Raw genomic sequence first — 57,671 nt, forward strand, 5'->3', positions numbered from 1 at the left:
CGCGGCGCGCGTGCTTTCCGCGGCCTCGCGTGCCGCGGTATGCGCGGCCCCGGCGGCCCGCGCCTCGTCCCGGGCGGCGCGGACGGCGTCGGCGCGGTCGCGGGCGGCGGCCAGCGCCAGGCGGGCGGTATCGACCCGGCGGCGCGCGGCTGACAAACGTTCGGCATGGGCATCGGCCGCGGTCTTGGCGGCGACGGCCCCTTGCGTGCGGGCGCGGCGGGCGGCGGCTGCATCGGGATGGTCGAGCTCGGCCAGGTCGCGACGCAGCCGCTTGCGCCGGTCCAGCGCCTGATGCAGGGCCTGCGCGGTGGCGGCCAGTGACTCGCGCTCGGCCTGCAGCGTCTCGACCCGGTCCTGCGCCGCCTTCCACGGGCCGCCGGTCCGGGGCCGTCCGGTGGCGGTAGCGTAATCGCCCAGCTCGGCGCGGCACCGCGACAGCGCCATGTCCATGCGCCGCCCGCCTGTCATCGCCTCAACCTCGCCCGTGACCGAGGACAGAAGATCGCGCCGCGCGGCCTGCGCCGCCTCTTCCTCTTTCTTCGTGCCGCCGCTCAGCCCCGTCAGGCCCTGCCGCACCCAGATGAGGCCCGCGGGCCCGGCATCGGCCCCGCCAAGGAGCGCCGAGATCCAGGCCTCGGCGGCATCGGCCTGCGCGACCAGCCGTCCCCCTTGGGTGACCGTCGCCGCGGGTTTGGACAGCCAGCGCTTGGCGATGGCGAACCGGCCCTCGGACGTCTCGACCTCGATCTCGACCTCGGGCGCGCCGCCGGCATGAGGGCGCAGGCCGGTCACATCCCGGTCGCGCGAGCCGTGGGGTTTGTAGAACAGCGCCTGCACCGCGTCGAACAGCGTGGATTTACCCTGCTCGTTGCGTTCGCACAAAAGGTTCAGGCCGTCGCCGATGTCGCCCAGACGCACCGGATCGGTAAAGCGGCGGACGTTGGTCAGGGTGATCGCGCGCAGCTTCATTCCGCGGCCTCGCGCACGTAGGCGTAAAGCCGGGCGAGCGCGGCACCCGCGATCTGCGCGGACGCCGAGTCGGGCGGGCCCGCGTCGACCTCGGCCTTCAGGCGGTCGGCGGCGATGCGCAACGCGCCGCCGCGGTCGATCTCGTCGAGGTCGGCATCGTCGTATAGCGTGCCCAGCCCGTCGCGGCGCAGCTCGAAATGCGCGAACTCGGGCGCCGCGCGGTCGGCGGCCCGGCTCAGCGCGACCTGTTGGGGCAGGCCGGCCCAGCCGCTGGCGCGCACGCGTTGCAGGATCTCGCGCCGACCCGTGGCGGGCAACAGCGCGGCCAGCGCCGCGGCCGGGTCCTGGCCCGCGCGCAGGGGCAGATCAGCCTCGGCCCAGAGGAACACGCCCGTCTCGACCTCTTCGATCAGCGGCGCGGCGCCCGGGCCCGGCAGGGTGACGGACAGGCAGACGCCGCGGCGGCCATGAAGGAACCGGTCCTGCTCGGGGCTGCCGGGATACTGCACGCGGGGCGACACCTGCATCCGCCCGTGCCAGTCCCCCAGCGCGAGGTAATCGAGCCCCGCCGTCCGGTCGCGGTCGGGCGGCACGGCACCGCCTGCCTCGGTGAAATCCACGACGCCGCCATGGGCCAGCCCCAGCCGCAAGGCGCCCTCGGGCGTGGCCATGCCGGGCAGCGCCGCGGTCAGGTCGCGCCCCTCGGCGCGAAACCCCACCGGCGCGGGCAGCAGGTGCGCGCCGCCCAGGTCGACGGGCGCCGTTTCGGTCACCGCGTGGACGTTGGCGGGACCGTCGCGGGTGACGGTCTCCCACAATGGCTCGGCCTCGCGCAGGTTGTCGTGATTGCCGGGCAGAAGCCACCAGTCGATGCCCTCGGCCTCGCCCATCGCCGCCAGCGACTGACGCAGGACCGTGGCCGAGGGGGTGGGCGTGTCGAAGCTGTCGCCCGCGACCACCACATGCCCCGCCCCCTGCGCGCGCGCGGCGGCTGCGATGCGACCGATGGCGTCTTGCCGCGCGGCCATCAGACGGCCGCGGATATGGCCGTCGGGCGGCTGCGGAATGTTGGCGAAGCGGCGGCCCAGATGCAGGTCCGAGGTGTGCAGGAAGCGAAATTCGGTCACCGGGGCCCCTCGTCGCAGTTGCACGACCGCGCCGCGCCTCGGGATGGATATGACAGGCCGCGGGACCCGGGCGCAACCACTCCGCGATATGCGGCCGCGCCCGGGCGCCGCGCCCCCACTGACCGGGCCACGGGCGATGACCGGCGGCGCGGCCCGAGAATGGCCCGAGACTGGCCCGCCCCCCCCAAATCGGGCCCCGCCCGGGACCATTGGCGCGCGACGGCCGACCGGGGGCGCGGGCGACGGATCATCGCCCCGGCCTTGACTTCCCCCGCGGCGGGTCGCCACCTTCGCCGCAATCTCGAAAGGCACCTGACATGCAGACCCGCTACGACAAAGAACTCGAAGACCGTCTGACGCGCTACTGCGCCATCGACACGCAAAGCGACGAGGCCTCGCCCACCGCGCCCAGCACCGAGTGCCAGCTCGACCTGCTGCGCCTGCTGCGCGACGAGCTGGTCGAGATGGGGGCCGCCGACGTGGTCCTGACCGATTACGGCGTCGTGCTGGCGACGATCCCGGGGACCGCACCCGGACCGGTCGTGGGCTTCGTCGCGCATGTCGATACCGCCCCGCAATTCGCCGCCGCGGGGGTGAAACCGCGCGTGATCCGGAATTACGCGGGCGACGACATCACCTTTCCTGACGCGCCCGACCTCGTGCTGTCGCCGGCCGATCATCCCTACCTGGGCCAGAAGACGGGCTGCGACATCGTCACCGCCTCGGGCACCACGCTGCTGGGCGCCGACGACAAGGCGGGCGTGGCGATCATCATGACCGCCGCGCGCGAGATGCTGGCCAACCCCGACGCGCCCCGCCCGCCCGTGCGCATCGCCTTCACCCCGGACGAAGAGATCGGGCGTGGCGTCACCGCCCCCCTGCCCGGCGACCTCGCCGCCGATTTCGCCTACACCTTCGACGGCGCCCGGGCGGGCGAGATCGAGTACGAGAGCTTTTCGGCCGATGGTGCCGAGGTGCGCATCACCGGCGTCTCGATCCACCCCGGGCAGGCCAAGGGGCGGATGGTCAGCGCGATCACGCTGGCCTCGAAAATCCTGTCGGCGCTGCCTCAGGCCACGATGACGCCCGACACCACCGACGGGCGCGAGGGCTTCGTGCATGCCACCGACATGGAGGGCAGCGCCGCCGAGATGACGATCCGCCTCATCCTGCGCGACTTCGAACGCGACGGGCTGGTGGCCAAGGGCGAGATGCTGAAACAGATCTGCGCCGCGGTGCAGGCGGGCGAGCCGCGGGCACGGATAAGCTGCGAGATCCGGCCGCAATACCGCAACATGCGCTATTGGCTGGAAACCGACATGACCCCCGTCGAGCTGGCCCGCGATGCCTGCCGCGAGCTGGGGCTCGACCCCGTGTCGGTGCCGATCCGGGGCGGCACCGACGGCTCGCGCCTGACCGAGATGGGGGTGCCGACGCCGAACCTCTTCACCGGCATGCAGAACATCCACGGCCCGCTGGAGTGGATCGCGGTGCAGGACATGGCCCGCGCGACCGAGCTTTGCCTTGCCATCCCGCCCCGCGCGGCTGCGAAGGGCTAGGCCCACCGCGAAGGATCAGCGCGAGGTGCGGCCGCGGATGCGGCGGCCTCGCCCTCAGTCCAGCGTCACGCCCGCGCAGGCGGCGGTGTTGTGGATATGGGTGCGCATTGCCTGGGCCGCGGCGTGACCGTCGCCCCCCCGACGCCCCGCGCAGCGCGGCGATGATGGCGCCGTGTTCGGCGATCGACTGTGCCATGCGGTCGCCCGCGGTGTTGGGGATCGGCTGGCGCTGGCTTTCGCTCAGCAGATCCTGCACCGACTGGTAAAGGCGGCGCAGCATCCGGTTCGGGCAGGCCTCGGCAATGGTGCGGTGAAACCTCAGATCGGCCTCGACATGGGCGACAAGGTCGCCGCCACGCCACGCCGCCTCGAAATCCGCGTTCGCCGCATCCAGCCGGTCCAGCCCCGGGGCCCCCAGATGCGGCGCGGCCAACCGGCACATCTCGGGCTCGATCAACGCACGCGACTGGAACACCTCGGGCAGGCTGTAGGCATCGTCGTAGCGCCACGGTGCCGCGCGCCCCCCGGCCGCCCCGGGATCGACGACGAAGGTGCCGCGCGCGGGCAGCGTGCGCACCAGGCCCAGCGTTTCCAGCGTCAGAAGCGCCTCGCGCAGCGACGGACGCGACACCTTGAGCTGGTCCGACAACACCCGTTGCGAGGGCAGCTTTTCGTTGGCCTTCAACTCTCCCGACCGGATCATCCCTTGCAGCCGCCGCGCGACCGCCTGTGTGACGGGAGTCTTCTCGTGCATCACCGCTGCCTCAATTTTCGCCATCTGTCGCCGACATTACGCGCCCCGACCCCGCCGCTGCAACGCGCGCTGTTGCAATGGCGGGACGGAAGTGCTGGCATACTGGTCAGACCGGTTAGTCCGGTCATGCCAAAAGAGCAACCGACAGGGAGACGACAATGATCCGCCATACCATCCGCACCGCCACGCTGGCCTGCACCCTTCTGGGGGCCACCGCCCTGACCGCCAGCGCGCAGGAGACGCTGACCGTCGGCGCCAATATCGGCAACGTCCCCTGGGAGTTCCAGGACGAGGCGGGCGACTTCACGGGCTTTGAGATCGACCTGGTGAACGCTGTGGCCGAGCGGCTGGGCGCCGAGGTCGAGATCGTCAACATCCCCTTCAACGGCCTGTTCTCGGCGGTTCAGTCGGGGCGCATCGACATCGCGACCTCGTCGATCACCATCACCGACGAGCGGCTGGAATCGGTGTCCTTTGCCCAGCCCTACTACGACAGCGACCAGTCGCTGACCGTGGCCGAGGGTGGGCCCGCGTCGCTGGAGGAGATGGAGGGCATGACCGTCGGCGTCGACACCGGGTCGACCGGCGACATGTGGGCGACCGAGCATACCGGTGACTACGGCTTTGCCGACATCCGCCGCTACGAGGGGCTGGCCCCCGCGATGCTGGACCTGAGCGCGGGCCGGATCGACGGCTATATCTCGGACATTCCAGCCCTGCTCTACTACGTCAAGGACAAGCCGGCCCTCAAGGTCGTGCAGCGCATCGCGACGGGCGAGAAATACTCGATGATGTTCGCCAAGGACGCGCCGCTGGCGACCGAGGTCAACGACGTGCTGACCGCGCTCAAGGAAGAGGGCGTGATGGCCGAGCTGCACGAGACCTGGTTCGGCACGGCGCCGGATGACGGCACCTCGACCGTGACCGTCCTGCCGATGCCCACGCTGGACTGATGCCCCGGGGGTGGCGGGGGCTCTCGCGTCCCCGCCACCCTGTCCGGCCCTGCTGTCCCAAACCGGAGCGCGTCCGCCCTCATGGATATCTTCGACACCTTTCTGAACATGGGCGTGATCGCGCGCACCTGGCCGCTTTTGCTGGAGGGCCTGTGGGTCACGATCCAGCTTGGCGCGGCCAGCATCGTGGCGGGCCTGGTGCTGGGCCTCGGGCTGGCGCTCCTGCGGCTTTACGCCGTGCCGCCGCTGCGCCTCATCACCCGGTTCTACATCGACATCTTCCGGTCGATCCCGCTTCTGGTGCTTCTGATCATCGTGTACTACGCGCTGCCCTTCGTGGGCCTGCGACTGTCGCCCTTCGCCTCGGCGATGGCGGCGCTGACGCTGGTCTCGGGCGCCTACACGGCCGAGATCTTCCGCGCCGGGATCGAGGCGATCCCGAAGGGACAGTTCGAAGCCTCGGCCGCGCTGGGGCTGAGCTATCCGCAGACAATGCGCGACGTGATCCTGCCGCAGGCGGTCAAGATCGTGATCCCGCCGCTCACCAACAACTCGATCAACGTGGTCAAGGATACCGCACTGGCCTCGGTCGTCGCGATGCCGGACCTTCTGAAACAGGCGACGCAGGCGCAGGCGCTGGCGGCCAATCCGACGCCGCTGATCGGCGCGGCGGTGCTCTACCTCGCCTTTCTCTGGCCGCTCGTCGCGATGGTGTCGCGGATGGAGCGCCGCTTCGGCGCGAAAGGAACCTGATGTCCGGCTTCGTCTCCGTGCGCAACCTGCGCAAATCCTACGGCAGCTTCGAGGCCCTGCGCGGCATCGACCTGGAGATCTCGAAAGGCGAGGTCGTCTGCGTGATCGGGCCCTCGGGGTCGGGCAAGTCCACCCTGATCCGCTGCATCAACCGGCTCGAAAGCTTTTCCGACGACAGCGCCATACTCGTCGGCGGCAATCGGGTGCAGCCGGGCCGGTCCCTGGCACGGGTGCGGGCCGAGGTCGGAATGGTGTTCCAGTCCTTCAACCTGTTTCCCCACCTCACCGTGCGCGACAACGTCATGCTGGCGCCGCGCCGGGTGCGCCGCACGCCGCGCGACGCGGCGCGGCAGCAGGCCGACCGCCTGCTGGCCCGCGTGGGCATCGCCGAGCAGGCCGACAAGTATCCCGGCCAGCTTTCGGGCGGGCAGCAGCAGCGCGTGGCCATCGCCCGCGCGCTGGCGATGGAGCCGCAGGTGATGCTGTTCGACGAACCGACCTCGGCGCTCGACCCCGAGATGGTGGGCGAGGTGCTGGACGTGATGCGAGATCTGGCGGGCACCGGGGTCACGATGATCGTCGTCACCCACGAGATGGGGTTCGCCAGCCAGGTTGCCGACCGCGTGATCTTCATGGATGCGGGCGAGGTGATCGAAACCGGCCCGCCAGGCCGCGTGCTGAGCGCGCCAAGGGAGCCGCGCACCCGGAATTTCCTGAGCGCCGTGCTGAACCACTGACCGCCGGCCCTCCGACACACCCGGGATTGCCGCCCCACAGACCGCCGCCCCACAGACCGCCGCCCACAGGCCGCCGCCCACAGGCCGCTACCCATAGACCGACAGACGACATTCAGACCAAGGACGCCCAGATGCCCGATACCGCCCCCCCGCTCGACCTTGATTACGTGCACAGCCAGTTTCCGGGACTGCGCGACGACTGGGTCTATTTCGACAATGCCGGCGGCTCGCAGACCGTGCGCGGCGCCATCGACCGGATCACCGAGTTCCTGATCCATCGCAACGTGCAGATCGGCGGCAGCTATCCCACGTCGCGCGCCGCCGCCGACGCATTGATGGAGGGCCGGAAGGCGGTGCAGGACCTCGTGGGCGCCGCCCGGCCCGAAGAGATCGTCTTCGGCCACTCGACCACGGTGCTGATGCAGACCCTTGCCGCCGCGATGCGGTCGCAGTTCGCACCGGGCGACGAGATCGTGGTGTCGACCGCCGACCACGAAAGCAACATCGGCCCGTGGGAGCGTCTGCGCGAATTCGGGCTGACGATCCGCTACTGGCCGCTCGACCCTGCCACGCAGCGCCTGCGGACCGAGGACCTGCTGCCGCTGCTGTCCGACCGCACCCGGCTGGTCTGCGTGCACCACGTCTCGAACATCCTCGGGCAGGTCAATCCGGTGGCCGAGTTCGCGCGCATCGTCCACGACCACGGTGCCCGGATCTGCGTCGACGCGGTGGCCTATGCGCCGCACCGCCTGATCGACGTACAGGCCTGGGACGTGGACTACTACGTCTTCAGCCTCTACAAGACCTATGGCCCGCACACCGCTGTAATGTATGGGAAATACGATCTTCTGGCCGACCTCGACGGGCTCTACCACTACTTCTACGGCAAGGAGAAGGTTCCGGGCAAGCTGGAGCCCGGCAACCCGAATTACGAACTCGCCTTCGCGGCCTGCGGCATCGCCGACTACCTGGCCGGGCTGGGGACGCGCGCGGGGGGAACTGGTCCCCGCCGCGCCCGGATCGAAACCGCCTTTGCCGCGATCACGGCGCACGAGGACCGGCTGACCGACCGGCTGCTCGACTGGCTCGCCACCCGCGACGACATCCGGGTGATCGGGGCGGCGCGCAACGACGACAGCACCCGCGTGCCCACCATCGCCTTCAAGGTCGCGGGCCGCGATTCCGCGGCGATCGCGCGGGCGATGGACGGCTACGGCATTGCCATCCGCTTCGGCGACTTCCATTCGCGCCGTTTGGTCGAGGAGCTGGGCGAAGACGGCGACAACGGCGTCCTGCGCGTGTCGATGGTGCACTACAACACGATCGCTCAGGTCGACCGGCTGACCGCCGCACTGTCCGAGATCCTGGCCGAGGTGGCGGCATGAGCGGGGCCATCGACCTCGCGATCCGCGGCGGCACCCTTGTGACCGCGGCGGACCGGTTCCGCGCAGATATCGGCGTGCGCGACGGGCGCATCGTGGAAATCTCGGAACGGATCGACGGCGCCACTGAGGAGATCGACGCGACCGGTCTTTTCGTCCTGCCCGGCGGGATCGACGCCCATGTGCACCTTGCGCAACCGACGTCGGACGGCACCGTCATGGCCGACGATTTCGAAACCGGCACCCGGTCGGCCGCCGCGGGGGGCAACACGACCGTCCTGCCCTTCGCGATGCAGGTCAAGGGCACCTCGCTGCGCGACTGTGTCACCGCCTACCACGAGAAGGCCGCGGGCAACTGCTATACCGACGTGTCCTTCCACCTCATCATCTCGGACCCCACGCCGCAGGTTCTGGGGCAGGAGCTGCCGGCACTGGTGCGCGACGGCTACACCTCGTTCAAGGTCTTCATGACCTATGACGACTTGATGCTGAACGACGCCCAGCTGCTCGAGGTCTTCGACGTCGCGCGGCGGGAACAGGCGCTGGTCATGGTCCATGCCGAAGGTCACGACGCGATCCGCCACATGGCACGCAGGCTTGAGGAGCAGGGCCGCACCGCGCCCTACTACCACGCCGAGGCGCATGCCGAGATCGCGGAGCGCGAGGCGACGCATCGCGCGATCTCCCACGCCCAGCTGACCGATGTGCCGGTGGTGATCGTCCATGTCTCGGGCCGCGACCCGATGGAGCAGATCCAGTGGGCGCGCCGCCGCGGCATGCAGGTCTATGCCGAGACCTGCCCGCAATACATCGCCCTGACCCGCGACGACCTGAAGGGGCTCAACATGGATTTCGAGGGGGCGAAATACGTCTGCTCGCCCCCGCCGCGCGATGCCGACGGGCAGGCCGCGATCTGGGAGGGGCTGCGCGACGGGACCTTCGATCTGTTTTCGTCCGATCACTGCCCGTTCTACTTCGAGGCCCCGGCCGAGACCGGCAAGGACAATCACCGCGCCCGCACCTCGTTCCGCTGGGTGCCGAACGGCATTCCCGGGGTCGAGACGCGGCTGCCGATCCTGTTCTCCGAAGGCGTGTCGAAGGGGCGGATCAGCATGGAACGTTTCGTGGCGCTGACCTCCACCAACCCGGCGCGTCTCTACGGGCTTTATCCGCAAAAGGGCGCTCTGGCGATCGGGGCGGATGCCGACATCACGCTGTGGGATGCGGGTCTTACCCGGCCGATCACGCAGGCGGGCCTGAACCACGGCTCGGACTACACGCCTTACGAGGGGATGGAGATCACCGGCTGGCCCGTCCGCACCCTGCTGCGCGGCCGGACGACCGCGCTGGACGGCCGCACGGTCGAGGGTCCGCGCCCGGGCCGCTACCAGTCCCGCGGCCTGAGCGAGGCCGTGACGCGCGCCGGCTGAGGAGGCCCGCCCCCAGTAGCTCCGCCCGTTCAGGCCTGAAACGGTCCCCTGGGCCGTTTCCGAGACGCCCGTCCCGGGCGGCCTCGCCCAGGATCACCTCGCGTCCCGGCCATCCTCTCCGGTTCTTTCAAAAACGGGATCATTCTATCCCGGCATGCGCACCGCTTCAAAGCGGACGCTTCATCCCCGCAAGGTCATCTGCCACTCCGAGAAGGGATATATCTTCGGCGCCGATGACAAGGAGACGCGCGCGTAGTTCCTCGCACGAGCGGTTGAGCCTTCTGGGTGCGCGAGGCCGCATCCGGTTCGCGTTAGGCGACCGCGATCCTGCTTCGGCCCGTAAGCGCCTGGTTCAATCCGCAAGCTTCATTGACGACCTGCCGTTCCAGACCCGGGTGCGCCTTTCCAAGAAGGACGCCTACTGCGAGGCGACCCTCGAGCTGCGCCGCGATGGTCTTTTCAAGATGACGGAGGAGAGCCTCGGCACCAGCATGGCGCTCATCAAGGGTACCCCCCGACATTCTGGCGGGTCAGCGCGGCATCCAGCGCGTGCCACAGGCTGCCTGCGGCGGAGCGTATGCCCCAGATCGTCACCCGCGACGCGTCGCGGCGCAGGACAAAGACCGACATGTGGTGCAGCACCGTCCGCGTCGCCCGTCCCGGCCCCCACAGCGCGGGGTCGAGGTTCACCAGCCGCTCAAGCAGCGCGTCGAGCGGAGCAGGCCCGTGCCGCGACACGATGTCGAAGGCGACGAAGCCGTCGGTCTGTTCGGTCACCGAAACGTCGGTGCCCCCGGTGTCCCCGACCGCCCGCACCACCTCGGCGGCGAAATCGCTTTCGGCGCGTCCCGGCGCCTCGATCATCCACTGACCGGGCGCCGACCAGAAGGCGGCGACACCCTCGCCCTCGGCCAGCCCGCCGGGGCCCGGCAGGTCCAGACCGAAGGGCGCGGGGGCCCGGCTGCCGGCCCGCAGGGTCAGCGAGGCCAGCGCGATATCGGGCCGTTCGGTCAGCGCCAGCGCGCCGATGGTCCGGTCGCGCGGCTGCGCGGCGCCGAAGGCCGTGTGGGAAGCCAGGTCAGTCACGAAGCCGTCCTCCTTCGGGGTCGATGAACTGCGCCGAGACGACGCGCAGTTCGACCGTTTCGCCCGCCACGGGATTTGCCGCGACGATCACCTCGTCCATCCGCGTGTGACCCTGTTCCAGAAAGCCCAGCCCGATGGAGTGCCCCAGATGCGGCGAATGGCAGGCCGAGGTGATCCAGCCCTGGTCGTGGGCCGTGTCCTGCGGCGCGCCCCGGGCAAAGAGATGCGCCCCGGCGGACACGCTCTGCCCGGGGGTCACGGGTTGCAGCCCGATCAGGCGACGGGTGTCGGCGGCCAGCCCCTCGCGCCGGGACATGATGGCGCCGATGGCATCCTTCTTGCGGGACACCATGCGGCCCAGACCGATCATCGCCGCCGTGGTCTGGCCGTTCAGTTCGGCCCCCGCGGCATGGCCCTTCTCGATCCGCAGAACCGCCAGCGCCTCGGTCCCGTAGGGCGTGACGCCCAGATCCGCGCCCTGCTCGACCAGCCGCTGCATCAGCGCGTGGCCATACCGGGCGGGCACCGCGATCTCGTAGGCCAGCTCGCCCGAGAACGAGATCCGGAACAGCCGCGCCCGCAAGCCCCCGCAGACCGTCAGTTCGCGGCAGGCCATGAAGGGGAAGGCGTCGTTCGACAGGTCGGCCCCGTCGACGATCCGTTCAAGCAGCGCGCGGGATTTCGGCCCCGCCACGGCGATCTGCGCCCAGGCGTCGGTGGTCGAGATGAGCTGCACGTCGAGATCCGGCCACAGGCACTGCCGTGCGAACTCCATGTTGCGATAGACCAGCCCCGCATTGGCGGTGGTGGTGGTGACGACGTAACGATCCTCGGCCAGGCGGGCACAGGTCCCGTCGTCGTAGAGAAAGCCATCCTCGCGCAACATCAGCCCGTAGCGCACGCGCCCGACCTTCAGCGTGGCGATGGTGTTGGCGTAGATCCGGTCGAGGAACAGGCCCGCGTCGCGCCCCTGCACGTCGATCTTGCCCAGAGTGGTCACGTCGCAGAGGCCCACGTCGGAGCGCACGGCGCGCGCCTCGCGGTCAACGCTGTGGCGCCAGTGGGTTTCGCCCGCGCGGGGAAAGTACTGCGCCCGCATCCACTGGCCCACCTCGGTGAAGACCGCGCCCTGCGCTCTGGCCCAGGCATGGGTCGGGGTCAGGCGGGTGGGCCGGAAATCGGGGCCGGTAGCGCCGCCGCCCAGCACCGACAGCGACACGCCGGTATAGGGCGGGCGAAAGATGGTGGTGCCGGTTTCCGGGATCGTCCGGCCGGTCAGCTCGGCCATCACCGCAAGCGCGGTGACGTTCGAGGTCTTGCCCTGATCGGTCGCCATGCCCAGCGTCGTCCATCGCTTCAGGTGTTCGACCGGGCGCATGTTCTCCTTGTGCGCCAGGGCGATGTCCTTGACCGTGACGTCGTTCTGGAAATCCACCCAGGCGCGCCCCTTGCCCGCGACGTGCCAAAAGGCCGCCTGCCGCACCGGCGCGTCCTCGGCCCGCGGCAGGTCCGGCGCCGCACTGCCGATCCCGATCTCCGTAAGCGCCGATTGCGCGGCGCGCGCCCCGTCGGCCAGCGCCGCGGCGGTCGAGCCGCGCCCGGCGCAGGCGCCCGCGGGGACCAGCCCCTGCGGCCCGCCCTGCCCCGGCACGAAGCTCTGGATGTCCTGGTCCCAGACCGGCCGTCCGCGGTGGTGCGAGGCCAGGTGCACGACCGGGTTCCACCCGCCCGAGACCCCAAGCGCGGCGCAGTCGATCCAGCGTTCCCGTCCGTCATGGACGACGCGGATGGATCTGAGCCCCAGCCGACCGCGCGTGCCGGTCACCAGCCCGCCGGCAAAGACCTCGTAGGCGGTCGTCTGCGCGGCCTTGGGGCGGGTGTCGATGACGCCCGCGACCCGCGCGCCGCGCGCGATCAGGTCGCGCGCCGTACGATGGCCGTCGTCGTTGTTGGTGAAGATCGCGACCGGCGCGTCCCGCGCGATGCCGGGGCTTGCCGCCCAGCGATTGGCATAGGCGCGCATCGCGCCGGCCAGCATGATCCCGGGGCGATCGTTGTCGGCAAAGGGAATATGCCGCTCGGTCGCGCCCGCGGCCAGCACGCTGCGCCGGGCGGTGATCCGCCACAGGGTCTGGCGCACGCGGTCGTCGGGCACGGGCAGGTGGTCGGCCACACGCTCGACCGCGCCGTAGATCCCGTGATCATAGACGCCGAAGACGGTGGTCCGCGGCAGGATCCGGACGTTGGGCATCGTGCGCAGCTCGGCCTCGGTCCGCGCCACCCAGTCGGCGGCGGGCGCATCGTCCAGCGGGTCGCTTTCGGCCAGCAGCCGTCCGCCCAGCCGGAAATCCTCGTCCGCGAGGATCACCCGCGCCCCAGACCGGCCGGCGGTCAGCGCCGCCGCCAGCCCCGCGGCGCCGCCGCCGATGACCAGCAGGTCGCAATGCAGGTAGCCACGGTCATAGGCATCGGGGTCGGGCAGACCGGACAAGGACCCCAGTCCGGCGGCCCGGCGGATCATCGGCTCGTAAAGCTTTTCCCAGAAGGTGCGGGGCCACATGAACGTCTTGTAGTAGAACCCCGCCGCGAAGACCGGCGCCAGAAGGTCGTTGACCGCCAGCGCATCGAAGGACAGCGACCCCACGCGGTTCTGCGACCGCGCCACAAGCCCGTCGTAAAGCTCGGCCATCGTGGCGCGGGTGTTGGGCTCCTGCCGCGCGCCCTCGCGCAGCTCGACCAGCGCGTTGGGCTCTTCGGACCCGGCCGAGAGCACCCCGCGCGGACGATGATACTTGAAGCTGCGGCCCATCAGCCGCACCCCGTTGGCCAGAAGCGCCGAGGCCAGCGTATCGCCGGGATGGCCGCGGTAGCTGCGCCCGTCGAAGCGAAAGGTGATCTCGCGGCTCCGGTCGATCAGGCCGCCGGAATAGCGGGTCATGCCTGGCCTTCCCGATCCGGGCCCTGCCCCGGCATGGCCGGTGCCCCGTCGCCCGCCCGCCGGGCCAGCGCCACGTCCCGCGCCAGCTCGGCGCCCAGAATCTCATGCGTGACGGTATCGCGGGTCACGACTAGCCACGACCGGTCGCCCTGCTCGTGGTACCAAAGCTCGCGGTGCACGCCCGCGGGGTTGTCGCGCAGAAAGACGTAGTCGCAGAACGCGGCCTCGACCGCGGCGAGGTCGGTGGCGCCCGGGGGGCCCGGCTCGTCGTCCGGCGGGGCGCCCGACGGGGCGCCAGCAGGGGCCGCCGCATCGGGCGCAGGCGCGGCGGGACGATCGATCAGCGTGGCGTCGCCCAGGTAGCTGAACTCCTGCGCGTCGCGCAGACCCAGAAGCGGATGCGGGATCAGCATGACGGTCCTCTCAGTGCAGGTTGGGTTGGGCGCCGGCGCCGCGTTCGTCGATGGGATAGCCGCGCGCGAACCGGTCCAGCCGGTAGGCGGTGGCGGTCTCGTGCGGGCGCCCGGTGGCCAGCAGATGCGCGAAGGCAAAGCCCGAGGCGGGCGTCGCCTTGAACCCGCCGTAGCACCAGCCGCCGTTGAAATAGAGCCCCTCGACGGGCGTGCGGTCGATGATCGGCGATCCGTCCATCGACATGTCCATGATCCCGCCCCAGCTGCGCAAAAGCCGCGCGCGGCCGATCATCGGCATCAGCGACATGCCGCCTTCGAGCACATCCTCGACCACCGGCAGGTTGCCGCGCTGCGCATAGGAGTTGTAACCGTCGAGGTCGCCGCCGAAGACCAGCCCGCCCTTGTCGGACTGGCTGATGTAGAAATGCCCCGCGCCATAGGTCACGACGTTGTCGATGACGGGCTTCAGCCCCTCGCTGACGAAGGCCTGCAAGACGTGGCTTTCGATCGGCAGGCGCAGCCCCGCCATCGCCATGACCCGGCCCGACGCGCCTGCCACCGCGACGCCCACCTTGCCCGCGCCGATATAGCCGCGCGTCGTCTCGACCCCGCGCACGGCGCCGCCGTCGATGCGGAACCCCGTGACCTCGCAGTTCTGGATCACGTCCACGCCGTGGCGGTCGGCGCCGCGGGCATAGCCCCAGGCGACGCCGTCATGACGCGCGGTGCCGCCACGGGGCTGCATCAGCCCGCCCCTGATCGGAAAGCGCGCGTTGTCGTAGTTCAGGTAGGGCAGCATGCCCCGAAGCGCGTCGCGGTCCAGCAGGCGGGCATCGGCGCCCGCCAGCATCATCGCGTTGGCCCGCCTGCGAAAGGCATGCCCTTGGGCATCGCTGTGGAACAGGTTGATGATGCCGCGCTGGCTGACCATCGAGTTGAAGTTGGTCTCCTGCTCCAGCCCCTCCCACAGCTTCATCGAGAACTCGTAGAACGGTTCGTTGCCCGGCAGCAGGTAGTTCGAGCGGATGATCGTGGTGTTGCGGCCGATATTGCCGGACCCGAGCCAGCCCTTTTCCAGCACCGCGATGCGCGACTGCTTGAAGGTCTTGGCCAGGTAGAACGCGGTCGCCAGTCCGTGGCCGCCGCCACCCACGATGACGATGTCGTAGGCCGGCTGCGGCTGGGGATCGCGCCAAAGCGGTTTCCACCCCTTGTGCCCGCTCAGGGCCTCCTTGAGGACGCGAAACCCCGAAAAGTGCATGGCCGCTCTCCCTCAGATCGCTGCTCCCTTGGATGTGGCACGGATCGGGGCCCGGATGCATGCGCGTGATTGACATTTCCTTGTCCGTTTCGGACATTCTCCGGGGCGGGCGCCGGGCATTCCGGCGGGTGGCCCGGAAACGGGTCCGAGGGCCGGACGGAACGCGAGGCGGCCGGGAGTCAGGCGGCCGGAAGTCAGGCGGTGGAAAGCGAGGCGGCGGATGCGGGCGAAGCGGATCGGGTTCCTGCTGATCGACGGCTTTGCGCTGATGTCGGCAACCTCGGCGATGGAGCCTTTGCGCGCGGCGAACATGCTGGGCGGGTCGGACCGCTACACGCTGCGGTTCCTGTCGGCCCGGGGCGGCTGGCAGATCAGCTCGGTCGGCGGCGCCTTCGAGACCGAGCCGCTGGCCGAGGCCGCGCCGGGGTTCGACATCCTCTTCGTCGTCGCCGGCGGCGACCCCCTGACCTTCGACGATCCTCAGGTGCTGGGCTGGCTGCGCCGGCAGGCCCGGGCGGGTGTGCCGCTGGGCGGGATCTCGGGCGGCGCGGTGATACTTGCCAAGGCGGGCGTGCTGCAATCGCGCCGCTTCACCGTCCACTGGGAGCATCTGGACGACCTGCGCCGCGCCTACCCCGCGGCGCTGATCGAGCGGCGGCTCTTCGTCATCGACCGCGACCGCTATACCTGCGCGGGTGGCATGGCGGCTTTGGACATGATGCATGCGCTGATCACCCGCGACCACGGCGCGGCGCTGGCGCGGCGGGTCAGCGACTGGTTCATCCACACCGGCATCCGCGGCGCCGAGGCACCGCAGAGCAGCATGCTGGCCGAGCATTACGGCCTGCGGCACCGTGCGCTGTCCGCCGCGGTCGAACTGATGGACAGCCACATCGCCGACCCCCTCGCATTGGAGGATCTGGCACAGCTGAGCGGGATCGGCACCCGGCAGCTTGAGCGGCTGGCGCAGGAGCAGCTGGGCCAGAGCGTGATGAGCTTCTATAGGCAGTTGCGGCTGGACAAGGCCGACGCGCTGCTGCAGCGGTCGAACCTGCCGCTGAGCGAGGTGGCGCAGACGACCGGGTTTGCCAGCTACGGCCATTTCTCGCGCCTGTTCTCGGCCCATACAGGGCAGTCACCCAAGGCCCGCCGCGCCCAGCTGCACCGCGCCTCGAAAGGCCGGGCAGAGCGCGGGGACACCGGCCGCACGGGGACGCAGGAACTGGGCGGAGCACGAACGGCGGGGCGCCCGAACGGCGGGGCGGAAAGCCCTCCGGATGGCGGCCCGAACGGCAGCCCGAAGGATGGCGCAGACGGCGGCCCGGATGCCGATCCCCGCGGCACGGACCCGCGCAGCTGAGCGCCGCTTCGTTGCCCTCCCGGCCCGATCCCCCCCGGGCGCATCAGCCCCTGGACGTGGCCACGCCCCGCGCGCGGGTCCATCGGCGCGCGGCCTGCCCCGTCAGGACAGGCTGGGCGGCCCGGCTCCGTCGGGCGGCAGGTGGGCGCGGCAGTGATCGATGAAGGCCCGCAGGGTCGCCCCCACATGCGCCGCGCGCGGCCGCATCAGGCCCATCCGCATCGGCCGCGCGGGCCCGTCCAGCGGCACAAAGACGAGCCGCCGCCCGTCCGCCGCCCGGTCCGAGGTTGGGCGGATATTGGCAATGGAATAGCCGAAGCCGTTGGCGACCAGGGACTTCATCACCTCCATGTCGTGCGTTCGCTCGGCGATCTGCGGGCTGATGCCCGCCTCGGCGAAAATCGACAGGAAGTAGGGCCCCGAATGCGGCAGGTCGAGCAGCACCATGGGGTGCGGCGCCAGCTCTGCGGGACTGACCCGCGCCCGCCCGACCAGCGCGTGGCCCGCGGGCAGCAGCGCATAGGGCGGCAGATCGTGAAGCGGCTCGAACGCCAGATCCGGCGGCACCTCCAGATCGTAGGTCAGCGCGACGTCGATCTCGGCCGCCCTCAGCGCGGCGATCAGCGCCTGCTGGTCGCGCTCGGACTGGCGGACCGCGACCTCGGGGAATTGCGCGACGAAGCTTCGCCGCACCCGCGGCAGGACGATCTGCGCGAAGGTCGACAGGCACCCAACGTCCAGCGGCCCGCGCACCTGCCCGGCGATCTTCTCGGCCAGCGCATCGAGCCGCCGCGCCTCCTCCAGCACCGCCCGCGCCTGCACCAGGACCTGTCGCCCCGCGGGCGTCGGCGTCAGGCCGTGGGCATGTCTGCGAACGAAAAGGGGCACCCCGAACCGCGCCTCGATCTGGGTGATCGCGGCAGAGACGGACGGCGCCGAGACATGCACACGCTCGGCCGCGCGCGCGACCGACCCCAGCTCGCCCACGGCGACGAGGTAGGACAACTGGCGCAATGTGAAGCCCGAAGACACCGGCAGCCCCCCTTTCAGAAACTGGCGATCCCGGCCTTTAAGACCGCGCAGGGCGGAAGGGTCAAGAAGCCCCGGCCCCGGGGGCTCTGCCATGCGCAGCGACGCAGGTCGCCGGTGAAAGCACCTGGGTGCGCCGGCACGGCAGTGCCCGGTGGCGTCCGCTTGCCTTGCGGACGTCTCCGCCACCCGCGACGCTGGACGCCCTGGGCCAAAGGGCGGCAGCCCTGCCCTTGGGGGCCGGTCCCGCGCCGCCCCCCCGATCCGCAGGGTCGGCACGCATCTTTCACGGGCCCCTCAACCCGTGGACCATACCATGTAATAAGGCGAAAAGCGGCGGCGGCACCGCGCCGAGGAGGCGCCGGGTCTTGCCCCCGCTCCCGCCCGGCACCCGCCCCGGACCGAGGCCCCGGGATCGCCCCGCGGCCGTTTGCACGCGCGTCGATCCTTCGACCCGGGGGGGGCCGACCCGGGGGCCCGACCCGGGGGACTGACCGGAGGCCCGACTTGGGGGCCCGACCCGGGGGGCCAACCCGGGCGGGAGGCGCATTGCCCGGCGGCTACTCGTCCCCCGGAACGCCGTAGGAGGGCGCCTCGCGCGGGTCGAGCGCGCGCTGGACATAGGCCTCAAGCTGCGGCTTGTAGACCTCCCACGCCGTGGCGACGGCCTCGATGGGGTCATCCTCGGTCCAGTCGCAGCGCAGGTCGGCGACGGGCCACGCGACCCGGTCGACGATCAGGATCCCCGCCGAATGCACCGGCCCCGCCTCGCCCCCGGCAGCCAGCCCGGCCCGCAGCGCCGCGATCAGGCGGTCGCCGATGTGGCCCCGGGCCGCGCGATAGGCCGCGACGATGGCCTGCGGCACGTCGGCATGGGCCAGCAGGTTGCCGCCCGCGGCGACGTCCTCGGCCTGCGCCTCGGCCCAGGTTCCCAGCGCCTTCGGGCCCGAGTGGATGGCCGTGCGCCCCTGCGCGTCGACCGCCAGCACCTGCCGATGATCAAGGAACTCTTCCCGTGCCACGCCCCGGGCCATCGCCTCGGGTGCGCTCAGACCCTGCGCCATCAGGTCCAGCGTCAGCGGCCCCAGCCGCGGATCCGTGACGTTCTGGCTGGCCACCGCGCCCACGCCCGCCCGGGCGTAGGAGCAGCGCGCCGCCACGGCGGGCGACGAGGACGAGATCGCGGTGCCGAACATGCCGGTCTCGGGACAGCGGGCGACAAGCGAGAATGTCACGGGCGCTCCTCCGGTATCACCGCGGTGCCGTCGATTTCGACCAGCCATTCGGGCCGCGCCAGCGCCTGCACCACCAGCCCCGTCGACACCGGATGCACGCCGCGGATGTACTCGCCCATCGTGCGATACACGGCCTCGCGGTGGCGGACGTCGGTGATGTAGACCACGACCTTGACCAGGTGCTCCATCGAGCCGCCCGCCTCTTGCAGAAGCTGGCGGATGTTCTGCATCACCTTGTGGGTCTGCTGCACGGGGTCGTGACTGTCGATGGTCTGCGCGGTGTCGAGGTCCTGCGGACACTGACCGCGCAGCCAGACGGTGCGGCCGCCTTGCGTCACCACCGCCTGGCACAGGTCATTGTCGAGCGCCTGTTCGGGATAGGTGTCGCGGGTGTTGAACTTGCGGATGCGGGTGTGGGCCATGGGCGTCTCCGGTGGGGTCAGGCGATGGATGCGGGGGGTGGTGTCCGCGCGGCGGGACGGTGGGCCATGTAGCCGCGCTGCTTTGCGATGTGATCGACGATATAGCGCGCGTCGTGCCAGACGCCCCAGATGAAGGACGACCCGCGCCGGGTCTGCCAGGGCAGGCCAAGGTAGTAGATCCCCGGCTCGCCCGACACGCCGCGGCTGTGCAGGGGCCGGCCCCGGTCGTCGCGGGCCCCCGCGGGCAGCCAGGAATAATCGGCGGAATAGCCCGTGGCCCAGATGATCGTGCCGATGCCCGCGCGGGCAAGGTCGAGCTCGGCCAGCGGATGGGTCATGCAGCGGGGATCGGGCAGCTGCCGCCGCGCCTCGGGCTCCGGCGGTAGATCCAGCCCGTTGCGCGCGACAAAGGCGTCGGCTTCGTCCAGAAGGCCCGCGAGGTAGGCATCGCCCCCGGCGATGTTCGTGCCCAGATCATCGGCGAAGTGCACCCGCCCGTCGGCATAGGCCTGCGTCCGCCCCACCAGCGTCATGCCGCGCTGCGCGAGGCGGCGGAAATCGATGGTCTCGCCGCCGCCTGCGCCGCTGACGGCGATGGTGGTATGATCGGCGCCGGGCCGCGCCTCGGTATCCCACTTGTTCAGAACACCCAGCCACCAGACGAAGTCGCGCCCGCGGTAGCGCCGCGGCGGGCGGTCGTGGGGACCCACCGACAGGAAGACCTCGCGCCCCGCCGACAGAAGCTCGTCCGCGATCTGCACGCCCGAGGACCCTGCCCCCACCACCAGCACCGCACCGGGGGCGAGCGCGCCGGGATTGCGGTAGGTGGCCGAGTGGATCTGCGCCACCTCGGCGCTGTGCGGCACGAGGTCGGGGATCACCGGGGTCTGGAACGCCCCGGTTGCGGCGATGATGGCCGGAGCCTCAACCGGCCCGGCCGAGGTTTCGGCGCGGAACCCGGGGCGCCCGTCCAGCCGCGCGACCCGGGTGACCTCGACCCCGGTGCGCAGCGGCGCGTCGATTTGCGCGGCATAGGCGGCGAAATAGGCCGCGACATCCGCCTTGCCGACGAAATCGTCAGGCTTGGCGCCGGGGAAGGCCATGCCGGGAAAGCGATCGTGCCAGGCGGGCCCATTGGCGACGAGCGAATCCCACCGCCCGGTCAGCCAGCGTTCGGCGACGCGCCCGCGTTCGAGCACGAGGTGCGGGATACCGGCCGCCCCCAGGTGTTCGCTGGCCGCGATCCCCGCCTGCCCGCCACCCACGACCAGCGTTTCCGTGCGTTCGACCGTCATGTGCTGCCCCGCCTCGACTGACCCGCCCCCGACGCGGAGGCGCGCGATGGGATCAGTGTGGCCGCGCCGGGCATCGCGATAAAGTAGGGATTGCGTGGCCATGGATTAGGCTGGGCCTAAGCCGAACGATCCCCTCCGCGCCGCAGTCTGTAATACGGGCCCATGGGTGGCCCGGACTGGCGCAGGCGCGCGGGACGCCCCCGGGACGGCCCCGGACAGCCCGCGGCGCGAGGGCCCTGGACAGCGCACGCACCCCGATTGAGCGAAAGCTGGCCCGAGAGGGCTCGCCCGACCATGATTGCGGTCGGTTCCTTGGCGTCAGGCCCTTGGCGTCAGGCCCGTGGCCGGACCAGCAAGGCGGGACATCGAAGACGCGCGCCCCGCCGTCCGCCGCGGGCCGTCGTGCCACCACGGGATATCGATCCGCTGCGCGGTCCGGAGCTGCGTATCCCGCCCCATGGCCGCAGCGTTGCGCGGCTAGGCGTCGGGCAGATCGGTGAGCGTCAGGCCATAGGCGGTGCGCCAGACGGTGCCGGCGGAGAGGGTCACCGCGACCGGGCGGCCGCCGGGGACATGCGGGGCGAGCGTCGTGTCGTCGAAGGCTGCCGCGCAGGGCTCGATCCCGATGCCGTGGAACCGGCCGCCCCAGGGCGTGCCGGTGCGGCCCCCGTTCGACAGCCACATCAGGAAGGAGGGAAAGGCGGTGCCGTCCCAGTCGAGCCGCAGGCGCAAGCCCTCGGACAGATAATCCACCTCGATCGACGGGGCGCCGCCATGGACCTGCACCAGCTCCTCCGCCAGCGCGCCGGGAGTGTGGGCCAGGTCCGCCGTGCCGCCCGCGGCAAGCGGGACCGCCGACAGGCTGTCGAAGGCGGCGCCGGGCGCAAGGCGCGACACCCCGGGTTCGAACACCCGCGGAAAGACGCGGCCCTGCGCGGGGCCGGCGTGGCGGATGCGGATGCCGCCCTCGGGCCAGGCGAGGATCGGATGCAGTCCCAGCGGCAGGGCGCAGTCCTGACGGACATGGACCGCAAGGGTCAGATCGACGCCGTCGGGACGGGTCCGGACCTCACGCTCCAGCCGCGCGACGGGGTGGCCTGCGGGATAGTCGATCGACATCCGCGCGCCGCCTTGTCCCAGTCCGTCCAGTCGCCACACGTGGTCCGAGCCGTAGCCGTGGTGCGCCGGGTCGACCGTCCCCGAGCCGAAGGGCACGCAGGGCCATTCGCCGCCCAGATGCGCGAGGTGCCCCGCCACCCCCGCGGCGGGCCAGGGCGCCTGCGCGAAGGGCTGCGCGACCCGGCCCGAGGGCAGCGTCAGACGCAGCCGCTGCAGCGCGCCGCCCACGGCGCGCAGATCGGCCCGGCCCTGCGGCCAGACCAGCGGCCAGACGCCGTCCTCGGCATCCCCGTGCTGTCGCCGCCCCCCGCCGGCCGGATACGGGCCATGGGCAACCGCGTCCGCTTGCGGATGCGGCGCGACGGTGCCGGCGGGCTGATCCTGCGCCCCGCCGGCCGGCTGCCGACCCGGTGTGTCCTCTTGCATCCGCGCGACCTCAGGCGATCCGCTCGCCGCTGTCGGGGTCGAAGATCACCGCCTTGTCGAGGTTGAAGGCCAGCGTCGCATCCTCGCCCTGCCGGATCGGGGCATCGGCGCGCAGGCGGCCGATCACGTCCTTGCCGCCCAGATCGGTCGTGCAGTAGGTGTCGGCGCCCGAAGGCTCCAGCACGTCGATGCGGCAGCTGGCCGTCTCGACCACCCGCGCGTTGCGGTCGGCGGCCTCTTCGTCGGTGATCGCCTCGGGGCGCAGTCCCAGAAGAACGCCGCGCCCGGCATAGGCCGCCACCGCCTCGGGCGCGGGCAGGACCAGCGGATCGCCCGCCTTGCGCGCGATGGAGAGCGTGGGGCCGTTCGGCCCCTGCCCCGCCTGCGCCGGGATCAGGTTCATCGAGGGCGAGCCCATGAACTCGGCCACGAAGGTGTTGACCGGGTTGTTGTAGATCTCGGCCGGCGTGCCCGCCTGTTGCAGCACCCCGCCCTTCAGCACCGCGATCTTGGTGGCCAGCGTCATCGCCTCGATCTGGTCGTGGGTGACGTAGACGATGGTGGCGCCCAGACGCTGGTGCAGCTTCTTGATCTCGGTGCGCATGTCGACGCGCAGCTTCGCATCGAGGTTCGACAGGGGTTCGTCGAACAGGAACACCTGCGGTTCGCGCACCAGCGCGCGGCCCATCGCGACCCGCTGGCGCTGGCCGCCGGACAGCTGGCTGGGCTTGCGGTCCAGAAGATCCTCGATCTGCAGAAGCGTCGCCACGCGATGCACGGCCTCGTCCCGCTCGGCCTTGGGGATCTTGCGGATCTCCATGCCGAAGGCGATGTTCCCGCGCACCGTCATGTTGGGATAAAGCGCGTAGCTTTGGAACACCATGGCGATGTCACGGTCGGCCGGCGCGAGGTCGTTGACCTTCTTGCCGGCGATGCGGATCTCGCCGCCGGTGATGTCCTCGAGCCCCGCGATCGAGTTCAGTAGCGTGGACTTGCCGCAGCCCGAGGGCCCGACGAGGACGAGGAACCCGCCCTCCTCGATCTCGATGTTGATATCCTTGAGGACCTTGGCCGCGCCATAGGACTTGTCCAGGCTGTCGATTTCCAGAGAACCCATAGTTCGCTACCCTTTCACGGCGCCCGACATCAGGCCGCGCACAAAGTAGCGACCCGAGACGATATAGACGATGAGCGTCGGCAGCGCCGCGAGAATGGCGCCGGCGAAATGCACGTTGTATTCCTTCACGCCCCCGGAGGACGAGACGAGGTTGTTGAGGGCCACGGTCATCGGCTGGCTGTCGAAGTCGCCGAACGAGACCCCGAAGAGGAAGTCGTTCCAGATGTTGGTGAACAGCCAGATCACGGTGACCACGATGATCGGGCCCGAGGACGGCAGAAGGATGCGGAAGAAGATGGTGAAGAACCCCGCCCCGTCGATCCGTGCCGCCCGGATCAGTTCGGTCGGGAAGGCCGCGTAGTAGTTGCGGAAAAAGAGCGTGGCGAAGCCCAGCCCATAGGCCGTGTGCACCAGCACCAGCCCCCAGGTCGTGCCCGCGATGCCGAGAAAGCCCAGCACCCGGGCGGCGGGGATCAGCGCGATCTGGAACGGGATGAAGCAGCCCAGAAGCATCATCCCGAACAGGATGTTGGCGCCGCGAAAGGTGTACTTCGTCAGGACGTAGCCGTTCAGGGCGCCCAGGATGGTGACGATGATCACCGCCGGCACGACCATCTTGATCGAGTTCCAGAAGTAGGGCTTCAGCCCCGTCGCCGCGACGCCCACCTTCGCCTCGGACCACGCCTGCGCCCAGGGTTCGAAGGTCAAGACCTGCGGCAGCGCCATCATGTTGCCCTGCCGGATCTCCTCGAGCGGCTTCACCGAGTTGGCGAGCATCACGTAGAGCGGCAGCAGGTAGTAGATCGCGAAGAGGATGAGGGCCGCGTAGAGCAGCGCGCGCAGGACGCGCCCGCCGTCGGGGCGGCTTTCGGTGCGCGCGCTCATTGGCCCGGCTCCCGCTTGGTCTCGGCATAGATGTAGGGGACGATGATGGCGAAGACCATCATCATCATGACGATCGCCGACGCCGCGCCGACGCCCATCTGGCTGCGCGAGAAGGTGTAGGAATACATGAAGGTGGCGGGCAGCTCGGTCGCCTGCCCCGGTCCGCCGCCGGTCAGCGCGACGACGAGGTCGTAGGACTTGATCGCGAGGTGCGCCAGCACGACGAAGGCCGACAGGAACACCGGCCGCATCATCGGGATGATGATCCGGCGATAGGTCGTGACGGTCGAGGCGCCGTCGATCCGCGCGGCCTTGATGATCTCGCCGTCGACGCCGCGCAGGCCCGCCAGGAACATCGCCATGACGAAGCCCGAGGATTGCCAGATCGCGGCGATGGCGACGCAGTAGATGGCCATGGTGCGGTCCTTGATCCAGCCGAACTGGAAGCTGTCCCAGCCCCATTGCTGCATCGTGTTCTCGATCCCGATGCCGGGGTCGAGGAACCATTTCCACGCCGTCCCCGTGACGATGAAGCTCAGCGCCATGGGATAGAGGTAGATCGGCCGCAACATGCCTTCGCCGCGGATCTTCTGGTCCAGCAGGATGGCAAGGAACAGACCCAGCGCACAGGACACGACGATGTAGAGCGTGCCGAAGATCGCCAGGTTCTTGACCGCCAGCCACCAGTGCGGAAGCTGCCAGAGCCGTTCGTAGTTGCGAAGGCCCACGAGGTCGTAGTTCGGCAGCATCGTCGAGGCCGTGAACGACAGATAGAGCGTGTAGGCGATGAAGCCGTAGACGAAGATCAGGACGATCACGAAACTCGGCGACAGGATAAGCTTGGGCAGCAAGGCGCCAAGGCGTCCTTTTGCGGTCATGGCAAAAATCCGGTGTGCTGGGGACGGGACGCGGCGATAGGGGGCGCGGCGGATCGGGGCGTTGCGGATCGGGCACCAGGGCGCGGCCACGACCGAACGGGCCCGCGCCTGGCGAAGGACGGCGACGCCCTGGCGCCGCCGTCCCCCCGATGGTCAGGCGATCACATCGCGTACTTGACGGCGTCGGCCAGCGCCTGCGGCGCTTCGTCGGTCGTCAGCGCACCGTTGAAGTGCTGGGTGATCACGTCCTGCATGGCGTTCTTCACCGCCGGCGGCGCGGCGTGGCCATGGGCCAGCGAACCGACCAGCGTGTCGCTCTCGGCTGCCTCGGCGATATCGGCCATGCTCTTCTTGCCACAGGCGTCGAACTCTTCGTCCGAAACGTCGGTGCGCGCGGGGACCGAGCCCTTGACGGTGTTGAAGGCGATCTGGAACTCGGGGTCCATGATAGCGGCTGCCATCTTGAGCTGCGCGTCGCGACGCTCTTCACCCACCTCGAACATCACGAACTGGTCGGTGTTGAAGGTGACCGACCCCTGCGTGCCGGGGAAGCGGATGCACTCGAAATCCTCGCCCGGGACCATGTCGGCGCGCAGGAACTCGCCCTTGGCCCAGTCGCCCATCTGCTGAACGCCGGCCTCGCCCTCGATCACCATCGCCGAGGCGAGGTTCCAGTCGCGGCCCGAGAAATTGTCGTCGACGTAGCCGCGCAGCTGCTCCATCCGTTCGAACACGGTGTGCATCTCGTCCGAGGTCAGCGCGTCTTCGTTCCGCTCCAGCACGGCGCTCTTGTAGAAATCCGTGCCCATCGACAGCACGACGTTTTCCCACAGCGTGGCGTCCTGCCAAGCCTGCCCACCATGGGCCAGCGGGGTAATCCCCTGCTCCTGGAACGCGTCCAGCATCGCGATGAAGCTGTCCCAGTCGGTCGGCGGCTCCATCCCGGCCTCGGTCAGGGCCTCGTCGCTGATCCACAGCCAGTTGGTCGAGTGCATGTTGACCGGCGCGGCGATCCAGTGGCCGTCGGCCTTGGAAAACTCCTGCAGCGCGGCAGGCACGACGTCGCCCCAGTTCTCTTCCTCGGCAACCTCATCGAGGTTGGCCACGGTGCCGGCATTCGCCCATTCGGTGATGTCGAAGCCCAGCATCTGCACCGCGGTCGGCGCGTTGCCCGAGGTGACGCGCGCCCGCAGCGTGGTCATCGCCGCGTCGCCCGCACCGCCGGCCACAGGCATGTCGGACCAGGTCACGCCCTCGGCTTCGAGGTTGGTCTTCAGCACCTCAAGCGCCGCGGCCTCGCCGCCGGCGGTCCACCAGTGCAGAACCTCGACCTCCTCCTGCGCGGTCGCGGCACCGGCCAAAAGCGCCGTCGCGGCGGCGCCGGCCATGAAGCGTTTCGCCATCATGTTCATTTCTTGCTCCTCCCAGTTGAGCATCAGTTGCGTGACAAAGCCTATTTATAACGATTAACTATGGCAAGCGGCTTCGATGGCCCGGCCCCGTCACCATGCGTCACGTCGCGCATGGGCTGCGCCCGGCCGATGTGGGATAAGGGCCGAAGCGGGGCACAGGAGCGGATGGATTGCATGACCGGACCGGGGAAAGACGCGGGCAAGCGGCCCACCCTGCGCTCGGTCGCCGAACGGGCGGGCGTGTCGGTCGCCACGGTATCGCGCGCGCTGAAGGACGACCCGCTGATCGCACGCGAGACGCGGGCGCGCATTGCCCGGCTGGTCAAGGAGGTGGGCTATACCCCCGACCGCGCCGCGCGGGGGCTGCGCACCGGGCGCAGCCACGTGATCTCGGTCCTGATCAGCCGGCATGACGAGATCCTGGGCTTCGGCTCATCCCTCATCTCGGGCATGAGCCGGGCGTTGCGCGGCACGCCCTACCACGTCACCGTCACCCCGATGTTCGAGGACGAGGAAGATCTGGCCCCGCTGCGCGAGCTTCTGCGCGGCCGGGCGGCGGACGGTGTCGTCTTTACCCGCACCCAGCCCGGCGATCCGCGGGTGCGGATGCTGATGAAAGCGGGGTTTCCCTTCGTCACCCATGGCCGGACCGACATCGCCGGGCACCCGTGGGTCGATTACGACAACGCCGCCTTCGGCCGGGCCGCGGTCGCGCAGCTGGCCGCGCAGGGGCGGCGGCGCGTGGCGATGATCGTGCCGCCGCCGCGCTTTACCTTCCACCGCTTCATGACGCAGGGCGTGGCCGAGGCGGCGCAGGCGGCGGGGATGGAGATCGACTGGTGCGATGGCATCGACCTCGACACCCCGGCCGAGGCGCTGCACGCCTATGTGCGCGACCGGCTGACAGGCCCCGGCCCTGCCGGCTGTCCGCGGCTCGACGGGCTTATCTGCAGCGGCGAGGTGTCGGCCATCGCGGCCAGCGCCGCCGTCACCGATGCGGGGCTCGTGCCGCAACGCGACGTGGGGCTGGTGGCAAAACAGACCACGCCGCTCTTTGGCCTGATGCGCCCGGCCCTGCCCGCGATCTACGAGGATATCGCCGGCGCGGGCGACGTCATGGCGCAGCTTCTGATGCGGGCGATCGACGGCGCCGCGCCGGGCGGGCTGCACCACCTGCAAACGCCCGACGATTGCACGGACGGGCCCGGCGGGCACGGGCCGGTCGCTGCGGCATGCGAAGCGGGGCAGATACCTAAAGCTAAGTAGGCTCAGAAGGTGTTGTAAGACACGCCCAGGAACACCTCTTCTGCGCGCACGCGATAGCCCGCGCGCAGACGCCACGGCCCGTCGCCCAGCCTGCGGGTGACGGCCACCGCCTGCTCTTCGTAGTCGCCGTTATCGCCGCCGGCCGTCAGCTCCAGGCTGATCCCGTTCGAGAAATTGGGCTGCACCAGGGTGAAGTAGCCGCCGTTGACCGTGTTGACCGACCCAAGAAGGAACAATCCGCCCCAGTCGGTCGGCCGATAGTGTTCGACCGCCAGGGTGGCGCCCAGCGACAGGCCCTCGTCCTCGGGCTTCTTCAGGCTTGGCCCGACCCGCAGGGTGGCGGTTTCGCCAAAGGCCGGAAAGGTGAAGCCGTAGGTGCCTGCGAGGTTCACCTCGGAGCCGTCACCGTAGCTTGACGCCGTCAGCGCGGCGCCCCAGGCGCCGCGGGTGGCGCTGGCGACGAAGGTCGAATCCGAGGGCGAGGCGTCGAACTGCAGGAACTCCTGCGCCCGGGCGGCCTGTGTCACGACCGCCAGTGAGAGACACAGGCCGCCCGCGGCCGCATCACGAAGAACACGCTGTTTCATCGTCACGGCCTACTCCGCCGGCTTGAGCGACGCCAGCCTTTGGCTGCCCAGACGGCCCTGCAGTAACGACAGCGCGGCCGACAGACGCTGGCTTTCCTCCGAGCTGCTGCTTTCGGTCGGATAGATATCCTCGCCCTGCGCGATGCGATCGGCTTCGCGGGCCAGCCGCAGGATCGGGCGCAGGAACACCGCGTTGTAGATCACCCCGCCGCCGATCAGCAGCACGACCAGGGCCAGCGCGCTCCATTTCAGGCTTTCCAGGAAGGGGCCCAGCCCGACCGTGACCGGGGCCGCCGGCACCTGCACAACCATCGACCAGTCGAAGTCGGGCATGTCGCCCGTCACGAGGTCGGGGAAGGTCTGCAGCAGGTACTTCCCACCGTCGCCATCCTCTTCCATGTGGACGTCCGCCGTGCCGATGCGTGCCATGGCCGCGGCGCGATCGGCCAGCGGACCCTCTTCGATCCGCGACATGATCACCTTGCCCTCGCGGTCCAGCACGGCGACATCGACGTTCAGCTCCTGCGCGGCGCGGCCGATGACCTGCTGCACCCATGACAGCCCGAGGCTGTAGACGAGAAGCCCGGCGGGGTGGCCGTCGGCATCGGCGACCGGGACCGACAGCGTCACGATGCCCTGGTTCGCGGCGCCGCCCTGCGGCCCCTCGGGTCGCCAGACATCGCTGACCGCCTGCCCCGACCGGCCGGCGTAGAACCACTTCTCGCCGCTGACGTCGAGGCCCTCGTACTGCCCGGACGAGCCCGCGCGGATCGTCCCGCCCGCGGTGACGAAGCCCGCCCAGGTCACGGCCTCGCTCGCCCGCGCGGCGGCGTCGACGAAGTTGCGGATGCCGCGGTAATCGTCGGGATCGGTCTGGCGCGCGACGGCCGAGATGCTGTGCCATTCGCGGTCGATCAGCCGCGACACCGACAGGCGCATCGCCTCGCCGCTGCGGGTCATCGACTCCGCCTGCAACTGACGTTCGTAGCCCTGAACCTGGGCGCGCAGCGGCACCACGACGATCAGCGCCACGGCGATGGCGATCAGGACCAGCCCGACACTGGCCGAGCGAAAGAGATTGGGGGATTTCTGCGTGAACACCTGCGGCCAGCTCCTGCAATTTTTAAACGTCATCAGCCCCGCAGTCAGAAGATACGGTTTGATGTTACGGTATGTTGAACCACACGATTTCATTTATCCGTTAATCATGTCTTAACTTGGGCGCCCGCAGCGACATTCCACCTGGGGGTGTACGCGGGGATCGGACCGCGCCCGCTGGGGAAATATACGCGCCAGGGGGCTTGAGCCGGGGCGCCCCACCGGGTCATGCTGACCCGCGCCCGCAGCCTGGACCCTGCCGATGACGACCAGACGCCGCACCTTGGGCCTATTGGCCACCGCAGCAATTGCCACGACCGGTTTGATCCCCGCCCTGCGGCAGGGGCGGGCCACCCCGCTGGACCATGGGGCCACCCCGGGCGCGCGCGCCGATGACGTCGAGGCAGCGGCCTCCCCCCTGCCCGGCTGGGACGCGTGGAAGGCTGCGTTCCTGCGCGAAGACGGCCGCGTGGTCGACGGCCAGCAAGGCGCGGTCAGCCATTCCGAGGGTCAGGGCTATGGCCTTCTTCTGGCGCAGGCGGCCGGCGACCGCGCGGCCTTCGACGGGATCGAGCGCTGGACGCGCGCGCATCTCGCCCGGCGAGAGGATTCGCTGATGGGCTGGCGCTGGCATCCCGACACCGGCCGGCTTGACCTGCAGACGGCGACCGACGGCGACCTCTTCCGCGCCTGGGCGCTGTGGCGCGCCGACCGGCAGTCGGGCTGGGGCAATCACGAGGCCGAGGTCGCGGCGATCGCCCGCGACCTGGCGGCGCTTTGCCTGATTCCCGACCCCCGCGCAGCGTCCGAACCGCTGCTCTCGCCCTTCGCACGGCCCGAAGGCGACGGCGATGCCATCCTCGTGAACCCGTCCTATTACATGAGCCGCGCGCTGCGGGAACTGGGCACCGCCACCGGGCGCGAGGCGCTGATCCGGGCGGCCGACCACGGCGAAACCCTTCTGGCCGACATCGCGGCGCGCGACTGGCTGCCCGACTGGCTGACCGTGACCGACGCCGGCCCGGTCGAGGCGACCGGCTATTTCCCCGGCCTGGGCTACGACGCCCTGCGCATCCCGCTCTACCTGACCTGGTCGGGCCGCGGCGACCACCCCGCGGTGGCGCTGGCGCAGCGGCTTCGCAGCGCGGTGCAGACCGGGCTACCGGCCGGGCATGTGCCGACGGTCATCGGACCCGCGGGCACCCTGCAGGACAGCAGCGACTACGCCGGCTACCGGAGGCTCTGGGCGGTCGTTTCGGCCGCATCCCGCGCGACGGCTTCGGGCGACGGGGCGCCCCCCGTCCCCCTTGCGGACGCGGCGAACCCGGGACAGCCGATCCTCGACACGCCCTCCAACCTGCCGGCCCCCTACTATCCCGCAACGCTGGATCTTCTGGCGCGCGTGGCGTGGCGGGAAGGCGGTCTTTCCCATTGACCCGACGGGCGGAATTCACATATCGCCGCCGCAATTCCATCCTTTCGTCGTATTTTTTGGATGGGAGGTGTGCTACGTATCACTATCTAAAGGGGAAATTCGCAGATGAAAGCCGTACGGCTCGGGGCTGGCCTGCTGATCATCATCATCGCCCTTTGGATCATCATCGGCGAGCAGCTTTCGGGCGCCAGCGCGAATGCCTATATCAACGCCCGCCTGACTACCCTGCGCACCCCGATCGCGGGGCGAGTCAGCTTTGAGCAGTCGACGTTGGGCGCCCGGATCGAACCGCAGGAAATCGTCGCCAGCGTTCAGGACGACCGCTCGGACGTGGTGCGGCGCGACGACCTGACGCTTGAACGCGCGCTGCAGGCCGCCGAGATCTCGCGCCTTGAAAAGCAGATGGTCGACATCGCCGCCTTTCGCACCCGGATGGAAGAGCGTCTGATCAGCTACCGCGAGGCGCGGATCCGCCAGATAACGATCCAGCTCGACCACGCGCGCGCCCGGCTCGACCTGCTGCGCGAGGCGGGGACGCTGGACCAGCGGGACGCGCGCCTGGCCGAGATCCTCGACGAGGAGGGCCAGCGCACCCGGGGCGAGCCGCTGACCTATCCGCTGGCGGTGGACTACGCCACGCAGCGGGTCGAGATCCTGGAGAACGCGCTGCAGGCCGCCGAGGCCGACAGCGTGTTTCTGGGCGACGGCTATAATGATGCGCCCTATGCCGAACAGCGCATGAACGAGCTCGACCAGCGCGAAACCGAGGTGCGGACCCTGCTGCAGGAGGCCCGCGCCCGGCTGCGCGCCCGCGACAGGCGGCTGGAGCAGGCCCGTACCACCGGGGCGCAGATGGCCGGTGCGGCGCTGACCGCAGACACGGATTCGCTTTTGTGGGAGATCCGCGCCAGCACGGGCGAGATCGTGCAGCGCGGCGACCCGATCGCCACGCTCGCAGATTGCCAGTCGCTCATCGTGTCGCTGTCGGTCACCGAAAATGTCTACAACACCCTGCGGCTGGGCCAGGCGGCTGTGTTCCGCCCCTCGGGCAGCTCCCGCACCTTCGATGCGACGGTGTCGCGATTGGCCGGCTCGGGCGCCGACACGATCTATCGTGACCTCGCCGTCGCGCCCGGCCCGCGGCACCTTGAGCGCTTCGATGTCACCCTGATCGTGCCCGGCCTGGCCGAAGATTCACAGCTGGACTGTGCCATCGGCCGCACCGGGCGGGTCTTCTTCGACACGCGCCCGCTGGACTGGCTGCGCGGCCTGAGCGGCTGACATGCTGTATCTCACCCCGCTGCAGTCTAGCGTGGTTCCGATCCTGCTGATCCTCGGCCTGCGGCTGGTGCTGCCATCCGTCCTGAACCCGACCCGGACTTGGCAACGCAGCCTGCTTTACGGCGGCTGCATCTTTCTGGGCGTGCGCTACGCGGTCTGGCGCGGCGTCGATACGCTGGCCCCGGTTGGGCTGACCGTCGACTACGCTACCAGCCTGTCGCTCTATATCGTCGAGGTGCTTGCCCTGATCGGCTCGATGAGCGCCTTCGTCCTGATGTCGCGCACCCGCGACCGCAGCGACGAGGCCGACACCCACGCGGGATGGTGGGGCGACCGGGGCGCACCGAAGGTCGCCGTGCTGATCGCCACCTACAACGAAGAGCTCGAGGTGCTCGAGCGCACCATCGTCGGGGCCCGCGCGCTGAACTATCCCAACAAGGCCGTCTATGTGCTGGACGACGGGCGGCGCGACTGGCTGCAGGATTACTGCGCCCGCCAGGGCGTGCACTACGTGCGGCGGCCCGACAACAAGGGGTCGAAGGCCGGCAACATCAACCACGCCCTGACCCGTCTGGCAGCCGAGCCCGCGCCGCCCGACTTCATCGCCGTGCTCGACGCCGATTTCGTCCCCCACCGCGCCTTTCTGGCGCGCACCATGGCGCTGTTCCACGACCCCACGGTCGGCCTCGTGCAGACGCCGCAGCATTTCTTCAATGCAGACCCGATCCAGCACAACCTGGGGCTTGAGAAATCCTACCCCGACGAACAGCGCTATTTCTTCGACCACATGCAGCCGGCGCGCGACGCCTGGGGTTTGGCGATCTGCTGCGGCACCTCGTCGGTATCGCGCTTTTCCGCGGTGCAGGAGCTGGGTGGGTTTCCGACCGACAGCGTGACCGAGGATTTCATGCTGACGATGGCGCTGCAGGCCCGCGGCCACCAAACCGTCTACCTCAACGAGGCGCTGACCGAGGGGCTGGCGCCGGAGGGGCTGAAGGAATACGTGACCCAGCGGGCGCGCTGGTGCCTGGGGCTCATGCAGATCGCGCGGTCACGGCTGGGGCCCTTCAGCCGCGAAAAGATCCGCCTGCGCGATCGGTGGAGCGTCATCGACTCGGTGTTCTACTGGCTGCCGTCCTTCGTCTTCCGCCTCGCGGCCTTTGTCTATCCGCTGCTCTACTGGTTCTTCAACATTACCGTCGTGGACGCGCAGGTGCCCGACGTGATCTCGTATTTCGGGACCTATTACGCCTGGGTCCTGCTGACGACGACGCTGCTGTCGCCGGGCATGATCGTGCCGTTCTTTCACGATGTCAGCCAGCTTCTGGGGGCGATCCCGATCGCCCGCGCGGCCGTGGTGGGGCTGCTCAAGCCCAAGGGCCACCCTTTCAGCGTGACGGCCAAGGGCGGCGATCGCAGCCGCATCGTGGTGCAATGGAGGATCATGCGGCCCTTCGCGATCCTCTGGGGGCTGACCTTCCTCGGGCTGACGCTGGGCATCCTTTTCGACAGCTTCGCCTATTACGACGCGGGCGACGGCAAGAGCGTGGTGTTGTTCTGGACGATCTACAACCTGCTGGTCCTGACCATCGCGGTCATCGCCTGCATCGAGCTTCCGCGCCGCGAACGGCACGTCGCCGACGCGCCCGAGCGCACGCTGGTCGAGCTGCCGGACGGCGGCTCGCAGGCCGTGTGGCTGAGCGAGCTCACCCGCACAACGGCGGTCCTGCGCGGCCTGCGCCTGCCCGAGAACAGCGCGCTGCGGCTGGCCCTGCGCGATGTCGGGCCGGTCGATGGCTACGTGGTGGGCGTGGGCAGCGACAGCACGGTGGTGCAACTGGTCCTGGGCGCGGCAGAGCACGAGGCCCTGATCGTGCGCCTGCATGCCGAGGACAACACCCCCGGGGTCCAGCGCAGCAATATCGGCAACGTCCTGCGCGACTTCGGCTCCCGCCTCATCCGCACAGGCCAGAACCGCGGCTGATCGGCGACGGACCTGCCAATCAGGCAGACCCTGGAGCTGGGAGCTGGGAGCTGGGAGCTGGGAGCTGGGAGCTGGGAGCTGGGGGGTGTGCCCCGGGGCCATTCGGGGCAAGCATATCAGGCGTCGCAGCGGGACAACGTCCGGGGCTCCAGTTCTGGGTTTACGACGGCGGCTGGGAGTGCGGGAGAGCGGACGTGGGACTGGCTAAGCCATTGCCGCGGCCCCGGAGAGACGCGGGTCTGCCCGGCCGCGATCGCCCCGGGGCCGCCACGGGTCCCCACGGGGGCGGATCTGCGGCGGCGCAGGCTTGGGCCCCGGCGGCGGCCCAAGGGGGCTCAGGGGCCTATTCGGCGCCTTGGCGCAGGCCACCCTCCATCAGGCGGGACTGGATGCGCACCAGAGCCGAGGACAGCGTCGCGCTTTCGCGCGAGCTGTGGCGCGCCGGCGGATAGACCTCTTCGCCGTCGGCGATCGCCGAGGCGACGCGCGACAGCTCGGAGATCGGGCGCAGGAAATGCACCGCGTAGAACACCGTCGCCAGCGCAAGGGCCAGGAAGAGGCTCGCGATGGCAAGGCTCATCTTGGTCATGAAGGCCGTCAGGCTGGTCTGCCCCTCATGCGCGGGCACGCGGACGATCAGGTCCCAGCCGAAGGGCGGCATCGCGCCCTGCAGCATGTTCGGGAACACCCCGGTGACGTGCGAGCCGTCGAACCGGGTCAGGTCATGGCCCGTCGCGGACAGGTTCAGGATCTCGGGCGCGATGGGATCGTCGATCAGTTCGTTCAGCTCGAAGATCTCCCGTCCACCGGTGTCGCGCACCACGATATCCACGTCCAGTTCGCGCGCGGCCTGCGCCATGTAGTCGGTCACCCAGTCGACCTTCATGCTGTAGACGACCACGCCCACGGCATTGCCGAAGGAATCGCGGATCGGGGTCGACAGGTCGATCAGTCCCCGCGACTGGCCGGGCACGTTGCGCATCGCTTCGGGGACGTAGACGTCGCCCACCGTGCCGCCGTTCATGCCGTCACGGAACCAGGCGAGGTTGCGCACGGACGTGCCTTTGCCCTCGCCCCCTGTCCCCGCCAGAAGACGCCCGTTGGCCTTCGCGATACCGACCCAAGCGATCGCCGCGGTCGCCCGCGGCACCGCCTCGACGAAGTTGCCCGCGCTTTCCGACGTGCTGATGTCGACCTGGCCCGCGACGGCTTCGAGGCTGCCCCATTCCCGTTCCAGCGTTTTTGAAACCGCCAGCTCCAGCGCGTGGCCCGCCCGCATCACGCCTTCGGACTGCACGTTGCGTTCGAAGGCACCGACATGGTTTCGGATCGGCAGCGACACCACGACCAAAGCCACGACGAAGGCCACGATGGCCGAAGCCAGAAGGGCCGTGGAAAGCCTTGGGAAACGACGTTCGGCCATGGAACTGGATACTCCTCAACTGAGACCGGGGGCCAAGGGCCGCACACACGCGCGGCGGACTGGACCACGGATTGTACCGAGGAACATGGCGTATTTAGGGCCGGTTTCGCGCGCAGCCGGGGCGCCGTCACGACGGGACTGTTACGGGAGCGAGTGCAGGGGGGGCGGGCACTGGGGGGCGGGCACTGGGGGGCGGGAACAGAGGAACGGGCACAGGGGAGCGGTGTCGGACGTTCGAGCCGGCGGGGCAGTGCCCGCGCGGTGCCGGCAAAGCGGGTGTGACGCTGCAATCGCGCGCCCCCGTCCCCATCCAGGCGTCAAGACCAGAGGGCCCGGGCGGCCCGTGTCGCCCCACCCCTGTCGGCTTACCCCTGCCCGATTCCTCCCCCCGGGACCCGTCAGGCCCCGGCCCCCTCGGGCGCGGCCAGACCGGACCGAACGGCGCCGGGTCATGCTTGGGGATGTCGCCGATCCAGGCCATGCGCCGGTTGAGCAGGCCCAGCATCCGGCGGACCACCCCCGCATTCGCGGCGGCGCGGGCCGGTCCTAGCCGTGTGCATCCGGCGACCGGTGGGGTGTCGGCATGCTTCCTAAGCGGCGCACCGAGGGCTGTGCCGCGGCCTCGCCGACAAGGATGGGCGCCAGCGACGGCGTCACGGCGAGGCCCGTCAGATCGAGCCCGGTCGAACCGCGGATGACGCGGGCTTCGGCGCCGTCCCGGAACCCGGCGATCACGCCGTTCTGGCCGGGCAAGGCCCGCACCATCGTGCCACGCTGCCCGCCGCCGTCGGCGACGCCGAGCGGCCGCTGGCCCAACGGCCCGTCCTTGAAGTGGAAGGGCCAGCACACGGCACGGTCCGCCGGTGGCGAGGTGCGGCGCCTTTCCCACCCACTCCAGCCCGCGGGGCTTGGCCGGGTCGGCCGACATCCGCATGTCCAGCTTGTCGCGCGGGCGCCAGCCGTGCAGCGCGTTCTCCTGCATGACCGTGACCGCGTACTTGCCGTTCGGGCTGAAGGTGATGCCGATATGCGACCCGGCCCATTTGAGCGCGGTCGATGTCCAGCGACTTGTCCCACGCTCCCAGATCGTGGCGCCGCCGTAGCGGGCGGCGCCCAGCCGCGTGCCGTTTGGGTCGAAGCGCAGCCCGTCCACGGTGCTGGGATGTTCGAAGGTCTCGCTCCGCGCGCCCCGGGGTTCAGAGCAGGGACCCTACCCCCCCACCGAGCAGGCGGCGAGGCCCGCGCCGGAAGGCATGGCCACGCAGTCGACCCAGCCGCGTCCGAAGGCCGCGAGCACTTCGCCATGGCCGTCGGCAGAGATCCGGCAGAGGCGGCCCTCGTCGCCCCCGGCCACGACGGCAGCCGTACCGCAGGGCACCATCGCCAGCACCACGCCGCGATGCGCCGTGACCTATCGCAGGGCGGGATCGGCGCCGAAGATCCGCACCGAACCGTCGCCACGCGCGGTCATCAGGGTTTCGCCCAGGGCAGTCGCGGCGGTGACGGGCGCGCCGGTCTCAACGGTTTGCCCGTCGGCCTGCAACGGGCTGGGCAGGAACCGCGGCGCCTCGTCCAGCTCGGGGATCAGGCCGAGTTGCATGCCGCGAACCCGTCTCCCAGCCCCATGCCCTCAAATCCGCGCCCGATGAATAGCAGCCGCAAGCGGCGCGCCTCGCCCTCGATCAGCATCTGGACGCCCTGGATCACGACGCGGTCGTCGACGCCATCAATGTTCTGGATCCCTTCAACCGCCGAGTATCCCGCCCCTTGTCCTGCAGCAGCTGCCCGAACCATTCGTGGAACGTGTCGGTGTCGAGCAGCGTGTCGACATGCAGCGACACGCCCGCCACGTCGTCATCGTGTTCGCGGGCGTGGCCCTCTTCCAGAAAATGCGGCTCGATCTCGCGCGCGCTTGAGGTCGAGTGCGTCCTGTCACAGCATGCTGTCCAGCGGCACGGCGCGGTTCCGGCTGTGCACGACCCGTGCGCAGGGGGTCATCGCGCGGATGCGCCTCGACCCGGGAAACCTGCGCGGCATCGACAAAGTCGATCCTGTTCAGCACGACCCGGGTCGGCGAAGGCCGGCTGTCCGGCCGCTTCGTGGCTGGCGTCGAACTGGCGCTCGATATGATGCGCGTCGACCAGCGGGACGACGGCGTTACGCCGGATCTTCGCGGCCACGTCGGGATCGACGAAGACCGTCTGTGCCACCGGGGCGAGATCGACCGGCCCGGTGGTTTCCAGCAGGATGGCGTCGAACTTGTCGGGCCGCTTCATCGGCTCGCCCGGGATGCGGATGAGGTCCCCGCGGCCGGTGCAGCAGATGCAAGCGTTGTTCATCTCGAACACCTCCTCGTCGGTATCGACCAGGAGGTCGTTGTCGGTGCCCTGCTCGCCGCATTGGTTGACGATCACGGCGTAGCACTTGCCGTGCTGTTCGGTGAGGATGCGGTTCAGCAACGTCGTCCAGCAGGTCCCGAGGACTCCGGTCGGCACTGTCACGGGGAACTGGGGTGTCCTGGTCACCATGCCTCTCTCAGTTGGTCAGCGCATCCGCCGCGGGGGGCCCGACGGTCGCAGAGGTGGATGAGAGGGGACAATGCGGCGCGAGGCTGGCATGACGCGCGGGTGGACGGCCCGGCCCCGAGCCTCCGGCAGGGGCGCGCGCCAAGACGGTGGTGCGGGGGCTGTGCACGGGGTCCGTGCCGCTTGCGCCCCCTGCCCCTGACCCGGTCTGCCCCGATTGCCTGCAACGTGCGCGGCGGCGGGGCGACAGGCGGGCGGTGCGGATACTTGGGCGTGAACCTTCGGCCATGCCCGCCCGCCCGCTGCCGTCATGGGCGTCAGGGACCGAGGCCAACACAAGGCCGGACAGCATCGTGAACGCCGTTGCGGCCGATGCCATTTCCGATCCTTCACGAGGCACCTTCCACGGTCGACCTGCCCCGCGCCACCACGCGTCCGCTTCGCCAGTCGAGGGGCGATGCCTCCCGCGCCGATCAACTGCATCGCTCCTCTGGCCCGCCGGCCGCGCTGCAGGGAACCTGCCTGCTGCTCACCCCTCCGGTCCGCAGTCGCACCGGGCGCGTCCCCGTTCCCCGTCTTCGCAAGGCGCTCCCCGGCAAAAGGGGCAAGAGCGCGGCCAGCCCGCGTCCGACGGGCGTGCCGCGCGCCTCCGGCCCTCTGCCCGATCGCCCTGCGACCGGGCCTGCGGGTTGCCAGGCGTCCCGCGATTTGCCCTGATGCGACCGACGCGCGCCGCTCCGTCCGCTGCGTGGCCGCGCCGCCCCGAAGTCATCGAAGGTCAGACGCCGTGTCCCCCATCATCCGCCCTGCCAACACCGACGACATTCCGAGCATCACGGACCTGCTCGTCCGCGAGGCCGAGGCGCGGTGCGCCATCGATCCGGTTCTCTGGACAGTGGCCCCGGACGCTGCCGCCCGGACCGACCACGCCCTGAAAGAGGCCCTGACCGCCGCCCACCAGCCCTTTCGCCAGATCTGGCAGATCGCCGAGCAGGACGGCAGGATCATCGGCGTCCTCCATGCGATGTGCCTTCCGGTGCCGCCGATCTACGCCGGGCGTCACGGGGAACCGGGGCTGATCCTGCCGGACAGCGCCGTCGCGCCGGATGCGCCCGACGGCACCGTCGATGCCCTGGTCGGCTCGGCCGAGCATGCGCTGGCCGATGCCGGGGCATCGATCCTGCTGACCGCCCACGTCACCGGCGCAACGTGGCAGGACGTCTTCCGGGCGCGGAGTTACGAGCCGCTGACGCTCTATCTCTCGCGGGCCGACATAGGCGCCGACATCGCGCCCCCGGACACCGAGACGCGTCCGGCAACCGAGGCGGACGTGCCCGGGATCGTGGCACGCTCGGCCGAGCACAGGCGCGTCCTCGCCCGGATCGACCCATTCTGGGAGACGCACCCAGACGCCGATGCCCGCTTTGCCGCGTGGATGACGAAAAGCCTGGGCCTGGCCGATCGCGACATGCGGGTCGCGGGCGCGTCGCCGGACCTGCAGGGCTACATCATAGCGCAACCGGCCTCCCGGCTGCATTTCCCCCCGACCCACGACATCGCCGGCACCGGGGTGATCGACGACTTCCACCACCTCGACCTGGCGGACCCCGCCGTGACGCCCCGGGACGGCCACGGCGCAAGGGCGCTGTTGCGCTCTGCCGAAACCGCGATGGCCGCGAGGGGGAGGCGCGCCGCCTTCGTGGTCTGCCCCGCGGCATGGCATTCGAAGGCGGAGCTGTTGAAAGACGCGGGCTACGGGCTGGCGATGGTCTGGTCGATCAAGCGTTGACGGCATCGGGGGGCAAGCCGCGCACGGCCCGGCCCGCAGGGCCGCCGCCGATCGGACACGTCGTCTTGCACATGTCCGCCACCGGTCACGGCCCAGGCGCCCGTCTGTCCTGTCCGTTCAGATAGCCCACCCGTTCCGCGACCCGACCGGACCGCGAGGCTGTTACGCGTCGCGGCGCGGCTCGTCCTGTTCACCGTCGTCTTCGTCGACCTTGCCGTCCGCGTCGGCCACGGCGGTGCCGGGAGCGGGATCGTCCTGCGCGACATCCTCCTCGGCCACCTCCGCTACGGCGTCCTCGGCATCGCCGTCCGCGTCGGCCTCTTCGGGGTCGGTTTCCTCGGTCTTGATGTCCGGGTCGCTGTAGTTGGCGGGGTCGTAGTCTTCGGGGTCGTAAGCCTCTTCGCCGTCGCCGATGCCGGTCACGTGCGTGGTGCCGGTTTCGTGGTTGTACACCAGTCCGTAGGTCGCCTGACCCTCGGACTTGTAGCGCAGGAATTCGTGGATGCCTGCGTAGATGAAGGCAACGATGAAGGGCAACAGGATAAGGGCTGCGAGAAAGCGGGCTTCCATGCGGGGCGGTCCGGTTACAGGGGGGGCATTACCCGAGGCGGAGACAGGTCTTCCAATGTTCCTGATCGGCAGAGACTGGGTTGCATGACGTCTCCCTGACCTCGTGTTTCGGCGGGTGCAGCGGCAGAACGTCCATGCCGCTGCACGGCGAATGTGGCCCCCATGGTTTCGAAAGCGGGGCCGAGGGTCAAGCCGGTTCCGGTCGGACCGCGCCCGCCCTGCCCCGCCTCCGGGCCGCACGCCCGACCGGGCCGGGACGCCCAGCCGGGTCATGGAGGCCGCTCGGCGCGACTGCACAGAACCTGCCGGGGCGTTCGATCCCCCGGTCTGATCACGCGATCCATGCGTTGGCAGCGAAGAAAGCCCTGTGGCACGAGGGTCCTCAAGGGCAGCGCCGCGACCACGCACGCCGGTCGCCGCATCTGGTCGGTGACTGAGATCTTTATGCATTTCTTATGCCGTGGCGCCGAACCTCACATGGCGATCTTACGGCGTGAGGGCCCATCTCCTCCTCAGCGAATTCCGCTTTGGAGTGACCATCATGATGTTCGATCTCGTTCTCGGTGGCGTCGTGGCCGCCGGGCTCCTCGTTTATCTCGTCGCCGTCCTCGTGCGGCCCGAGCGGTTCTGAGGACCCCGTGCGATGACACGACCGACATCTTCCATGTTTTCCCGCGAACTGGCCGGGGAAGCCTTGCGTCAGAGCTTCGTCAAGCTCGACCCGAAATATCTCATCCGCAATCCGGTCATGTTCACGACATCGATCGTGGCCGTGCTGGTAACCGTGCTGTTCTTGCGGACGCTTGTGACCGGACAAGGCGATCCCGTATTCGAGGCGCAGCTAGTCCTTTGGCTCTGGCTCACGGTGCTCTTCGGCAATTTCGCCGAGGCGCTCGCCGAGGGGCGGGGCAAGGCTCAGGCCGCGTCGCTTCGGTCGACCAAGGCCGAGCTTGAAGGCAAGCGCCTGAAGGGTGAACGGACCGAAACCGTCGCCGCGAGCAGCCTGCGCGCAGGCGACATCGTGCTCGTCGAGACCGGCGATCTGATCCCGGCGGACGGTGAGGTGATCGGGGGCGTCGCGTCCGTGAACGAAGCGGCGATCACCGGCGAGTCCGCCCCGGTCATTCGAGAGGCCGGCGGCGACCGCTCGGCCGTCACGGCGGGCACGCGGGTCATCTCGGACTGGATCAAGGTCAAGGTGACGGCCGAGCCTGGGGAAGGTTTCCTCGACCGGATGATCGCACTTGTCGAGGGCGCAAGCCGCGCGAAGACGCCAAACGAGATCGCGCTGACCGTTCTGCTCACAGGCCTCACCCTCATCTTCCTTGTCGCGGTCGGCACGCTGCCCGCCTTTGCGGCCTATGTCGGCGGGTCGATCGCGGTTCCCGTTCTCGTCGCGCTGTTCGTTGCGCTCATTCCCACGACCATATCGGCACTTCTGTCGGCGATCGGCATCGCGGGCATGGACCGGCTGATCCGGTTCAACGTGCTCGCCAAATCCGGCCGCGCGGTCGAAGCCGCGGGCGACATCGACACATTGCTGCTCGACAAGACGGGCACGATCACCCTCGGAGATCGTCAGGCCACCGAATTCATGCCTCTTTCCGGCATCCGGGAGGCAGACCTCGTCGGCGCTGCCCGGCTGGCCTCGCTCGCCGATGAGACGCCGGAGGGACGGTCCATCGTCGCGCTTGCCGGAGCAGGAGAGACGATGCCCGGGTCCGCGGCACCGGTCGCCTTCACGGCCCAGACCCGCGTCAGCGGCATCGACATCGGCGATCGGTCGATCCGCAAGGGAGCCGTTGACGCTGTCCTGAGGCTGCACGACTTCGATCCCGGCTCGGTGCGCGAGCTCAAATCGCTGACCGACAAGATCAGTCGAGCAGGCGGCACGCCGCTGGCCGTCGCTGATGGAAACCGGCTTCTTGGCGCGGTGTATCTCAAGGACATCGTCAAGGCAGGCATCAAGGAACGCTTTGCCGAGCTGCGCCGGATGGGCATCCGCACCGTGATGATCACCGGCGACAACCCCCTGACCGCGGCGGCGATCGCGGCGGAGTCGGGTGTGGACGATTTCCTTGCCGAGGCCACACCCGAAGACAAGCTCGAGCTGATCCGCAAGGAGCAGACGGGAGGCAAGCTTGTGGCCATGTGCGGCGACGGGACCAACGACGCGCCCGCGCTGGCGCAGTCGGATGTGGGCGTTGCGATGAACACCGGCACGCAGGCCGCGCGCGAGGCCGGCAACATGGTCGATCTCGACAACAACCCCACGAAGCTCATCGAGGTCGTCGGCATCGGCAAGCAGCTCCTGATGACCCGAGGCGCGCTCACCACGTTCTCGATCTCGAACGATGTCGCGAAGTACTTCGCAATTCTGCCTGCGATCTTCGTCGCGCTCTATCCCGGCCTCGGCGCGCTCAACGTCATGAACCTCGCCAGCCCCGAGAGCGCGATCCTGTCAGCGATCATCTTCAACGCACTCATCATCCCGCTGCTGGTGCCGCTGGCGATTCGGGGAGTGAGCTACCGACCCCAGAGCGCTGCGCGCCTTCTCGTGCGCAATCTCGGCATCTACGGCGTCGGCGGGCTCGTCGTGCCCTTTGTCGGTATCAAGCTCATCGACATGGCCGTCTCCGGCCTCGGCCTCGCCTGAAGGAGCCAGACCGAATGATCCTCGTCACCTATGCGCTCGGCGCGCTCATATTCGCAGGCCTCCTCGGCCTCGTGACCCTTCTGTCGAAGGATTGACCCGATGGAACACATAGTCGTCGTCACACTCATCATTGGCGGCACGGCCCTGCTGTCGCTGCCTCTCGGGACCTACATGGCCTGGGCCATGGATCCCGGCTCGACATCGCCGCGCGGGACCCGTTTCACCGCCCTGTTCGAACGCGTCGCAGGCCCCGGGGCCGCAACGGGTCAGAGCTGGCAGCGCTACCTCGCGACGCTGCTGATGTTCAATGTCGTCATGTTCAGCGTCTCGTTCGCGATCCTCGCCTTGCAGCAGCATCTGCCGCTCAATCCGGACGGCAAGGGCGCACTCGATCCAACGCTGATCTTCAACACGGCGGCGTCGTTTACTACGAACACGAACCTGCAGCACTATTCGGGCGAGGTCTCGATGAGTTACCTCAGCCAGCTCGCGGCGCTCATGTGGCTGCAATTCGTGTCCGCCGCGACCGGCATCGCCGCGCTTGCCGCCCTCGCTCGCGGCATCGCCGGGCGCGAGACGATCGGTAGTTTCGTGGTCGATGTACAGCGGGCGAGCTTCCTCGTGCTCCTGCCGCTCTGCTTGCTCGTGGCGCCGGTGATGGTTCTTCTCGGCATGCCGATGACGCTTCAGGGCGCGGTGCAGGCCACCACGCTCGAGGGCGCCGCGCAGACGATATCGCGCGGGCCTGTCACCGCGTTCCTGACGATCAAGCAGCTCGGCACGAATGGCGGCGGCTTCTTTGGCCCGAACTCCACGCATCCGCTCGAAAACCCGAGCTTCTGGACCAACGCGCTCGCCATGATCGCGATCATCCTAGTTCCGATGGCCTGCGTGTGGATGTTTGGCCGCATCATCGGACGGATGCGTCACGCCACCGTGGTCTTTGCGGTCATGACGTTGTTCCTCCTGGTGAAGATCGGCGCTGCCGTGACCTTCGAAGCCGCGCCGACGGCTGCGCTCACAGGCCTGCCCGTGGCGGAGTCCTCGAACCTCGAAGGCAAGGAGCTGCGCCTTGGCGCGACCACGGGCCCTCTCTGGGCAGTTCTTACAACCTCGACGTCGAACGGCTCGGTAGGTGCGATGCATGACAGCCTCAATCCGCTGACCGGGCTCGTGCCTATGGCCGGCATGTGGCTCAACGCGACCTTCGGAGGTGTCGGCGTGGGCATGATCAACATGTTCCTCTACATCATCGTCGCCGTCTTCGTCGCCGGCATGATGGTCGGCCGGACGCCGGAATATCTCGGGCACCGGATCGAGGCCAAGGAAATGCGTCTTGCCGTGCTCGCGCTGTTTGTCCACGCGTTCCTGATCCTTGGTGGCACCGCACTCTTCGCGGCGACCCCTTGGGGCCAGTCGGCCGTGCAGGATGCCGGTGCGCACGGATTTTCCGAGATCCTTTACGAGTTTTCCTCGGCGAGCGCGAACAACGGTTCCGGGTTCGAGGGGCTCGGCGACGGATCGTGGGCGTTCAATATCGCCACCGGGATCGTCATGCTCGTTGGTCGCTTCCTGCCGATCATCCTGCCGATCGCGATCGTCGGCAGTCTGATGGCCAAGCGCCGGGCGGCGGAGAGTTCCGGGACACTTGGCGTCGAGGACGCGACCTTCGGCAGCATGCTCGCCATCACGGTCGTCATCTTCGGCGCTCTGACCTTCTTGCCGGCCGCGGCCCTCGGGCCGATCGCCGAGCATGTCTCACTGCCCTGAGCGAACCGAACTGGAGCAAGTTACATGTCCAACCTTCTGTCTTCCCTTCGGGTCGCGCTTGCGACCATGGCGATCTGCGTCGCCGGCTACACCGCGGTGATCCTGGGCTTTGCCCAGGCGCTCACCCCAACCAGCGCAAACGGGTCCCTGATCACAAACGACGCCGGCACCGTCGTCGGAAGCCGGCTGATCGCTCAGGCGTTCAGCTCGCCCGAATACGTCTGGCCCCGCCCCTCGGCGGTCGATTACGACGCGGGCGGCGCGGGCGGCTCCAACCTCTCGCCCGCCAATCCCCAGATCACCGCTCGTGCCCAAGAGCTGATTTCGGCCCATGGTGGCGCGAGCGTGGATGCCCCGATCCCTGCCGATCTCGTCACGGCCTCCGGCGCCGGGCTCGATCCGCATATCTCGCTCGAGGGCGCGCTCTTTCAGGCTGCCCGCGTTGCAGAGGCGCGCGGTGTCGAGGTCTCCGCGATCGAGCGGATGATCGAGGAGCGCGCCGTGACACCGGGTGGGCCGTTCACCGCCGGCCGCATCGTGAACGTGCTGGACCTCAACCTCACGCTCGACGCCGATCTGGCAGCGCCCGCCGCCAGCCAATAGGATCACTCCATGTCCGAAGATGCCCGCCCCTCTCCCGATGCCCTTCTGCGCGAAGCCGAGCGTGAGCGGCGCGGCAGTCTGAAGATCTTTCTCGGCGCCGCGCCCGGCGTCGGGAAAACCTACGAGATGCTCCTCGAAGGAACCGAGAAGCGCGAGGCGGGCGCCGATGTGGCGATCGGCATCGTCGAGACGCACGGCCGCGCCGAGACCGAGGCGATGGTTGCCGACCTTCCCGTCGTCCCGCGTCGCACTATCGATTACCGGAGCCAGGTGCTTACCGAGATGGACCTCGACGCGCTGCTGGAGCGCAGGCCCGACATCGCGCTGGTTGACGAACTGGCCCACACCAACGCGCCCGGAAGCCGCCACCCGAAACGCTGGCAGGACATTGCGGAACTCCTGGATGCGGGCATCGACGTGATGACCACGGTCAATATCCAGCATGTCGAAAGCCTGAACGACATCGTCGGCTCCTTCACGCATGTCCGCATTCGTGAGACCGTGCCGGACAGGGTCTTCGAGAATGCCGAGATCGAACTGATCGACCTGCCGCCCGAAGACCTCATCGCCCGTCTCGAAGCGGGCAAGATCTATGTGCCCGAACAGGCGCGCCAGGCGCTCGACCATTTTTTCTCGACCGGCAATCTCCTTGCCCTGAGAGAGCTCGCCCTGCGCCACGCGGCAAACTATGTCGACGCTCGGATGCACGAGCATCAAAGCCTGACCGGCAAGGACGGCACATATGCCGGCGGGCAGCGCGTGCTGGTCGCGGTGTCCGAGGAACCCGGCAGCGAACGCATACTTCGCGCGGCGAAGCGGCTTGCAGACGCGCTCAAGGCGCCGATGACAGCCCTCTACGTCGAGACCCCGAGTGCGGCCCGGTATTCCGACGAGGATCGCACGACGCTGGCGCGCACCCTGTCGCTCGCCGCCACCTTCGGAGCGGCGCTCGTCTCGGTTCCCGCGACCTCGGTTCCCGAGGCGATCCTGTCGCAATGCCGCGAAACACGCGCGACACAGCTGGTCATCGGTAAATCGCGGGACCGTTCACGCTGGGGCCGGCGTCGCGACCGAGTGCTGCGCGAACTTCTCGACAACGCCAAGGGGGTCGCCGTCCATGTCATCCCGCTCGAGGGAGAGCGGTCAACCGGCGCCTTTACGTCCCGTATCCTGCGCGGCTCTTGGCGCGGCGATCTGATCGCGCTTGCCCTCGTCGGGGCGCTTACCGCTCTCGCCTATGCCGCCGAGCCGTGGTTAGGCCGTGGACCTGTCGACCTGCTGTACCTCGTGCCCGTGATTGCCAGCGCGAGCCTCTATGGGTTCCGCGCGGGACTGGTCGCAGCGATCGCAGCAGGAATTGCCTATAACTTCTTCTTCCTGCCGCCGATCTACACCTTCATCATCTACTCGCCCGCCAACGTCATCACGGCAATCCTTCTGGTGCTCGTCGCGCTCCTGACCGGGCAGCTTGCAGCCCGCGCGCGCGCCGCAGCGGCGCTGGCAATGCGCAGCGCGCGCGAGAACGCCGCACTGGCGCGCTTCGCGACACGTCTCGGCGCGGTGAACGAGCCGACCGAGACGGCACAGATCGTCTGCGACGAGGTGCGCGCGCTGCTTGCCGTGCAGACCATCGTGCTGCACGCATCAAAGGAGGGCGCCCGCATCACGGCCTCGGGTCAGGCCGAGCCAACTCTGACATCCGTCGATCATGCCGCCGCGAGCTGGGCGCTGGAACATGGCGAGCCGGCGGGAAACGGAACCGACACTCTGACCGCAAGCGTATGGCAATTCCGCCCTCTGAAGACCTCGCTCGGTGTCCTGGCGGTGCTCGGCCTGCGCGGACCGCCGGGCCGCGCGCCGATCCCCGCGGAACGCGCCGCGCTGGCCGAGAGTCTGATCGACCAGGCCGCGCTCGCCCACGAGCGGCTCAAGCTGGAGCTCGACATGCGCGAGGTCGAGGTCGTGCGTCAGCGAGATACGCTGCGGGCCACGCTTCTCGCCTCGCTCAGTCACGATCTGCGCACCCCTCTGACCGCCGTGACAGCAGCCGCCGAAGCGATGCGACCCTCCGGCGAGGACGCCGATCTCGTCGAGACGGTCCGCATGGAAGCCCGTCGCCTGGGCCGGTTCCTGTCGGATCTCCTTGACCTCACGCGCATCGAGGAAGGCGCGGTCACTCCGGATTTCACCGCGACGGATCTGACCGACGTCGTGAGTTCGGCCCTGGCGGATCTGCCCAAGTCCTACGCGCACCGCGAGATCGAAACGACCATTGACCCGAACGTGCCATTCGTGCGCGCCGACGCGGTTCTCTTGCACCACGCGCTGCTGAATCTTGTCGACAACGCCTTGAAGTATTCGCCCGACGACACTCCCGTCCATGTCGTTGCGCGCATGGGGCGACGCGGACCGGTCATCGACGTTCTCGATCACGGCCCGGGCATACCGAACGGCGCCGAGCTCCGCATATTCGACCGTTTCGCGCGCGGCGAGACCTCAGATCGCACCGGTGGTTCGGGGCTCGGGCTCGCGATCGTGAAGGGCTTCGCCGACGCGATGGGCTTCGGGGTCGAGGCGAGCCGTCGACAACGGGGCGGATCACGTTTCTCGATCCGCATTCCGAAGGATGCGGTCGTCAATATCGACCTGGAGGACATCGCGTGACCGACCACATCCTGATCGTAGATGACGAATTGGCAATCCGCCGACTACTTAGGGTATCCGCAGAGCGTGGAGGCTATTCCGTGGTCGAGGCCGCCAACGCGGCGGAGGCGATTTCAAAGTCTGATCGCGCAAGACCACGGCTCGTCCTCCTCGATCTGGGGCTACCGGACCGGGACGGGCTGGAGCTCATCCCGTCTTTCGTATCCCGCGACGTGCCGGTCATCGTGCTGACCGCACGCGAGGCTTCGGCAGAAAAGGTTGCCGCACTGGATCTGGGTGCTGACGACTACGTCACGAAACCCTTCGACAGCGATGAGCTGCTGGCGCGGATAAGACGTTGCCTGCGCCGGTCCGACAAGGAGCATGGACGCAGGCGGCGGCTGGTGGTCGGCCCTGTTGAGATCGACCTCGATGGCCACGCGGTCCTGAAGTCAGGCGCGCCCGTGAAACTGACGCCGAAAGAGTTCGCACTTCTGGCCGAGCTCGCAGGTCATCCCGGGAAGGTCCTGACCCACACCCATCTCCTGCGCGAAGTATGGGGGCCCGCTCACACCGAGAGCATCGAATATCTGCGAGTGACGGTCCGGGCGCTGCGAAAGAAAATCGAAGATGATCCCGCCAGACCACGATGGCTGCTGAATGAGCCAGGGGTCGGCTATCGGTTCGAGGAGGCACCAAGTTAGCATAGCCTGAGGGTCGATGACCCATGACTCTCGTCTTGCATATGCTGCAACTTCGCTGCTTTCGACGCTTTAACTTGGTCCATTGCGGAGTTCGGCCATTATCTCGCAGGCCCGGACATGGATCTAGGGTCAGGACCCGTTCTCTCTCAAAGCCACGATCTCCGAGCAGCCACTTAACATTGGGTAACCCGCTGACCAGCGCACGCGCCCCGATGTAATCGCTGACGGGGCCGACGGTCAGGAACAGGACAATGGCGCGGCCTGACCTGCGATCTCCGCACGGCATGCGCCGGTACATCACCGGAATCCAGCGGTTGAAGTGGAACTATTCATCCTGACGATTGAGGTAGCGACGGGGCCGCATGGTGCCCTCGTGGAAATGACACACCGCCCGACCTGACGGCGGCTCGTGCAAGCTGAGTGCAAGATCTGCGCGCTCGCCATCGGAGATCGCCGGAGCAGATCTCCAAAACTCTACTATTTCATACGGTTAGTGAAGTTTTGGCTCCGGCGGTAGGGCGCGGAGCAAAATTCGACCGCTTCTGAAGTCATTGAAAACGCTGGCATTTGCGCTGCGCGGGTCGCTGTCTGTGTTACGCCGATGTGCTACAATTGTAGCACAAGGGAAGGGTATCCAGTTTGGTCGGACGGTCCAAGCAGTTCCCGGGGGTTAGCTACGACTAAGTGTATCCGGTCCGGCGATCAGCCGCCTCATTGCCGCGCCGTGGAGCTCTCGGACCTCGATGAGCGCGGCTGTCACTTCATTTAGCTGGCCGATGTGTGGCGTGAGGAGTTTCGTGGCGTGGTTCATGGCCTGAACCAGCTTCGCCCTCACCCTCTGCCTCTCCTCCTCGGTCAGCCTGTGCATGTCGGCAGGCCCCAGCCAGCTATCGCCGTTGCGGCCAAGGCCCAGCTCTCGGTCCATTTGCAGAATTAGCCCTGTGGCCAAGGCAAGATCGCTTTCCGTGTCTCCTCCCGCGCCGCCAGAGATCGTGCCCAGAACCAGCCGCTCGGCCGCGCGGCCGGCCATCAGGATCACAAGCTCTCTTTCAATCTCCTCGACCGTCAGCTCGACGAAGGTCGAACGGCGTTCGGTCCGACCGTCGCGGTCAGAGAGGCTGAGCTTAACGACAGATCCCGGAACCAGCAGTTCGGCGGCAAGCGCGTGACCGGCTTCATGAGTGGCGATACGGCGGAGCAGTTCCGGGTTGGGCCGATCGATTCCGAGGTGTCGGCGCATCAGGTCGGTTGACATGGGCAGACGTTGCCGCCGCGCGTGGGCAGTGGCGGCACGCATTGCGGCGTCGAGTTCGGCGGGGGTTTTGCCGACTGCGGCGCGGGCCAGACTGTCGATCTCGTTCTCCGGCAGCGTATCTGCCAGCACCTTGGCCATGATACGACTGATATCCGCGAGCGACGGAAGTGGCATCTGCTGGACCTGGTCAAACCGGCCAGGTCGCGTGATGGCAGGGTCCAATCTGCCCAGCTGGTTGCATGCCCCGATCAGGATCACGCCCTGGGTGCGTGCTAGTCGGTCGATTTGCTGGAGGAATCCGTTCACGACTTGCGTTCTGTAGCTCATCCCATGCTGATCCCCGCCGAAGCGCGATCCGACCGCGTCGATTTCATCGATGAACAGGACGCAGGGCACTTTCGCGACCGCCTCGCCGAAACACTTGATCATCGCGGCGAACATATGTCCAAGATGTCCCTGGGACTGCCAGTCAGCAAAGCTGCCCTCGACCAGGGCGATCCCAGCGGCCTCGGCCAGCTGCCGGGCAAGATAGGTCTTGCCCGTCCCCGGGGCGCCGTGAACGAGGAGCGAGCGGGACATCTCGCTCCAGTTCAGATCGCCGGCCTGCCACGCCGCAAGGTCCTCCACGATGTTCCGGACAGCCTGGTGCGCGGGCGTGGTGCCGTCGATGATGGCCGGGCCGCAGCGCTCTCGCGCGACCTCTTCAGCGGGCGCCGTCCTGGTCATCAACGAGATCCGTTTGGCAACCTCTTGCGCCGTCGGCGCGCGGCACGCCATCGCCAGATGTCCCGCCTCCAAGCTGGCCAGGCTCTCGTCGTCGGGCAAGATCGCCCTGACGCTGTCGGCATCGATCCTTCCGGTCGCGCTGTGGCTGACACTCAAAGCGAAGAGCAGGATATCCGCATTCAGCTTCTTCAGGGTCAGAATGCGCGCGCCGGTCTCGCCGTAGGCTACGAGATCTGGCAGGTGCTCCTGCTTCGCGACCGGCAGCAGGATTGGCGCCGGATAGTGGAGCAAGCGCTCCAGTTCCTTTTCCACGACCGGCCGGTCAGGCAGCTGTAGCACCGGGTTCGGCGCGGACTTGGGCGCCCTGCTGTGAGTCGACCAGCCCTCCGGCAGCATTGCCCCAGTCAGCAACTTTCCGAGGTAGAGGGTGGGTTCGAGGCCGACCAGGATCGTCAACGCTCCGGGTTGGAGGCTCGCCTCCCAGCTCTCCGCATCCCGGAAGGTTGCGGCAAGGCGCGCCAGCAGGATCACGTCGCGGAGGGGAAGCGGGATGGCGGGACGGGTGCTGCCGTCCTGAGCGGTGGCGAAGGGATCGCCGCCGTCTGCCGCGATCGCGTGCCACTCGTCCTGCGGCAGATGAGGCGCGCTGTTGACGTGACCCATGGCCACGGCGGCGGACTCCATCCCGGAGGCCGCGGGGCACGAAGGCGGTTTCGGGCTGTCGCCGCCTTCATACTCCATCAAAGTGTCAACTGCGGCGGTGTCGCCGGCCGTGGCACGCCGTTCGAGATCGAAGATGTCAGCTTCGGTCGCGCGCAGGCGCGCGATGCAGTCCTGGGCGTAGGCCCACCACTGCGGGCGCTTCGCGCCATTTTTCTTTGGAAGGGGGGATTGGGGGGAAGGTTGGGTCATTGTCAGCTCCTTACTGTACGGATCAGGACGCCCGGGTTGGGGCCGCGATCCGGAAGGGGGCGTGGAAAGGTTCAGGCAAGAGGAGTTGGCGCTGTCCGGGATGAGGGAGGCACGGCGCAGGTGAGGGCGTCCCGCACACTGTGGTGTGCGGGTTTCGCTTCCGGGAGAGCGGGCCGGGCCGCTGTGGCGGCTCCGGATCAAGTCAGAACCGTTCCGGAACCGGGCCACGCTTGGGCCGCTATTTTTTTCGGATGTCGTCCAGGTGCTTCAGAATGAGCGGCGCGATCTCGATCCCGTAGATCTCGCTCTTGACCGACAGCCAGTCCCGAAAGTGATCATGCGGAATGATCGCGTCCGGATGAGACTTCTTCAGCGCGCGGTGGAGGGCCTTCTCCTGACACAGCGCGGCGTGGCCGCTTGGCTGCGGAACGGTCCGCAGAAGCTCTGCCTGGATTCCGGATTGCAGCAAGAGCTGGTGGTGCAGACGCGACTGCGGGTCGCGCGAGAAGCCGAGCTTTACGACCTTCAGTCCGGTCGGAAGCTCCAGTCGAATGGCATAGAGGTTGCTTGGCGCGGTGGCCCAGCCCTCTCCACATTCCGTACATTGAAAGCGACCGCTCTGCATGTTCGCGCGGGCCACCCTCTGCGTGTGACCACAGCCGTGCTGATAGATCCGGTAGTTCGGGTTGCCTTCCGGATCGCTTCCCAGCAGTTGCCACCCCCGATCCGCTGCTTCCTCGGCTTCCTTTCCGGAATGGCAGGTCTCGCAGCGCAACTTGCAGTGGCCGCCTGCGATCCGTTCGATCTGTCCGAACTGGCGGCGCAGGGTGTGGCCACATGGCGCGCGATAGACGCCAAGCTTGTGGTATTCCGGGTCGTAGCCCTGAAACTCCAAGCCTGCCTTCTGCGCCATTGCCAGGATGGCGTGATGCCTGCAACTCGCACAAGCTGGCTGGGCAGTGCGTAGGGTGAAGAGTTTCTGCGCCGTCATGGCGCCACAGGTGTGGCACCGCAGCACAACATGGAACTTGTCCCGGACTCTGCGGATCAGGTCGAAGCCCTTGGACTGGGCAATTGCGTTCCACTCCGTTTTGATCGGTCCTGCATAGGTACGGGACCAGCCATCCACAGAGAGCTTCCGGGAGCCGCGCGGCAGGAACAGCTTATTCCGGGACGTGCCGATGTAGATATGCGGGCGAACGGGTGCGGGTTTGAGTGAGAAATGTGAGGGATGAGCCATTGCTGGACCTCCGGGAATATGTCGGCTGAGAACGCGGGCACGTTTGTTTGAGCCCTGACCCGTTACGGGACAGGGCATCAGGGTGCCGGGACGGTGTTTGTGGAGATCAGGCGGCGAAGGGCTCGTATCCGGAGAAAGCCTCCGGGGTGGCCAAGGCATCAATCGGGTTCAACATGTCGAGATTGCAGATCTCGTCGAACTGCTGTTGACCGCGCGCGAGCATCTGTGCGACGCGCAGCGCCTCGGGGCAATTCCCGTACCAGGAAAACAGGTCCGGATGTCCCGCAACGACCTGGCGAGCAGTCCGAAGTTCGGCAGCGGTCTCGCAGCCGAGCGTCCAGTGCAAGTGACGCGCGAAACGCTGGAGCGGGACATCGCTCGGACGGGTAGCTGGTGCGTCGATGACGGAGCGGCAGCGACCGGTGGCACGCTCCCACCCGAGTTCCGCCTCCTTCAACCAATGATCGAATCCCGGATCGGACCAGAGGCCGTTCTCAATGTCGCGCTCAGCCTCGATCGCAGCGGCCAAGGCCGCGAGCAGGTGCGAGAAGTGGCCCGAGACGGGCGAATGACGGAAGTACGCGGGTTCATCCGCGCCAAAGCGCGTGCTAAGGCAGGTGTCAGCCATGATCGATCTCCGATTGATCGGTTGTGGTTAGAGTGTGATGGGGAGGTCAGAGTCCCCGTCGCACTTGACAATTTAGATTTACGATGTCATTTAGTCAAGTAGTTTCTTGAGGGAGATTCGCATGGCTAAGATGGGACGTCCGCCGCGGGACACGGCCCCTGTTACGATCCGTATGGATCAAAGCATGCTGAAGGCAATCGATGACTATCGCCGCGAACAAGAGGACCTGCCGTCGCGGCCGGAGGTTGTCAGGCGCGTGATGGAAAAGTGGCTTGCGACGCAGGGCCGAGAGCGACCTTGAGAGGGATCACTCAGCTTGATCGTTCAGAGTGAACGGGCTTGGTGACCTGGCCGCGCAGTTTTTGGGCGGCGATACCAGTCGCCCTGACCACCAACCCCTCTCCGACATAGGAGCAATGCGCGCCGAAGCCCCGAAGGAGCTGCTGAGCCCAGGGAACGAACCTTGCCCCTGAAACAGGGCTGGGCACCCAACGAACTCGAACGGCACCTCAGCTGCAATTGCCGAGCTCGCCTCGCACTAACGAAAGGTGCAGCTTCTCCGAACCGGACTGGCGCGGAGGCGCGCGGAGGAGACGGTGCGTCCGAGATCCAAAATCTGAAGCCGGTCGAATCTGCCGTTAGCCGACCTATGCGATCTACGCCGCATTTGCGAAGTCGGGTGCAGAAGGGCGGTTAGCTGCCGTTCGCTGCGTTCGCGAAGGAGAACCTCGGCCGCAACCTGAAAGCGGACATACAGGCGAGAACCAAGGCCGAAGCCCCTTCGCTCGGCACCAGGGCAGGGAGCGGTCGTTCGCTGCAGGTCCGACTTCACAGGTTAGAAGACTTAATAGTTAAACCGGCTCCAATCGATCTTTGTTTCAAGTTTCCCATCTACATGTCGAAATCCTATGTGTTGCGGTGCTGGTCGCCCCCAATTCTTCAGGACAAACTTCGTAGGAAGAGGGGCGCGCCCAAATACCTGCCTTTTGGCATGCTGAAGAGAAATCCTATTGTGTGCAGAAATGCCCGTGTTTGACGCTCTAAATAAATGAACACCACGAAACTCCTGTTTTATTGCTGGTAAAACTTGAAGGGCGTAATCTGGAGTCATTGGATAGTGAATGTCGAATGGGATTCCGCCGGATTTTGACCACGGCTCACGTGCCACTATACCCCCGTCGGAGAAAATAAATTCGTTATCTGCATCCCTCTTGATAACAATAAAATCCGCAGAAAAAATTCTGTTCGCGTATATGTCGAAGATATGCTTCATATTGTCTAGCGCATGATTCCTAGGCTTCAATTGCTCGGAGTGAAAAACTTCAAGCTTCTCAAGGTATCCTGGGTTTCGTACCAACAACGCTGCAACGTAACGTGACAAGACTTCACGTTCATGGTCAGACAACCTAATGTATTCAACATAATCGGTAATCCTATAACCGAGCGATCTTACAACTTTTGCTTTTTCTGGGTCGCTGCGAATTTTTCGTTTTGCGACGTTCTGTTCGTCGATCAATTTCCGGAGGACAGCGTCGAATGGCCCATCAACGTCGTTGGCGAACCAAGTTTCGATTGAAACATCCTTCGATCCGTCTGAAAGCTCCTTAGAGTAGAGCTGCCCAACTACTCCTAGACCTCTAGGCTTCCCGAGAAACGAGCTTCCATCACGGTTTAGAACATTAATCTTACTATCTACGTTACACCAATGCCCAGAATTTAACTGAGGCCACCAATGATGTCTCTTTGGAACGTTCAAATCCTCTCAATGCCTCCTAAGATGCCAAAACACCCCCCTTCCGATCATGACAGAAGTATTCCGCTTTTGAAACGGCTGAAGACGCTATCGTCATGCGATGTGGTGTTCGAGTATGCTCCGATTTCAACATCAGGGTACATCCGGAATGATAATCTGCACTGCATCACCCTGAAGCGATATATTGCCGAGGTCTGCTCACGGCCCTTCCTTCCGGCGTCTGCTGGACTGGGGCCGTTCGACTGCTCACGGCCCTTCTGCGACACTCATTCAGCGCGCAGCATGACGCGAGGCCCCGTCACGAAGGGCGGAGAGCTGCCGTTCGCTGCGACTGTGTCGAATGACTGCGGAGTCAGAATGCTGTCAATGCTGCGGTAAGTTCAATCTGCTTATTTCGCAACTTTCTCGCGGGTGGTGTCGAACATGTCTGCTGTCGAAGGGACGCCAAGTATCATCGCCTTGACCCGATGATCGGCCTTCCCAAGCTGCCGAACGATCACCCCGTGATAGTCCGCGACCTGTTTCGCAACGTAGTCGTCGAGGTGCTCGAAGGGTTGACGTTGATTGCAGAAGGCGAAGGATTTTTGCCATCCGTATATGCGCTTACCTAAAGAATCTAAAGCGGCGCTCTGTGAATGCTTGGAGTTGAGAGAAGTCCCCTTCGTGAGCGCCTCCTTGATCGCAGCCTTGGAAGCTGCAAGCGTCTCTCGGACGCCTTCCTTCATGTTGTCGATAGACTTCGCACTTGGGACGCACCGTTTGGGCTGTAGTGTGCAGCCAAGGAAGTTGATGGATTTGCTGCACTCGCCTTGCGCGGCCTTTTCCGGGCCATCTGCGGGTGTGTAGAGACCGAACCCAAAGTCGGTCAGGGTTTTCTCAGCATACGCTTTCGCGGCGTCGATAGTTGAAAGATCTGCACCAACCATGAGAATGTCGTCGATGTATCTCACCGCCGTCACGCCCATGGTGTTCAGCTCCTGGTCCAAGTCGTAAAGCAGCACATTCCCCGCGAAGGCCGAAAGGGAGGACCCTTGAGCAACGCCGATTCCGCCCTTCGGAAAAAGGTGCGTGTAGCCAACAAGCTCATCTTCATTCCCCAAGTGAACCTCAAGAGCCTTTCCGAACAGCTGAACGAATGCTTCGTCCCCGGTTTCACGCCGAACGAAGTCGACCACCTTCTCTGTCGGAATCTTGGTGAAGAAGGCCCGGATGTCGGACTGGAAGTAGAATTTTGAGCCGCCGTCAATTGCGGTCATGATTGTCTCGATGGCTGGGCGAACACCGCCATGAGGGTAGATCAACCCTCCAACACCATACTTGGATCGGTTGACGTCGTTGATGCGCCCCAGCCTGTCGTCGCGAACGGTCTCATATCGGGTGTCTGGGTCGCGTAGGTCACGCGCCTGCCTTGGCTGCAGAACCTGTAGGATTGCCCGCTGCACTATACGGTTCTGGATGGTGGATATTGCGATGGGCCGTGGGTCTTTACCTGCTGCAAGGCGTTTGCGCTTGTCCTTCAAGACGCCCGCGACAGGATCAAAGGAGAGCTTGCCCGTGCGCAGTTGACCGATGATGCGCCTAAGGTGGCGCTGGTGAGCATGCTCGAACTCGGAGGCTTTGCCGCGAATATCGGCGTTGCCTGATGTCAAAGCGCTGCGCTTAACGTGTCGCCAAGCTGAGAAGATGTTTTGTTCGCTTCTGACTTCTTCAAATAGTGTCTTCGCCATGTTCTTCGCTCGGGTCCTCCGCTCATACAATCCCGACCGTTGACGGACACCCATCCTCTGCGCACGGCATGGCCGCTACGACAGACACCTCAGCGGAAACAGCCACCTTGGCGAGGTCTCCCTGGCGCACGATCCGCATGGACAGCTCCAGCTTCACGTCGGACGCCATGGCGACCATGGACGCTGCGGCGAGCGCAATCAGAAGTCCGCGCACGCCGGTAAGCCAGCTCAGGCGAGCCGGTTTTTCGGGGCAAGTTCACACATTTCTCCACCTTCCACCTTAGCAGGTTTTTAGCAATGTCAAGCGCGTTTCGCCCCGGCCACGCCCGCCGCTTTGAATGCTTATCTGCTGCTTGGAGGCCGTCATAAGACGGAGCATTCACAGCTTCAAAGCCAACGGTCAGGCTCAGCCCATCCTCTGCGCACGGCATGGCCGCTACGACAGACACCTCAGCGGAAACAGCCACCTTGGCGAGGTCTCCCTGGCGCACGATCCGCATGGACAGCTCCAGCTTCACGTCGGACGCCATGGCGACCATGGACATACCATATATAG

Annotated in this window: 49 protein-coding genes and 1 pseudogene; 19 read left to right on the plus strand and 31 right to left on the minus strand. The window is 67.8% G+C overall.

The window, feature by feature from the left end; all coding sequences use genetic code 11:
* Both EKE94_RS17770 and EKE94_RS17775 read right to left on the minus strand, forming a co-directional pair.
* Positions 1–969, minus strand: a 969-nt coding sequence (locus tag EKE94_RS17770; protein WP_164871021.1) for an AAA family ATPase, incomplete at its 3' end; no start/stop codon positions are given.
* The gene (locus tag EKE94_RS17775) at positions 966–2,096 is read right to left on the minus strand and encodes a metallophosphoesterase family protein (RefSeq protein WP_235856090.1); all 1,131 of its coding nucleotides are present in this window, start codon (positions 2,094–2,096) and stop codon (positions 966–968) included. The genes EKE94_RS17770 and EKE94_RS17775, both read right to left, overlap by 4 nt.
* Before the next feature lie 317 nt (positions 2,097–2,413).
* Between EKE94_RS17775 and pepT the strand changes: the two genes are divergently transcribed.
* Positions 2,414–3,655 (plus strand): peptidase T, encoded by a 1,242-nt coding sequence (pepT, locus tag EKE94_RS17780; protein WP_127907986.1) that lies wholly within the window; start codon positions 2,414–2,416, stop codon positions 3,653–3,655.
* On the opposite strand, the gene EKE94_RS17785 is transcribed toward pepT, so the two are convergent.
* Entirely contained in the window at positions 3,543–4,433 is an 891-nt protein-coding gene (locus EKE94_RS17785; RefSeq protein WP_206615114.1) for a FadR/GntR family transcriptional regulator, read from the minus strand. The two genes, pepT and EKE94_RS17785, sit on opposite strands and share 113 nt — an antisense overlap.
* 134 nt (positions 4,434–4,567) lie before the next feature.
* On the opposite strand from EKE94_RS17785, the gene EKE94_RS17790 reads away from it, so the two are divergent.
* The 5 genes from EKE94_RS17790 to hydA all read left to right on the plus strand — a co-directional run bounded on the left by EKE94_RS17790 (position 4,568) and on the right by hydA (position 9,664).
* Positions 4,568–5,362 carry a transporter substrate-binding domain-containing protein gene (locus tag EKE94_RS17790; protein ID WP_127907987.1) on the plus strand — a complete coding sequence of 265 codons (795 nt, stop codon included), beginning with the start codon at positions 4,568–4,570 and terminating at the stop codon, positions 5,360–5,362.
* An 81-nt stretch (positions 5,363–5,443) separates the two neighbouring features.
* Positions 5,444–6,115, plus strand: a complete 672-nt coding sequence (locus EKE94_RS17795) for an amino acid ABC transporter permease (RefSeq protein ID WP_127907988.1) — start codon at positions 5,444–5,446, stop codon at positions 6,113–6,115.
* Complete coding sequence (locus EKE94_RS17800) at positions 6,115–6,852, plus strand: amino acid ABC transporter ATP-binding protein (protein WP_127907989.1); 738 nt, start codon at positions 6,115–6,117, stop codon at positions 6,850–6,852. Before EKE94_RS17795 ends, EKE94_RS17800 begins: the two co-directional genes overlap by 1 nt.
* A gap of 131 nt (positions 6,853–6,983) precedes the next feature.
* Positions 6,984–8,237 carry a cysteine desulfurase-like protein gene (locus EKE94_RS17805; RefSeq protein ID WP_127907990.1) on the plus strand — a complete coding sequence of 418 codons (1,254 nt, stop codon included), beginning with the start codon at positions 6,984–6,986 and terminating at the stop codon, positions 8,235–8,237.
* Positions 8,234–9,664 (plus strand): dihydropyrimidinase, encoded by a 1,431-nt coding sequence (hydA, locus tag EKE94_RS17810; RefSeq protein ID WP_127907991.1) that lies wholly within the window; start codon positions 8,234–8,236, stop codon positions 9,662–9,664. The genes EKE94_RS17805 and hydA overlap by 4 nt, the downstream gene beginning before the upstream one ends.
* A 501-nt stretch (positions 9,665–10,165) precedes the next feature.
* On the opposite strand, the gene EKE94_RS17815 is transcribed toward hydA, so the two are convergent.
* Genes EKE94_RS17815 through EKE94_RS17830 form a run of 4 tightly spaced genes read right to left on the minus strand, consistent with a single transcriptional unit; the run spans position 10,166 to position 15,362 of the window.
* On the minus strand, positions 10,166–10,750 hold the full coding sequence (locus EKE94_RS17815; protein ID WP_127907992.1) for a sarcosine oxidase subunit gamma: 585 nt from the start codon (positions 10,748–10,750) through the stop codon (positions 10,166–10,168).
* Positions 10,743–13,688 (minus strand): sarcosine oxidase subunit alpha family protein, encoded by a 2,946-nt coding sequence (locus EKE94_RS17820; protein ID WP_127907993.1) that lies wholly within the window; start codon positions 13,686–13,688, stop codon positions 10,743–10,745. Before EKE94_RS17820 ends, EKE94_RS17815 begins: the two co-directional genes overlap by 8 nt.
* Positions 13,685–14,101 carry a sarcosine oxidase subunit delta gene (locus tag EKE94_RS17825; RefSeq protein WP_127907994.1) on the minus strand — a complete coding sequence of 139 codons (417 nt, stop codon included), beginning with the start codon at positions 14,099–14,101 and terminating at the stop codon, positions 13,685–13,687. Before EKE94_RS17825 ends, EKE94_RS17820 begins: the two co-directional genes overlap by 4 nt.
* Before the next feature lie 10 nt (positions 14,102–14,111).
* On the minus strand, positions 14,112–15,362 hold the full coding sequence (locus EKE94_RS17830; protein ID WP_127907995.1) for a sarcosine oxidase subunit beta family protein: 1,251 nt from the start codon (positions 15,360–15,362) through the stop codon (positions 14,112–14,114).
* Between the two features lie 220 nt (positions 15,363–15,582).
* Between EKE94_RS17830 and EKE94_RS17835 the strand changes: the two genes are divergently transcribed.
* Entirely contained in the window at positions 15,583–16,722 is a 1,140-nt protein-coding gene (locus EKE94_RS17835) for a GlxA family transcriptional regulator (RefSeq protein WP_127907996.1), read from the plus strand.
* 102 nt (positions 16,723–16,824) lie between these two features.
* Here the strand turns inward: EKE94_RS17835 and EKE94_RS17840 are convergent, their stop codons facing one another.
* The 9 genes from EKE94_RS17840 to EKE94_RS17880 all read right to left on the minus strand — a co-directional run bounded on the left by EKE94_RS17840 (position 16,825) and on the right by EKE94_RS17880 (position 26,540).
* Positions 16,825–17,754 carry a LysR family transcriptional regulator gene (locus tag EKE94_RS17840; RefSeq protein WP_235856091.1) on the minus strand — a complete coding sequence of 310 codons (930 nt, stop codon included), beginning with the start codon at positions 17,752–17,754 and terminating at the stop codon, positions 16,825–16,827.
* Between the two features lie 557 nt (positions 17,755–18,311).
* On the minus strand, positions 18,312–18,986 hold the full coding sequence (locus EKE94_RS17845) for a DUF1028 domain-containing protein (RefSeq protein WP_127907997.1): 675 nt from the start codon (positions 18,984–18,986) through the stop codon (positions 18,312–18,314).
* A complete protein-coding gene (locus tag EKE94_RS17850; protein ID WP_127907998.1) occupies positions 18,983–19,408 on the minus strand; it encodes a RidA family protein in 426 nt (141 codons plus the stop codon). Before EKE94_RS17850 ends, EKE94_RS17845 begins: the two co-directional genes overlap by 4 nt.
* A 17-nt stretch (positions 19,409–19,425) precedes the next feature.
* Positions 19,426–20,703 (minus strand): flavin-containing monooxygenase, encoded by a 1,278-nt coding sequence (locus tag EKE94_RS17855; RefSeq protein WP_127907999.1) that lies wholly within the window; start codon positions 20,701–20,703, stop codon positions 19,426–19,428.
* Between the two features lie 477 nt (positions 20,704–21,180).
* The gene (locus EKE94_RS17860) at positions 21,181–22,248 is read right to left on the minus strand and encodes a hypothetical protein (protein WP_127908000.1); all 1,068 of its coding nucleotides are present in this window, start codon (positions 22,246–22,248) and stop codon (positions 21,181–21,183) included.
* Between the two features lie 10 nt (positions 22,249–22,258).
* Positions 22,259–23,365 carry an ABC transporter ATP-binding protein gene (locus EKE94_RS17865; RefSeq protein ID WP_127908001.1) on the minus strand — a complete coding sequence of 369 codons (1,107 nt, stop codon included), beginning with the start codon at positions 23,363–23,365 and terminating at the stop codon, positions 22,259–22,261.
* A gap of 6 nt (positions 23,366–23,371) precedes the next feature.
* Positions 23,372–24,250 carry a carbohydrate ABC transporter permease gene (locus EKE94_RS17870; RefSeq protein WP_127908002.1) on the minus strand — a complete coding sequence of 293 codons (879 nt, stop codon included), beginning with the start codon at positions 24,248–24,250 and terminating at the stop codon, positions 23,372–23,374.
* Entirely contained in the window at positions 24,247–25,128 is an 882-nt protein-coding gene (locus EKE94_RS17875; protein ID WP_127908003.1) for a carbohydrate ABC transporter permease, read from the minus strand. The genes EKE94_RS17870 and EKE94_RS17875 overlap by 4 nt, the downstream gene beginning before the upstream one ends.
* A gap of 161 nt (positions 25,129–25,289) precedes the next feature.
* Positions 25,290–26,540 carry an ABC transporter substrate-binding protein gene (locus EKE94_RS17880; RefSeq protein WP_235856092.1) on the minus strand — a complete coding sequence of 417 codons (1,251 nt, stop codon included), beginning with the start codon at positions 26,538–26,540 and terminating at the stop codon, positions 25,290–25,292.
* Between the two features lie 174 nt (positions 26,541–26,714).
* Between EKE94_RS17880 and EKE94_RS17885 the strand changes: the two genes are divergently transcribed.
* A complete protein-coding gene (locus EKE94_RS17885; RefSeq protein WP_127908004.1) occupies positions 26,715–27,806 on the plus strand; it encodes a LacI family DNA-binding transcriptional regulator in 1,092 nt (363 codons plus the stop codon).
* A gap of 2 nt (positions 27,807–27,808) precedes the next feature.
* Here the strand turns inward: EKE94_RS17885 and EKE94_RS17890 are convergent, their stop codons facing one another.
* Positions 27,809–28,393 (minus strand): hypothetical protein, encoded by a 585-nt coding sequence (locus tag EKE94_RS17890; protein ID WP_127908005.1) that lies wholly within the window; start codon positions 28,391–28,393, stop codon positions 27,809–27,811.
* 9 nt (positions 28,394–28,402) lie between these two features.
* Complete coding sequence (locus EKE94_RS17895; RefSeq protein ID WP_127908006.1) at positions 28,403–29,494, minus strand: cache domain-containing protein; 1,092 nt, start codon at positions 29,492–29,494, stop codon at positions 28,403–28,405.
* A 259-nt stretch (positions 29,495–29,753) separates the two neighbouring features.
* On the opposite strand from EKE94_RS17895, the gene EKE94_RS17900 reads away from it, so the two are divergent.
* The 3 genes from EKE94_RS17900 to EKE94_RS17910 all read left to right on the plus strand — a co-directional run bounded on the left by EKE94_RS17900 (position 29,754) and on the right by EKE94_RS17910 (position 34,191).
* Positions 29,754–30,926 (plus strand): glycosyl hydrolase family 8, encoded by a 1,173-nt coding sequence (locus tag EKE94_RS17900; protein WP_127908007.1) that lies wholly within the window; start codon positions 29,754–29,756, stop codon positions 30,924–30,926.
* Between the two features lie 105 nt (positions 30,927–31,031).
* Positions 31,032–32,207: an HlyD family efflux transporter periplasmic adaptor subunit gene (locus EKE94_RS17905; RefSeq protein ID WP_235856093.1), complete on the plus strand. Its 1,176-nt coding sequence runs from the start codon at positions 31,032–31,034 to the stop codon at positions 32,205–32,207.
* 1 nt (position 32,208) lies between these two features.
* A complete protein-coding gene (locus EKE94_RS17910; protein WP_127908008.1) occupies positions 32,209–34,191 on the plus strand; it encodes a glycosyltransferase in 1,983 nt (660 codons plus the stop codon).
* Between the two features lie 343 nt (positions 34,192–34,534).
* Here the strand turns inward: EKE94_RS17910 and EKE94_RS17915 are convergent, their stop codons facing one another.
* The 6 genes from EKE94_RS17915 to EKE94_RS17930 form a co-directional block, all read right to left on the minus strand.
* The gene (locus tag EKE94_RS17915; protein ID WP_127908009.1) at positions 34,535–35,614 is read right to left on the minus strand and encodes a cache domain-containing protein; all 1,080 of its coding nucleotides are present in this window, start codon (positions 35,612–35,614) and stop codon (positions 34,535–34,537) included.
* A gap of 546 nt (positions 35,615–36,160) precedes the next feature.
* Entirely contained in the window at positions 36,161–36,463 is a 303-nt protein-coding gene (locus tag EKE94_RS17920) for a hypothetical protein (RefSeq protein ID WP_127908010.1), read from the minus strand.
* 562 nt (positions 36,464–37,025) lie between these two features.
* Positions 37,026–37,214, minus strand: a complete 189-nt coding sequence (locus EKE94_RS17925; RefSeq protein WP_127908011.1) for a hypothetical protein — start codon at positions 37,212–37,214, stop codon at positions 37,026–37,028.
* Positions 37,199–37,321, minus strand: a complete 123-nt coding sequence (locus EKE94_RS18990; RefSeq protein ID WP_235856094.1) for a GTP-binding protein — start codon at positions 37,319–37,321, stop codon at positions 37,199–37,201. Before EKE94_RS18990 ends, EKE94_RS17925 begins: the two co-directional genes overlap by 16 nt.
* Complete coding sequence (locus EKE94_RS18995) at positions 37,318–37,464, minus strand: hypothetical protein (RefSeq protein WP_235856095.1); 147 nt, start codon at positions 37,462–37,464, stop codon at positions 37,318–37,320. Before EKE94_RS18995 ends, EKE94_RS18990 begins: the two co-directional genes overlap by 4 nt.
* A gap of 144 nt (positions 37,465–37,608) precedes the next feature.
* Positions 37,609–38,142, minus strand: coding sequence for a GTP-binding protein (locus EKE94_RS17930; protein WP_235856096.1), 534 nt, complete (start codon positions 38,140–38,142; stop codon positions 37,609–37,611).
* A 784-nt stretch (positions 38,143–38,926) separates the two neighbouring features.
* Here EKE94_RS17930 and EKE94_RS17935 point away from each other — a divergent pair.
* Entirely contained in the window at positions 38,927–39,928 is a 1,002-nt protein-coding gene (locus EKE94_RS17935) for a GNAT family N-acetyltransferase (RefSeq protein WP_127908012.1), read from the plus strand.
* Positions 39,929–40,090: 162 nt separating this feature from the next.
* Here the strand turns inward: EKE94_RS17935 and EKE94_RS19180 are convergent, their stop codons facing one another.
* Positions 40,091–40,498: a hypothetical protein gene (locus EKE94_RS19180; protein ID WP_328590513.1), complete on the minus strand. Its 408-nt coding sequence runs from the start codon at positions 40,496–40,498 to the stop codon at positions 40,091–40,093.
* Between the two features lie 541 nt (positions 40,499–41,039).
* On the opposite strand from EKE94_RS19180, the gene kdpF reads away from it, so the two are divergent.
* The 6 genes from kdpF to EKE94_RS17975 all read left to right on the plus strand — a co-directional run bounded on the left by kdpF (position 41,040) and on the right by EKE94_RS17975 (position 48,874).
* A complete protein-coding gene (kdpF, locus tag EKE94_RS17945) occupies positions 41,040–41,129 on the plus strand; it encodes a K(+)-transporting ATPase subunit F (RefSeq protein WP_127908013.1) in 90 nt (29 codons plus the stop codon).
* A 12-nt stretch (positions 41,130–41,141) separates the two neighbouring features.
* Entirely contained in the window at positions 41,142–43,154 is a 2,013-nt protein-coding gene (kdpB, locus tag EKE94_RS17950; protein ID WP_127908014.1) for a potassium-transporting ATPase subunit KdpB, read from the plus strand.
* A 99-nt stretch (positions 43,155–43,253) separates the two neighbouring features.
* Positions 43,254–44,924 (plus strand): potassium-transporting ATPase subunit KdpA, encoded by a 1,671-nt coding sequence (kdpA, locus tag EKE94_RS17960; RefSeq protein ID WP_127908015.1) that lies wholly within the window; start codon positions 43,254–43,256, stop codon positions 44,922–44,924.
* 24 nt (positions 44,925–44,948) lie between these two features.
* Positions 44,949–45,527 carry a potassium-transporting ATPase subunit C gene (locus tag EKE94_RS17965; protein ID WP_127908016.1) on the plus strand — a complete coding sequence of 193 codons (579 nt, stop codon included), beginning with the start codon at positions 44,949–44,951 and terminating at the stop codon, positions 45,525–45,527.
* Between the two features lie 9 nt (positions 45,528–45,536).
* Entirely contained in the window at positions 45,537–48,191 is a 2,655-nt protein-coding gene (locus tag EKE94_RS17970; RefSeq protein ID WP_127908017.1) for a sensor histidine kinase, read from the plus strand.
* Complete coding sequence (locus EKE94_RS17975; protein ID WP_127908018.1) at positions 48,188–48,874, plus strand: response regulator; 687 nt, start codon at positions 48,188–48,190, stop codon at positions 48,872–48,874. Before EKE94_RS17970 ends, EKE94_RS17975 begins: the two co-directional genes overlap by 4 nt.
* A gap of 147 nt (positions 48,875–49,021) precedes the next feature.
* Here EKE94_RS17975 and EKE94_RS19250 read toward each other — a convergent pair.
* The 4 genes and pseudogenes from EKE94_RS19250 to EKE94_RS17990 form a co-directional block, all read right to left on the minus strand.
* Positions 49,022–49,136: pseudogene (locus EKE94_RS19250) on the minus strand (IS5/IS1182 family transposase); the annotation flags it as partial.
* A gap of 408 nt (positions 49,137–49,544) precedes the next feature.
* Complete coding sequence (locus tag EKE94_RS17980; RefSeq protein WP_127908019.1) at positions 49,545–51,767, minus strand: AAA family ATPase; 2,223 nt, start codon at positions 51,765–51,767, stop codon at positions 49,545–49,547.
* Between the two features lie 238 nt (positions 51,768–52,005).
* On the minus strand, positions 52,006–53,007 hold the full coding sequence (locus EKE94_RS17985; RefSeq protein WP_235856097.1) for a GIY-YIG nuclease family protein: 1,002 nt from the start codon (positions 53,005–53,007) through the stop codon (positions 52,006–52,008).
* A gap of 106 nt (positions 53,008–53,113) precedes the next feature.
* Positions 53,114–53,635 (minus strand): hypothetical protein, encoded by a 522-nt coding sequence (locus EKE94_RS17990; protein ID WP_127908020.1) that lies wholly within the window; start codon positions 53,633–53,635, stop codon positions 53,114–53,116.
* 172 nt (positions 53,636–53,807) lie between these two features.
* Here EKE94_RS17990 and EKE94_RS19255 point away from each other — a divergent pair, with 172 nt between their 5' ends.
* Entirely contained in the window at positions 53,808–53,936 is a 129-nt protein-coding gene (locus EKE94_RS19255) for a hypothetical protein (protein ID WP_407940929.1), read from the plus strand.
* Between the two features lie 543 nt (positions 53,937–54,479).
* On the opposite strand, the gene EKE94_RS17995 is transcribed toward EKE94_RS19255, so the two are convergent.
* Positions 54,480–55,391 (minus strand): DUF4238 domain-containing protein, encoded by a 912-nt coding sequence (locus EKE94_RS17995; protein ID WP_127908021.1) that lies wholly within the window; start codon positions 55,389–55,391, stop codon positions 54,480–54,482.
* A gap of 386 nt (positions 55,392–55,777) precedes the next feature.
* Positions 55,778–57,115, minus strand: a complete 1,338-nt coding sequence (locus tag EKE94_RS18000) for a reverse transcriptase domain-containing protein (RefSeq protein ID WP_127908022.1) — start codon at positions 57,113–57,115, stop codon at positions 55,778–55,780.
* Between the last annotated feature and the right edge of the window lie 556 nt (positions 57,116–57,671).

The organism is Mesobaculum littorinae (assembly GCF_004011175.1).
GTDB classification, from domain to species: Bacteria; Pseudomonadota; Alphaproteobacteria; order Rhodobacterales; family Rhodobacteraceae; genus Tranquillimonas; species Tranquillimonas littorinae.

Coding starts and splice junctions, on each gene's coding strand:
- pepT (WP_127907986.1), top strand. CDS start 2,414: ATGCAGACCCGCTACGACAAAGAACTCGAAGACCGTCTGACGCGCTAC.
- EKE94_RS17785 (WP_206615114.1), bottom strand. CDS start 4,433: ATGGCGAAAATTGAGGCAGCGGTGATGCACGAGAAGACTCCCGTCACA.
- EKE94_RS17790 (WP_127907987.1), top strand. CDS start 4,568: ATGATCCGCCATACCATCCGCACCGCCACGCTGGCCTGCACCCTTCTG.
- EKE94_RS17795 (WP_127907988.1), top strand. CDS start 5,444: ATGGATATCTTCGACACCTTTCTGAACATGGGCGTGATCGCGCGCACC.
- EKE94_RS17800 (WP_127907989.1), top strand. CDS start 6,115: ATGTCCGGCTTCGTCTCCGTGCGCAACCTGCGCAAATCCTACGGCAGC.
- EKE94_RS17805 (WP_127907990.1), top strand. CDS start 6,984: ATGCCCGATACCGCCCCCCCGCTCGACCTTGATTACGTGCACAGCCAG.
- hydA (WP_127907991.1), top strand. CDS start 8,234: ATGAGCGGGGCCATCGACCTCGCGATCCGCGGCGGCACCCTTGTGACC.
- EKE94_RS17820 (WP_127907993.1), bottom strand. CDS start 13,688: ATGACCCGCTATTCCGGCGGCCTGATCGACCGGAGCCGCGAGATCACC.
- EKE94_RS17825 (WP_127907994.1), bottom strand. CDS start 14,101: ATGCTGATCCCGCATCCGCTTCTGGGTCTGCGCGACGCGCAGGAGTTC.
- EKE94_RS17830 (WP_127907995.1), bottom strand. CDS start 15,362: ATGCACTTTTCGGGGTTTCGCGTCCTCAAGGAGGCCCTGAGCGGGCAC.
- EKE94_RS17835 (WP_127907996.1), top strand. CDS start 15,583: ATGCGGGCGAAGCGGATCGGGTTCCTGCTGATCGACGGCTTTGCGCTG.
- EKE94_RS17850 (WP_127907998.1), bottom strand. CDS start 19,408: ATGGCCCACACCCGCATCCGCAAGTTCAACACCCGCGACACCTATCCC.
- EKE94_RS17855 (WP_127907999.1), bottom strand. CDS start 20,703: ATGACGGTCGAACGCACGGAAACGCTGGTCGTGGGTGGCGGGCAGGCG.
- EKE94_RS17860 (WP_127908000.1), bottom strand. CDS start 22,248: ATGCAAGAGGACACACCGGGTCGGCAGCCGGCCGGCGGGGCGCAGGAT.
- EKE94_RS17865 (WP_127908001.1), bottom strand. CDS start 23,365: ATGGGTTCTCTGGAAATCGACAGCCTGGACAAGTCCTATGGCGCGGCC.
- EKE94_RS17870 (WP_127908002.1), bottom strand. CDS start 24,250: ATGAGCGCGCGCACCGAAAGCCGCCCCGACGGCGGGCGCGTCCTGCGC.
- EKE94_RS17875 (WP_127908003.1), bottom strand. CDS start 25,128: ATGACCGCAAAAGGACGCCTTGGCGCCTTGCTGCCCAAGCTTATCCTG.
- EKE94_RS17880 (WP_235856092.1), bottom strand. CDS start 26,540: ATGAACATGATGGCGAAACGCTTCATGGCCGGCGCCGCCGCGACGGCG.
- EKE94_RS17885 (WP_127908004.1), top strand. CDS start 26,715: ATGACCGGACCGGGGAAAGACGCGGGCAAGCGGCCCACCCTGCGCTCG.
- EKE94_RS17890 (WP_127908005.1), bottom strand. CDS start 28,393: ATGAAACAGCGTGTTCTTCGTGATGCGGCCGCGGGCGGCCTGTGTCTC.
- EKE94_RS17900 (WP_127908007.1), top strand. CDS start 29,754: ATGACGACCAGACGCCGCACCTTGGGCCTATTGGCCACCGCAGCAATT.
- EKE94_RS17905 (WP_235856093.1), top strand. CDS start 31,032: ATGAAAGCCGTACGGCTCGGGGCTGGCCTGCTGATCATCATCATCGCC.
- EKE94_RS17910 (WP_127908008.1), top strand. CDS start 32,209: ATGCTGTATCTCACCCCGCTGCAGTCTAGCGTGGTTCCGATCCTGCTG.
- EKE94_RS17915 (WP_127908009.1), bottom strand. CDS start 35,614: ATGGCCGAACGTCGTTTCCCAAGGCTTTCCACGGCCCTTCTGGCTTCG.
- EKE94_RS17925 (WP_127908011.1), bottom strand. CDS start 37,214: ATGCAACTCGGCCTGATCCCCGAGCTGGACGAGGCGCCGCGGTTCCTG.
- EKE94_RS17930 (WP_235856096.1), bottom strand. CDS start 38,142: ATGGTGACCAGGACACCCCAGTTCCCCGTGACAGTGCCGACCGGAGTC.
- EKE94_RS19180 (WP_328590513.1), bottom strand. CDS start 40,498: ATGGAAGCCCGCTTTCTCGCAGCCCTTATCCTGTTGCCCTTCATCGTT.
- kdpF (WP_127908013.1), top strand. CDS start 41,040: ATGATGTTCGATCTCGTTCTCGGTGGCGTCGTGGCCGCCGGGCTCCTC.
- kdpB (WP_127908014.1), top strand. CDS start 41,142: ATGACACGACCGACATCTTCCATGTTTTCCCGCGAACTGGCCGGGGAA.
- kdpA (WP_127908015.1), top strand. CDS start 43,254: ATGGAACACATAGTCGTCGTCACACTCATCATTGGCGGCACGGCCCTG.
- EKE94_RS17965 (WP_127908016.1), top strand. CDS start 44,949: ATGTCCAACCTTCTGTCTTCCCTTCGGGTCGCGCTTGCGACCATGGCG.
- EKE94_RS17970 (WP_127908017.1), top strand. CDS start 45,537: ATGTCCGAAGATGCCCGCCCCTCTCCCGATGCCCTTCTGCGCGAAGCC.
- EKE94_RS17980 (WP_127908019.1), bottom strand. CDS start 51,767: ATGACCCAACCTTCCCCCCAATCCCCCCTTCCAAAGAAAAATGGCGCG.
- EKE94_RS17985 (WP_235856097.1), bottom strand. CDS start 53,007: ATGGCTCATCCCTCACATTTCTCACTCAAACCCGCACCCGTTCGCCCG.
- EKE94_RS17990 (WP_127908020.1), bottom strand. CDS start 53,635: ATGGCTGACACCTGCCTTAGCACGCGCTTTGGCGCGGATGAACCCGCG.
- EKE94_RS19255 (WP_407940929.1), top strand. CDS start 53,808: ATGGATCAAAGCATGCTGAAGGCAATCGATGACTATCGCCGCGAACAA.
- EKE94_RS18000 (WP_127908022.1), bottom strand. CDS start 57,115: ATGGCGAAGACACTATTTGAAGAAGTCAGAAGCGAACAAAACATCTTC.